Genomic DNA, 57,671 nt, shown 5'->3' with positions numbered 1-57,671 from the left:
AGCTGGAGCGTACGCTTTGTCTTTGCCTGATTGGTTATGCCTTATGGTTCCCGCTGGGGATGCCGTCGTTTGGCGAAAATGGCTGGCCGGCCCAGGTATTTGATACGCTGCAAAACGGCGTCAGTCGTCTCATCTCTGCGCAATCAGAACGCTAAGCCGGGAGCAAAACAGTCCCGGTTATAAGCTATTCCATTTGGATATAAGATTGCGCCATTTCTAACTGTTACCATTTCCGAATACGTATCTTTACGATCACTATCTTTGCCGCTCTCCTACCAGGGAATGCTGCATAACTTCGGAGTTGCTATGGATATTCCTCTTACGCTTAACGTCGTAGCATTTGTCGTGCTGCTGCTTTTATTGTCACGCATGAGCCGCGCAAACTGGAGCCTGTCAAAAAAAGTGCTGACCGGTTTAGTGCTGGGTGTGCTTTTTGGTCTGGCACTACAGCTGATTTACGGCGGCAACAGCGATATCGTTAAAACCTCAATTAGCTGGTTCAACATCGTGGGTAACGGCTATGTACAACTGCTGCAGATGATTGTGATGCCGCTGGTGTTTGTATCCATACTCAGCGCCGTGGCCCGTCTGCACAATGCCTCTTCGCTGGGGAAAATCAGTTTTCTGACTATTGGCGTACTGCTGTTTACGACGGCCATTTCCGCCCTGGTCGGCGTTTTCGTAACCGGTTTGTTTCATCTTAACGCCACCGGCCTGGTACAGGGCGCACAGGAAACCGCTCGCCTGAGCGCGATTCAGAGTAACTACGTCGGTAAAGTCGCCGATCTGACCGTGCCGCAATTAATCCTGTCGTTTATTCCTAAGAATCCGTTTGCTGATTTAACCGGGGCCAGCCCGACCTCGATCATCAGCGTGGTCATTTTCGCCGCCTTCCTTGGCGTCGCTGCCCTGCAGCTCCATAAAGACGATGAGGTTAAAGGCCAGCGCGTCCTGATCGCCATCGATACCCTGCAGTCGTGGGTGATGAAGCTGGTGCGCCTGATTATGAAACTGACACCTTATGGTGTGCTGGCGCTGATGACTAAAGTGGTGGCCGGTTCTAACCTACAGGACATCATTAAGCTGGGCAGCTTTGTGGTGGCGTCCTACTTAGGACTGACCATCATGTTTGTGGTTCATGCCCTGCTCTTATCGGTCAACGGCATCAATCCTATGCGGTTTTTCCGCAAAGTCTGGCCGGTACTGACCTTCGCCTTTACCAGTCGCTCCAGCGCCGCCAGCATTCCGCTGAATGTTGAAGCCCAGACTCGCCGTCTTGGCGTGCCCGAATCGATTGCCAGCTTCTCGGCCTCGTTTGGTGCCACTATTGGACAGAACGGCTGTGCCGGTCTTTATCCGACCATGCTGGCAGTGATGGTGGCCCCAACGGTTGGCATTAACCCTTTTGATCCGCTGTGGATTGCCACGCTGGTCGGTATTGTGACGTTGAGCTCCGCAGGCGTGGCCGGTGTCGGCGGCGGTGCGACCTTTGCTGCCCTGATTGTGCTGCCCGCAATGGGGCTGCCGGTTACCCTGGTGGCACTGTTGATTTCCATTGAGCCCCTGATTGATATGGGCAGAACAGCGCTGAACGTCAATGGTTCCATGACTGCAGGTTCCCTGACCAGCCGCTGGTTGGGCCTGACCAATAAACGCGTTTTAGAACGCAGCGAACACGGTGAATTAGAACACAGTTAATCACTGCAGACCTGGCGCCAGCCGCCAGGTCTTTCCCTTCTTTCTGTCTTATCTTCTCCATTTTTCTCCTTGATTATCGTGGTGCCGTTAAGAAAACGTTAAGCGTGGTAAACGGGCAATAATACAGGGTATTTCTGCTTGTCTTTATGCGGCAAAAAGAGAATTCTGCAGGTAATAACTGCAGGAGAACACTCATGAAAACGGTTATCGCCTCATTACTGGCGTTAGCGATAGTTGCGCCAGCTCACGCTTTTGGTCGTCCCGGTGACTGGGGCCCTGGCCCGCACTGGCGACCCGGCCCAGGCTGGCATGGCCCGGCACCGCGCTGGCACGGTCCCGACCACTTCCACGTTTTGCCACTGGCCGCGACGGCGGTGTTGATCGGTGGATTAACTTACTACCTGCTTAACGGCAGTTATTATCAGCGTCACGGAGAAGAATACGTGGTGGTGGAACCGCCCGTGCAAACCTATGAAAGCGGCATGCGGATTCTGGATTTTAACGGCAGGCGTTTCTACGTGCAGGACGGTCATTATTATCAGCGGGAAATTAACGGCAGCTATATTGAAGTCCCTCGTCCGGCGGGATTATAGGCATAAAAAAACGGCTCGCCTGATGGCGAGCCGTTTCTTGTTAAAGCGGGTAGTTACTGCTTAACCTGCGGGTCAGTATCGTACTCAGCACAGCTCTGGAAGCCATAGTTCATCACGCGACCGGTATCGTTATAGCTAACGAAGTAAGTCTGTGGCTTGCCATCACGCTCGCCAATGACGTAGCTCTGGCAGGTACCACGTGCATGCACCATCGTGATTTCAGTGGCTGCAGGGCCAGCAATCTGACGAACCTGTTCGCGAGTCATGCCTTTTTTGACATCCTTAACCACAGGCTTAGTCACGAAGCTTTCCGCACGATCGTAAGTCGTACAACCAGAGAGCGCAGCCAGCGTCAGCGCTGCAGCGATACATCCCATCACTTTATTCATCTTGTTGTTCCTCGTTTTTTTGTCCATGTGCTGAGAAGCCTGGAACATAAAACGGTTTTTTTCAAGTTAATGACGTACTTAAACTCAATCTGCCCTGAAAGATTTGATAAAATGCGCCGCAATGGCCTTAACGCAGCGGTTATTCAGGCGAATAGTGGCGCTGAGAGGCCTGCCTTAATGGCTAATGGCCCGCGTTTCAAGGCGGGTGAACAACATAAGTGACGTTGTCACCAACAAGCATTCTGGTTCCAGAGGATTAATGACGCTTTCATCACCAAACCGACGGGTTTACGCCATCACCCTGGGATTACTGGCTGCCCTGGGGCCGCTCTGTATTGACCTGTACCTGCCCGCACTGCCGCAACTGGCGCAGGATCTTCAGACCTCGACCTCAACGGCTCAGCTCAGCCTGACTGCCGGGCTACTCGGATTGGGTGCCGGACAGCTGTTTTTCGGGCCAATGAGCGACAAATTTGGTCGACTGCGCCCGCTAACCTTATCCCTGGTGCTGCTGTTTATCGCCTCGATAGGCTGCGCCCTGGCACAGGACATTCACCAACTGTTACTGGCCCGCCTGTGTCAGGGCTTAGCAGGCGCAGGTGGCGCCGTCCTGTCGCGGGCCGTGGCGCGTGACATGTACAGCGGTCATGAACTTACCCGTTTTTTTGCCCTGCTGATGCTGGTCAACGGCCTGGCCCCTATCGGCGCACCGGTATTAGGTGGCGCACTTATGGCCGTGCTGAACTGGCGCGGTATTTTTGTGGTATTGAGCTGCATCGCCGTTTTACTTATCCTGCTGGCGCGCTGGAAGCTGCATGAAAGCCTTCCTGCCGAACGTCGTAGTCAGGGCTCTGTATTTTCAGCCTATGCTGCGCTGGGTCAGGTCATTACCCATCGCCCTTTTATGGGATTTTGCCTCACACAGGGGCTGATGATGTCTGGCATGTTTGCCTACATCGGTGCCTCACCCTTTGTGTTGCAACAACTTTACGGCTTGTCTCCGCAGGCGTTCAGCTTCTGCTTTGCCGCAAACGGTATTGGACTAATCATCGCCTCACAGACCAGCGCCCGGCTCTGCCCACTGTGGGGAGAGTACCGCGTATTGAAAGGCGGTCTGACGCTGGCCTGTGTCGCATCGAGTGCGTTGCTGATTGCCGGGCTCAGCCATGCGCCTCTGCCGTTGGTGCTACTCGCCCTGTTCTTTACCATTGCCAGTAACGGGGTGATTGCCACGACGGCGTCGTCGCTGGCGATGCAAAGTCAGGGACAGCGCGCTGGCAGCGCATCGGCGGTGATTGGCGTCACCGGGTTTACCCTGGGCGCTATTGCCGTGCCGGTAACAGGCATTGGCGGGACATCAGTAATCAGTATGACGCTGACGATTTTTGGCTGCTACATGCTGGCTATACTGACGTTTACCGTTCTGGCGAAAAAACCCGCAGCCGAAGTAAAAAGCGTCTGATTCTGCCCGTCTCAATAAAAACAGCGGTCGCTTTGGCTTGTTGTTTCCCGGGATGCGCGTTAGCTTTAAAACATGCTTTGTATTGTGCCAACGGGCTACAGACTTAAGGAGATGTTGATGTCACTGCAGCAGGAAATCATTACCGCACTTGGCGTTAAGCCGACTATCGATCCACACCAGGAGATCCGTACCAGCGTTGATTTCCTTAAAGCCTACTTAACGCGCCACAGCGGCCTTAAGGCGTTGGTACTCGGTATCAGCGGCGGACAAGATTCCACCCTGACCGGCAAGCTGGCTCAGATGGCGATAACGGAGCTTCGGCAGGAAACAGGCGATAACGACTACACCTTTATCGCGGTGCGTTTACCTTACGGCGTACAGGCAGATGAGCAGGATTGTCAGGACGCTCTGGCCTTTATCCAGCCGGATCGTTCGCTGGTGATCAATATCAAAGAAGCGGTGCTGGCCAGCGAGCGGGCGCTGAAAGAAGCGGGGATCGTGCTGTCCGATTTCGTGCGGGGTAATGAAAAAGCCCGCGAACGGATGAAAGCCCAGTACAGCATTGCCGGTATGTCCAAAGGTGTGGTGGTCGGTACCGACCACGGCGCAGAAGCGGTAACCGGCTTCTTCACCAAATATGGTGATGGCGGCAGTGACATTAACCCTATCTTCCGCCTGAATAAACGTCAGGGAAAACAGTTACTGAAAACGCTGGGCTGCCCTGAACATCTTTATCTGAAGAAACCCACGGCCGACCTGGAAGATGATCGCCCTGGCCTGCAGGATGAAGTCGCGCTGGGTGTCACCTACGATATGATCGATGACTATCTGGAAGGCAAAACCATCGCGCCGGACAGCGCGAAGATTATTGAAGGCTGGTATCTGAAAACCGAGCATAAGCGTCGTCCGCCTATCACTGTTTTCGACGACTTTTGGAAATAACGCCCTATAGCCTTTATCCGGCTTTAACATCGCGCCCGGTCAGCTCAGTGGCCGGGCGCGACTGCGTGATACGTCCCCCGATCAAAAACGCTGCCAGTCAGCTTCACCCGCCGCTGCCATCGGGCTGCGGACAGGCATCTGAATACGGTCTGCACGTCCGATCATGCTGCTTTGGATCGGTGCCTGGCGCTGCGTTTTGGCGAGCGTGAAGGTCGCAACCAACTGGTTAAGGGTTGAGGCCTGATCAATTAATGAACGGGATGCAGAAGATGCTTCTTCAACCAGAGAGGCATTTTGCTGCGTCACATCATCCATCTGGTTTACGGCCAGGTGCACCTGATTAATTCCCTGCGACTGTTCGTTTGCAGCAACCGAAATCTCATCGACCAAATCGGTCACCTGACGGACCGCGTCTGTCATGCGCGTAATATTATTACCCACGCCCTCGGCCTGGTTCGAGCCAGCTTCTACATGGAGCATAGAAGCTTCAATAAGCGCTTTGATCTCCCTGGCAGAAGAAGACGATCGCTGAGCCAGGTTGCGCACCTCGCCAGCGACCACGGCAAAACCGCGCCCTTGTTCACCTGCCCGCGCCGCTTCAACCGCCGCGTTAAGCGCCAGGATATTGGTCTGGAATGCAATACCTTCAATCAACGCAATGATATCAGTAATTTTTGTCGAGCTCGTCCGGATATCACCCATGGTCATCAGCATCGCCTTCACGCGTGACGCACTGTCTTCAGATATATCACGCGCGTTTTGGGCAAGCTGGCTGGCAAGTCGCGTATTTTCTGCCGTCTGACGCACTGTTTCACTCAACTCAGACATGCTGGCAGCCGTCTGCTCCAGGGAGGCAGCCTGCTCTTCCGTACGAGATGAGAGATCTTCGTTGCCTGCAGAAATCTGTGCGGAAGCCGTACTGACCGACTGAGCCGCGCTTTCTACTGCGCTGAGGGACAGTGCAACATTTTCCACCAAATGATTAAATGCCTTTGCCGTCAGACCGATTTCATCTCCGCGAGAGTCATCTGCACGTAATGTCAGATCCAGATTTCCGCTCGCGGTTTCCATTGTGTGGCGCATGGTGTTGAGCTGACGACGAATAGCAAAAATTGTTTTAAGCGTAAAAAAGCCTAACAGCAATATGGCTGAAACAGAACCGGCAATCAGAATGAGTAAAGTATGACGATAGGTGCTGTCATTCTCTTTACGAAGTTGATTACCAATATCCACATTCAGTTGCAGCTGTTTCTGATAATCGTCAATCAGCTGTCGTGTTAGCGCACCAATACCGCTATTACCCTGTAGCATCGACAAAGAAATCGCGTCGTTCTGTGCGCGTGAGGCCGTGAGAAAAGCAGGCAGATCCGCCTCAATCTTTTTAATGGTGACAAATGCCTTTTCGGTCATCTGTCGATCTTCCTCACTGGAAATATCATTCTTAAGGTAATTCCGGTTGAGCATCGAAATATGGTTTAAGACGCCCTTGATTTCTTTCTCAATTTGCATCTGCTTAGCGGGATCGGTCATGCTCTGATGATGATAGAGCGCGATGATAATGGCATTGCTACCGTCAACCATTTTGGCGATATCAGTAATAGAAGGAATGGTATTTTCCTGCACATACTGGAAACGGTACTGAAAACCGTCCGCTACGGAAACCGCCACGATAACCATGGCTATCAGCGCCATGCAAAGAAGGGAAAAGGTCAGTAAAAGCCGCTGTGTTATAGTCATATTTTTCACCTGGTTCTTATTAAAAAGTTAATTCGTCTGAAAATTTCAGACGCAGACCTTAACTATCGACATAAAAATGTGATAACAGCGCCAAAAACAAGCATTGTTTATTAAGCATTTAACGTTGATTAATTTCTAAAAAAACAACAACTTATCATTATAATAATGTATAAAAAAACACATCCTTACTCACTGCAATAAATCGCTAACTAATCCTTAACACTTCACTCTGTTCCACCGCATGTGGGTGGAAAGCCATAAGACGTAATACTGTGGGCATCCCCCTTTGCCTACGCGTGGCTGATAAGCTTGCGAGGCTCGTCAACAGAGGTAAAGCCCTGACAGGTTGGATTGCGGTCGGTAAAGGGCGTTAAGCAACCTGATGATCAGGCCTTTCATGAGGTGCGTTGAGGGAAAAACGTTGCTCAGCACACAGACCATTACAGCAAACTCAGCCTCTACCCAGACGGAATACCTGATGGACAGGGTACAGGCTTACCGTTAGCATATTTCGCGCTCGCTGCCCGCTGGCGGCTCTTTTAGACATTGAGTTTCCATGCCTGCTAACTTACCACGCGCGACCTTAGTCGGTTTGAGCGCGATTTTGCTCTGGAGCACCACTATCGGCCTGCTGCGCAGCGTCAGCGAGGCATTTGGCCCGACTGGTGGTGCCGCGCTTATCTACTCCACCACGGCTGTTTTGCTGTGCCTCACACGCGGCGTTCCCAACCCACGTAACATGCCGGGCCGCTATCTGCTTACAGGCGGCGTGCTGTTTGTCGGGTATGAAATTTGCCTGGCGCTGGCGGTCGGCCTTGCCCGCGATCGTCACCAGTCGCTGGAGATGGGGATGATCAACTATCTTTGGCCCTGCCTGACAATCGTGCTGGCGATTCCGTTTAACCAGCAGCGTTTTCGCCTGTGGCTGTGGCCCGGACTGCTGCTTTCCCTCTGCGGTATTATCTGGGTGATGAAAGGCGCTAACGGGAATGTGACAGGTAAGATGGCGCAGAATATTGCCAGCAATCCAACAGCCTACCTGCTGGCGTTTATCGCGGCGATTGCGTGGGCGCTCTACAACAACATCACGCGCCGCTATGCTCGCGGCAGCAACGGTGTCACCCTGTTTTTTATGGTGACGGCCCTGGCGCTATGGCTCAAATTCGTGTTGTTCACGCAGCATGAAACGCTGCAATTTAGCGTGACCGCTGCAGCAGAAGTGCTGTTTATGGGTGCGTCAACGGCGGTTGCCTACTCTGCCTGGAATTACGGCATCCAGCATGGCAACCTGACGCTGTTGGCGACGGCATCTTATTTCACGCCGGTACTCTCGGCGTTGCTGGCCTCGCTATGGCTGGGGCTGACGCCACCGATAAGCTTCTGGCAAGGCGTTGCTATGATCACCGCTGGCTCTCTGATTTGCTGGCTGGCGACAAGGCGTTGATGAATCTCTGACTGGCGAACCTTTAACCTGCCTGTTACACTGTATGGACAACCAGTACAGGAGTCCGTTTTGGTCAGACGTGCAGCCACTCATCGCCTCGAATTTGACGCGGCAACCATTTATGAATACCCGGAACATTTGCGTGAATGGCTCGAAGGCCTGCCAAATCAGCCCGGCGTTTATACTTTTCATGGCGACAGCGATACCTTGCCGCTTTACATCGGCAAAAGCGTTAATCTGCGTTCGCGCGTGATGTCCCATTTTCGTACACCCGATGAAGCAAAAATGTTACGCCAGTCGCGGCGCGTCAGCTGGATTCCCACAGCAGGCGATCTCGGTGCGCTGCTGCTGGAAGCGCAAATGATCAAAACGCAGCAGCCCCTGTTTAATAAACGCCTGCGCAAAAATCGTCAGCTTTGTTCTCTGCAAATTACCGCAGAGGGTAAACCGGAAGTGGTGTATGCCCGTGACGTCGATTTCAGCCAGTCGCCGAACCTGTTTGGTCTTTACCGCAGCCGTTTTGCCGCGCTGGAACGTCTTAAGCAGCTTGCCGATGAATATCAGCTGTGCCACGGCTTGTTAGGGCTGGAAGCGTTGAGTGCCAACCGGGGCTGCTTTCGTTCTGCCCTGCGCCGCTGCGCCGGTGCCTGCTGTGGCAAGGAACCTGTGAGCGATCATCAGGACCGACTGCTCGCCGCGCTGGAAAACGTCCGGGTATTCTGCTGGCCATGGCAAGGTGCGGTGGCACTGGTGGAAGAAGGTAAACACCTGACGCAAATCCACGTTATCGATCACTGGTTCTATCTGGGTTCCGTGCAAACGATGGACGAGGCAAAGTCCCTTAAACGCGGCAAAGGCGGGTTCGATCACGACGGCTACAAAATTCTCTGCAGTCCGGTATTGTCTGGCCATTACCCCATTATTCCCCTTTAGAATAAAAAAAACCGCCGACACTGCCCACGCCAGGTGGACAAGGTCGGCGGTCTTCAACCGTCTTTACTGATTAACGTGCGGCTTATTGAGCGGGTGCAGGTGCAGGCGCCATCTTGCCGTGCATCGGACGTTTTTCAGTCAGGTGCTTTTCAAAATTCGCGTTGTACTGTTTTTTCTGCTCCGGCGTCAGCACGTTATACAGTTTATTTTGGGTTTCCATCATGGTCACCGCGTTGGCTTTGGCATTCGCGGTCATTTTATCTGCCTGCGCTTCAGCCTGGGCTTTGTCGAAGCTGTCAGAGGCGATGATGGCGTGCGTCGCACGACGTTCATCCTGTGATGGGCGCTGCATTTCATCGCGACGCTCTTTCATAATTTCATGCATTTTGGTTTTCTGGTCTGGGGTCAGATTCAGCCCGCCAAACATCATATCCATACCGTGACGCATCGGTTTATGCATCGGCTTTTCCGTGCCTGCCGGTGGTGGTGTCAGATTATCGGCTTCAGCATGAACAACCGTTGCCGCGCCGAATGCCAGAGTTGAAGCCAGTAACAGAGAAGTTAATTTACGCATAACAGTGTCCTTTTTATTCACTTGTTCAGTTTCGTAACGACAGCACTCTGTCGCGTCTTCGGAAACAAGCATACGACGTTGAACGTCAATTACTGCGAGCGAGAGTAAAAGCGTGAAAGCGCAAAAGCCACAATTCAGGCAATCATGGAGGGATTAAGAAGAAAGGCGTCAGAAATTGAAAAAGAGTATGAATAATCAGGAGATTTCGGATAAATCGTGGAGAATTGTAATGCCTTTAGCAGTAAAGCGGAAGGTGTCTTCCGCTATTTTGTATCGATGACGTCAAAGGGGCAAAGCCTGGGTTTGCTCACTCTCTTCAATCAGCATGAGTCCAGCCCGCAACCCCAGAGCCACACGGGGATTGGGGAACAACACATATTCCCGCGCCTGCTGCACGAAATAGCGCCTTTCCCCGTCTTCCGCTAGCAAAGCGCCCTGCGGAAAAGCGGTAAAGTTCTTGGTGTCGTCGCTCATATGAAGCTGAAACTTTTCACTGTGGCGGGTGATCTGCTGACTGACCCGATAGCGGCGCGGAACAGATTGCGCTTCCGGCAAGGGCTCGCCATACAGCAATGCTGCCAGTGCCTGAGAGACAGCGCTGAACTGCGCCAAATCGTTTTCGCCAAAAGGTCGCGCCTGACCCAGCTCCAGGGTACAGCTGGCTGCACCAAAGTGTTCACAGCTAAAATGGGTAAAGGTGCCCGCGGGCGAACGGTGAAAGACCAGCGCCTCAAGCCCGGCAACCGCCAGCCAGTGCAAAAAGGGCTCTGGCCATGGCCGATCATTCAGCGGCATTACGCCAAAACGCGTGTGGTAAGAGCCGCGCAGCGCCGTGTGCATATCCAGGTGCCAGCGGGTTTCATCGCACTCACCCAGTTGCCAGAAGTTCTCCAGCATCTGTTCCAGACGGAGAACCCGGCGCGCTTCATCACCGTCGTCAATCTGCTGCCAGCGACCGCCAAACAGCCGGTTGATGTCATATCCCACATAGCGTTTTCCCGCACGCAGCGCTGAAGGATTACCTAATACCACCAGCATTCGCTGCTGAAGTGGCTTTTCGCCCTGAAGTAAAGGCGTAATAAGCTGGTTAAGGATTTCTACCGGGGCGGTTTCATTACCGTGAATCCCTGCCGAAAGTACCAACGCCTGTTTCACAGGCGTCTTTGGCTCCATGAGCAGAATACCGTGATACAACCACTGCCAGCGAAGATGCGCTGTCTCACCTCTACGCATACGCGGTGCGTCACCAGACAGCGTCTGCTGTAAAAAGTCCTGCATCGTTCCTCCTAAGACCGGAAGCAGGCAGCCCTCATGGCAACGCCTGCTTCACTGCTGAAATGCATACACATTTCCTAAGTCTAGCAGCCTGGTCAATTCATCAAGGGCAACCCGCCCTTCTTGCAGCAATTGCGGATCGCCTAAATCGTCTTGCGTTAATCTGTCACGGTAGTGGCGATCGACCCACTGATTTAGCGAAGTAAACAGGCGATCGTTCATCAGTACCGCAGGGTTAACGGCCCGTTGCTCATCTGGCGTTAATACCACGCGCAGACGCAGGCAGGCAGGGCCACCGCCATTATGCATACTTTCACGCAGATCAAACACCTGTAATGACTGTAAGGGTCCCTCGCTTTCCACCTGCTCACGCAGATAATCCCAAACGCCCTGATGCTGGCGTGACTCTTCAGGCAGCACCAGCATCATACTGCCGTCGGCACGGGTAAGAAGCTGGCTGTTAAACAGGTAAGTATTGACCGCATCCTGAACGGAAACACGTGCGCTGGGCACTTCAAGGGCGACAAAGCCCGGAACACGTTCACGCAGACGGTTCAGCAACCCGGGCTGATCGACAAAGGCCTGCTGATGGCAGAACAGCATCTGCTGATTGCTGACCGCGATCACATCATTGTGAAAAACGCCCTGATCGATGACCAGGGGATTTTGCTGAGCGAAAATCACCTGGTCAGGCGCAAGCTGGTGTAAACGTGCGACGGCTTCGCTGGCCTCACGGGTTTGCCGCGCAGGATAGCGCTGCGGGGCCGCGCCAGACGAGTTATCGCGACCGTAGATAAACAACTGTATTCCGACATCGCCATAGTCCCCGCCAAGGCGGTTATGATTAGCGGCACCCTCGTCGCCGAACATGGCCACCTGGGGCAGCGCCTCATGGACGGTGAAGTGATGGGGATCGCGAAATATCGCCCGCAACAATGCCGTCGTTTCAGGCGCTTCAATTGCACGGTGAAATTTATTATTGAGATTCGCCACGGTGAGATGAACGCGGTGGTCGGCGCTGTCGGCAGAAGGCGAAACCGTGGCGGCGTTAGCCACCCACATCGCCGAGGCCGAGCTGGCCGCTGACAACAGTGCGGGTGCGGTTCTCCCGGCTTTTTCCAGTACCTGCGCATCACTGCCGCTAAACCCCAACTGGCGCAGTACCGCGATATTGGGCCGCTCATGAGGCGGGATCACACCCTGAACAAAACCCATATCCGCCAGGGCTTTCATTTTCAGCAAGCCCTGCTTTGCCGCCAGGCGTGGATTTGAGGGTTGCCGCTGGTTGCGCGTCGAGGCTTCATTACCAAACGACAGCCCCGCATAATGGTGCGTCAGCCCGACCAGCCCGTCGAAATTCGCTTCAATGGCTTTCATGAACGCGCTCCTTGCGGCGAAAAGTCCAGGCCCGGTGACAAAACATCAGGCAACGTAAGCTGAGACGATTCCAGCGAAGCCATCGGCCAGGCGCAGTAATCGGCCGCATACCAGGCACTGGCACGATGGTTACCCGATGCACCGATACCGCCGAAGGGTGCCGTGCTGGCAGCGCCCGTCAGGGGCTTATTCCAGTTCACGATCCCGGCACGCGCTTCCAGCAGCAGCTGTTCAAACTGCGCGCGAGACGGCGAAATCAACCCGCATGACAGCCCATAGCGTGTCTGGTTGGCCAGACGAATGGCCTGCGGATAATCGTCATAACGAATCACGCCCAGCAACGGCCCGAACACCTCTTCATCGGGCACATTGTCTACCTCGGTCAGGTCGATAATCCCCGGCGTTAACAACGCCTGTTGACGATCGGGCCAACGCATCTCCAGCAGCACCTTGCCGCCCATCGCCACGCGCTGCTGCCATTCGGCATAAATCTTTTCGGCAGCGGCGCAGGAAATCACACTGCCCATAAAGGGTTGCGGATCGGCATTCCAGGCGCCGGGCTGCAGCCGGGCGGCCACCTCGACCAGACGTTGCAGAAAAGCATCGCCCGCCGCACCGCGCCGCACCAGCAGACGGCGGGCGCAGGTACAGCGCTGACCTGCCGTAATAAATGCCGACTGAATGGCAATATGTACTGCACCATCCGTGTCCGCAGGGTCCTCAACGATCAAGGCATTGTTGCCGCCCATCTCCAGCGCCAGCATTTTTTCCGGTTGCCCGGCAAACTGACGATGTAACTGATAGCCGGTGTGCGCGCTGCCGGTAAACAGCAGTCCGTCGATGTCCGGTTCCGCCGCCAGTGCCTGACCGGTTTCACGACCGCCCTGAAGCAGCCCAATGACACCGGCCGGCACGCCCGCCGCCAGCCACAGCTGAAGAGTTTTCTCTGCGGTAGCCGGCGTCAGTTCACTCGGTTTAAACACCACGCAATTCCCGGCCAGTAAGGCAGGTACGATGTGCCCGTTGGGCAAATGCCCCGGAAAGTTATAGGGGCCAAAGACCGCCAGCACGCCATGAGGACGGTGGCGCAGGGCGCTCTCACCCTGCTGCTGTTCACCGGTGCGCTGATGGTAAGCTTTCACTGAAATGGCGATTTTATTGATCATCGCCGTGACTTCCGTCAGGGCTTCCCAGCGTGGTTTTCCCGTTTCCTGGGCGATGATCTCGGCCAGCGCCGTTTTGTGCGCCTCAAGCTGTGCCGCAAAGCGTTCCAAAATGGCCTGACGCGCGGTAAAAGGCTGTCGTGCCCATGCCGGAAACGCCGCCCGCGCCGCCTGACAGGCCGCGCTTACCTGCTCTGACGAGGCGGCTAACCCTTGCCACAGCAGGTCGCCACTCACCGGGTCCTGTTTTGTAAAGCGCCCTGACTCGCCGTTGATCCAGTGTCCGTTGATAAGGTGCGTCATGCTTTTTTCTCCTCACTGCACAGCGTGACCACGCGCAGGCTGTCGCCCGGCTGGCACTGTAATGCCTGCAGTTGTTCATCATTGAGCTGAATACGTTGCGTGGTCGGATCAACCGGTAAAAGTGCCACGCGAAACTGGTGATAATCGGTATTCGCCACTAAACAGAGCGGCGCATTCTGCTGTACATCACCTTTTTGTACGGTAAGCAACCGGCTCTCGCGCACTGCACGAATGTCATCGATATCGCACTCCAGCGTCGGGCCGCCATCGAAGATGTCGATATACTGGCGATAGCGAAAGCCTTCGGCTTCCAGCACCGTACGCGCGGGTGCAGTTTTAGGATGTACCTGACCGATCACGGCCTGCGCTTCCGGCGTGAGGTAGTGCAGATAAAGCGGATGTTTTGGCATCAGTTCGGCAATAAAGGCTTTTTGCCCGGTGCCACTGAGAAAATCGGCTTTGCGGAATTCCATAGAGAAGAAGTGGATGCCTACGCTGTCCCAAAACGGTGAGTGTCCCTGCTCATCACTCACGCCGCGCATTTCGGCGACCACCCGCGCCATAAAGTGTTCGCGGAAATTCGCCATAAACAGAAAGCGTGATTTCGACAACAGGTAACCGTTTTTGCCATCGCGGTAGTCGGCATCCAGGAACAACGTGCAGAGTTCGCTGCTGCCAGTATGATCGTTACTTAAGGATAAGGTCGGTAAGGCGGCGTAAACGTTCAGCTCTTTCGAGGCGTGCACCTGTGTTCCTACACGAAAGTTATACCAGGGTTCCTGAAGCCCAACCGCCACCTCAATGGCGCAGATCCCCACCGCGCGGTTATCGTGACTGTCGGCCAGCACGAACACATAGCCCTGCTCGGCACGCGGCAACGTGCCCTGCCAGGTTTGTAGCGAGCGTTCGATTCGTGCCTGTAAGGTGGCGCTGTCAACCGGCAACGAGGTCAATCCCCCGCCCGTTTTGGCCGCCAGTTCCATCAGCTGGCTGAGATCGTCCCGCTCAACCGGACGGATCACCATCATGATGCGTTTCCCTGTAGCAGGTGTTCACAGGCCTGGGCAAAGCGTGCCATACCGGTCTTCACTTCCTGTTCGCTGATGTTCAGTGCAGGCGCGAAGCGCACCACGTTAGCACCAGCAATCAGCACCATAACGCCCTGCTCGGCAGCCGCGAGATTGATCTGTTTCGCTTTACCGGCAAAGTCGTCGCTGAGCACAGCACCAATCAGTAAGCCCAACCCGCGAACCTCTTTAAACAGGTGCAGGCGTTGATTGAGGTCGTCCAGTGCCGCCACAATCCAGGCATGACGCTGCGCGACGCCGTCCATCACTTCAGGCCGGTTAATCAGTTCCATGACTTTTCCGGCCACCGCACCCGCCAGCGGATTGCCGCCATAGGTGGTGCCATGAGTGCCTACGCCCATCACCTGAGCCAGATCTTCTCGCGTCAGCATGGCACCAATAGGGAAGCCACCGCCCAGTGCCTTGGCGCTGGTCAGCACGTCTGGCGTTACGCCATAGTGCATATAGGCGTACAGCGCGCCGGTGCGTCCCACGCCGCTCTGCACTTCGTCAAAAATGAGCAACGCCTGATGTTTATCACACAACTCACGCAACCCACGCAGGAACGCGGGTTCAGCAGGCACAACGCCCCCTTCCCCCTGGATCGGTTCGACAATCACGGCGCAGGTACTGTCGTTAATCAGGGCAGCCGCAGAGGCAAGATCATTAAATGTGGCATGCTGAATGTCAGCAGGCAGCGGCGCAAAATCGTTGGAATAGGCTGGCTGACCGCCTGCAGAAACCGTAAACAGGGTGCGCCCATGAAAGGCATTCTTAAACGCCACGATGCCGCTTTTATGCATTCCAACCCTGTCGTGTGCTACCTTGCGGGCCAGCTTAAGCGCCGCTTCGTTGGCCTCGGCACCGGAGTTACAAAAGAAAACCCGGTCGGCAAAGGTGGCATCAATCAGCTGTTTGGCCAGGCGTAAAACGGGTTCATTCGTATAACCGTTGCCGGTGTGCCACAGCCGTGAGGCCTGATCCTGAAGCACCTGCTGGAGCGCCGGATGCGCATGCCCGAGAGCGTTGACCGCGATGCCGCCTGCGAAGTCGATATAGTCTTTCCCCTGCTGATCCCAGACGGTAGATCCCTCCGCACGTACCGGTACGAAACTCGCGGGTGCATAAACGGGCATCATCCATTGATCAAAATCATGACGCGAAACCTGCAGTGACATAACCCTTCTCCTGTTCCCCAGCGGGTAACGTAATTGTTTGTTAATTGTTAAAAATGTAATGAATCTGGCCCTACTCTAGTTTGCAGATAGCGTGCCAGCCAAGGACTAAAATGCATAAAACGGATTGCCTGACGAAATATCAATAGGTTACAAAAGGCCATCATTCACTTTATTTGCATAAATAGTGAATAATTATCTTAACGGGGGCCGATAGCAGAGCTTTTTAAAGCGGAATTATGCAATGGCGGGATGAAATATCGCTTTTGTGATCGCTGATAAATTATCCGCTCAAAAACGTGCAGAAACCGCCCCAAAATGGGGCAGTTGCCTGTGTGTAGTGCAGACTGTGGTCAATATCCGTAAAAAAGTAAACGCAATAAGCCGAGTAATAACCCAGGTTATTACTGGCGGGTGATTAAAATATGCTCTCTTTATTTGTTTAAATATACTTATGCGAAGCCGTTAATATTGTTTCCCGGGTTATCATCAGAACATTAATAAATTATTTAGAACTGGATAAATTATTAATAAGCGCGCTAATGATTAGATGGAAAATCTTTATTGTTTATTTATCATACAAAATGCGTTTATTTTTCAAGCAAGATCGCTGGTGTTATCATTTTTTTGCCATATTGCTTTATCCCTTCCCGATGAAATCAACAATCCCCTGTTTTATATGCCTTTTTATCCTTTGCATTGCTAATGGGGTCATAAGAAAAAACACTGACAGGCGCACCATGGCCGCCGAATTGGCTTTATTGAGATTTAGTTCCCCTGGGTACACATTTAGTTACACTTATTGCGCTAGGCTGAATTAACAATTTGTGTCATTTTCTTTTCACCCCAAAAGAGGGGAAATAATAATATAACCACAGGGTAAATAATAAATGATGAAGCGCACATTAGTGGCGGCATTAATGCCGTTACTGATCGGTCTGTCTACTGCTCAGGCCGCACAGATTTATAATAAAGACGGGAATAAGCTGGATATTCAAGGCAAGGTTAACGTACTGCGTTATTTTTCTGACGATAAGTCAAATAATAGCGACGCCAGTTATACACGCTTAGGTTTCAAAGGTGAAACGTCCATCGCCGATCAGCTAACCGGTTACGGTTTCTGGCAATATCAGTACAGCCTGAAAAACTCTGAAGGCAGTGACGCGAACAGCGGCAACAAAACTCGTCTGGGCTATGCTGGCCTGAAATATGGCGCGCTGGGATCGCTGGACTACGGTCGTAACTACGGTCTGGTCTATGACGCGCTGGGCTATACCGATATGCTGCCCGTGTTTGGCGGCGATTCTGCTAACTCAGATGCATTCCTGAGCCTGCGCTCGGGCGGCCTGCTGACCTGGCGCAACAAAGACTTCTTTGGTCTGGTAAAAGGCTGGAACGTTGCTGCGCAGTATGAAGGCAAAAATGACCGCACCAGCACCCAGGACAATGGCCTTGAAGTACGTCGTTCTAACGGCGATGGCTTTGCCCTGTCAACGTCCTACGACTTTGACTTTGGTCTGAGCTTTGTCGGTTCCTATGCCAGCCTGAACCGCATAGCAGCACAAAATACCGCCACATTTGGCCGGGGTAATAAAGCTCAGCTGTGGGCAACAGCGGTAAAATACGATGCTAACCAGATCTATCTGGCAGCCATGTATGGTGAAACCCTCAATGCTACACCCATGCCAGTTTCCAACGGTTTTGCCAACAAAACACAAAACACGGAAGTGGTCGCGCAGTATCAGTTCCTGAATGGCTTGCGTCCGTCTGTGGGCTATGTCGCGTCAAAAGCGAAAGATCTTGAAGGGATTGGCGAGGCTGATCTGTACAAATATACGGCGTTAGGTGCGACCTACTACTTTAACAAAAACATGTCAGTCTATGCCGAGTACAAAATCAACCTGCTGAAGAAAAACAACCCGTTAGGTCTGGCAACAGACGACGTGACGGGCGTAGGTATGACCTACCAGTTCTGATAAATCACCCTCATTGTTCAACGGCCCGGCCTGTGTCTGACGGGCCGTTTTTCTTTAGAACACGGCATATCAGCGGCAATCGATAAAAGCGATTCGGCTGCATCGGCCCGCTCCCCCGCCTTTCACGCCTTTCACGCCTTTCACGCCTTTCACGCAGGTAGATTTCAATATCGATGCAGATTGTTCCATCGGCAAAGGGTCATTTTTATCCCCAAACAGCATCCCCGCTCGTCTGCCTGCGTAGCCAGCGACAAAACATGCAGGAAATAAACTTCGCTTCCTGCTACGTCATCGCGTGCAGGTCAGGTGCCAGGGCAACAGGCGGATCACCCAGAGATCGGGTAGATGACGAATCATGTTATGCAGACAGGTCGTGGTTTGGCTGCTTCTGCGAAAGCTAGTACGTAATTTCCAGCGAAAAAAGCATGACGCAAATCACACTTTATTTTGCCGTTATTCCGTGAAGCTCAGCCCGCTGGCGGAGGACGACATTGTTCCGCCAGGCGGTTCATCCATCGACAAAGGCGGTTTAACTTGCAGGGTGATCCAGTTTGACGTTACGCGTTGCTGTTTACTGTCTTCCACCGTGACTGACAAACGGTACTCATTGCTGGCACCCGGCGTGCTGTCCCAGGGCGGAACAATCACGCTCCAGCCGTCGGTCACATTATTATTTGGCGGCGATGTCAGGCTCAGCGCCTGGGTGTCCCCTTGCCAGCTAAGCGACTTAATCGCGTTACTGGCGCGCAGCTGAAGCTTAAGCGGTACGCTTTCGCCAGGATTGAGCTGCCAGGGTGGCGTCGCCAGGAAAACCGATAACGTCTTACGCTGCCGGTAAGCCATCACCGGGTTTTGGCTACGCGTAACGGTGTCGTAGCGACTGCCGCGCAACGAACGCACTTCGGCCACGTTGTTGGCATCCAACTGCTTGCTCAGCGCCACACCAAAGCGATAGTTAAGTTTCAGGCCAAGCTGGTCCTGGCTCTCACCGGCACTGCTGGTTTTATGGCTGGCCGAGAAGGTCACCAGTGGCACCGGCGTATAAGACAGCCCAAGCGAAAGCGCGGCCGGATTATGGTAGCGATTGCCGCTGTTAAACAGGTCAACCTTTTCGCCAAGGTATTGCTGATAACTGAATGACACACCCAGTTGACGGTAAAAAGGCAAATAGCTTTGGCTGGTAATGTCGTAGCCTTCGGCCATGCGATATTGTTGGCTGTCACCGCGATTACGCCATCCCGACAGCGGATGATAGTAGTTAGCAGACAACCGCAGATTGCTGCTCCAGGCCTCGGTGCCGACTGACGCACGCTGAAGTCCACTGCGAAAACTGCGATCGATAAAACCGTTATATCCCACCAACCAGTTGCCCGCGTCCCAGCGCTGACCCAGCCCCGCATTGCCTACCACACCTTCAACGGAGTCATGAAGCCCGAGCTGACTGAACGTCAGAGAGTGATTTCTGTCGGCGAGCGGGCTAAACAGATTGCCGCCGGTGCCCTCAAAGTTACCGTCCATATCGACGTTTAAGTTGAACTCGGCGTTGCCATAAGGTGACAGTAGAGACTGGCCTTCATTCTCAACCCGCGTAGCCACTTCATCGCGCAGTCGTTCAAAAGCCCACTGCCCGGCCTGCTCGCCCAGGGTTAAATCACTGCTGCTTTCGCTGGCTTCCGCGATGCTTTTGGCCGCCTTCGCCAGCCTTTCGCTCCATTCGTTGTTATCTTCGACGTTGCCCAAAGAAGGAAGGTCGTCCAGTGAATGTTGAAAGCGCGCAGGATCGCCAAAGGGGGTTTCTGGCACCTGATTGTCCGTTTGCAGCGCACCGGCAGGCAGCGCTACAAGCGTGGTCAGTGAAGCCAGAAAGAAAGTCACAGGTTTAAGCATCAAATCATTACGTCCGGGCAGAAAAATCATCAGGTGGTTTTCTGAAAGAAAAACAAAACCAGCGCTGATTATTTTAGCATAATGTGACCCAGATTCATGACTTGACTCGATATTTGTGCTGAAGGCAGCCACCGACCCTGTGCACAGCGGGCCGGTAGCAACCCGGTTTTAGGAAAATATCAGCCCGCCATCCACATTCACGGTTTGCCCGGTGATGTAACGCGCATCATCCGATGCGAGAAAAGCCACCAGCCCTGCGACGTCCTGAGGTTGCCCGGCCCGCTTAAGAGGAATGTTCTCCACCCACTCCGCCATCAGCTCGCCTTTAGCGTAGGTCTTATGCTCCGTGCTGAGAATTTCGCCCCAGACGCGATCGTTGTAATCCCACATTTCACTTTCAATGATGCCAGGGCAAAACGCATTGACCGTAATATTCCAGCGCGCCAGCTCCAGCGCCAGGCTTTGCGTAATGCCAATCACCCCCATCTTGCTGGCAGCGTAGTGCGGCGTATAGATAAAGCCTTTGCGCCCCTGGCCTGAAGAGGTATTAATCAGGCTGCCGCCGTTTTGCTGCACCATGTATTTGGCGGCTTCACGACAGCACAGCCAGACACCCGTGGTGTTCACAGCCAGCACGCGTTCGAAATCGCTTTTGGGCATGTTGTCAAAAGTATCAATGGTAATCACACCTGCATTTTGAATGGAGACGTCGATCCGGCCAAAGCGCTCAAATGCCTGCTGATACACCTGCTGCACTTCGCCTTCATCGGTTACATCCACCTGCAGGGCCAGAATCGAGGCGGCAAGGGGCCGCAGGCTGTCGGCCGTGGCAAATACGCGTTCGGAATTGGACAACATCACCAGGTTTGCACCCTCGCGGGCAAAGCGGGCAGCAATGCCTGCGCCAATACCGCGGCAGGCACCGGTGATCACCACCGTTTTTCCATTGAAATCTCGGGTCATTGTTCTCTCCTGTTATCCATGACGGATGTCAGCTTGCCGCGTCACTGGCTGCTTTTTTTCATGACGGCGCAGTAATATCACTTTGCTTTGTAAACGCTGCTGGAACTGGTCAATCACCACGGCGGTCACAATCACCACGCCCTTGATCACCATCTGCCAGAAATCACTGACGCCCATCATCACCATGCCATCGGCCAGAAAAACGATAACGAAGGCACCGATAATGGAACCTGATACGCGCCCGCGTCCCCCGGCCAGCGCCGTTCCGCCGAGCACCGTGGCGCCGATGGCGTCCATCTCAAACATATTGCCCGTCATGGGATGCGCGGTCTGTAACTGAGAAGCCACCACCAACCCCACTAATCCCGCGCACAGCCCGGAAAAGGCATAAACAAACACTTTCACTTTGATAATGGGCACGCCCGCCAGCCGCGCTGCCGACTCGTTACCGCCGGTGGCATAGATATAGCGCCCAAGCGGCGTTTTACGCGTCAGGTACAGGCCAAGAAGTAAAAAGCCAATCATCAGCCAGATGGGAATAAACACCCCGAGCACGGTGCCAGAACCCAGTAATGAGAAGCCGGTATTGCCCAGCGCCGGAATGCCCACCAGATTGGCGTAGGTCGCACCATCGTTAAACAGCAGCGCCGCGCCGCGGGCGACATACATCATGCCCAGTGTGCAGATAAAGGGTGCTACGCCAAGCCGGGTAATCATCGCGCCGTTAACCATGCCGACCAGCATCCCGAACAGCGCCACGACGAGAATCACTTCCGGCACGTTAAGAAACAGCCGATCCCCGCCCCACAGCGGCACGCCCACAGTGAGTAAGGCACCCGCCACCATGCCACAGATCCCGGCAACGGCCCCGACCGACAGGTCGATGCCACCAGTCAGGATCACCAGCGTCATACCAATTGCCAGCAGCCCGGTAATCGCCACATGCTGGGTCATAATCAGCAGGTTCGACGGCGTAAGAAAATTAGGCACCATTACGCTAAAAAAGCCGACCACGATCAGCAGCGCAATAAAGGTGCGCGCCTTGAGTAAGTACATGTACAGCAGATATTTTTGGTTCATCTTATTCTCCAGCAACCTCAGGCTTGCGGGGTGGACGCGCTAATCAGTTTTTCGCGCGTAGCATCGGCACGGGGCAGATCGGCAGTAATGCGACCATCGGCCATCACCAGAATCCGGTCAGCAAGCGCCATGACCTCATCCAGTTCCGACGAAGAAAACATCACCGCCAGCCCCTGCTGCGCCAGTTTGCCAATCAGGTGATAAACATCGGTCTTGGCACCCACATCAATGCCGCGGGTAGGCTCATCCAACAGCACCACCTTTGGCCCGGTCATCAAGGCTTTTCCCAGTACCACTTTCTGCTGGTTTCCGCCGCTTAACGCACTGATGGGTAACTCGCTGTCGCTGACTTTAATCGCCAGGTGCTGAATCATTTCATTCACACGCTGCCGCTCTTTGTCAGGATGCACGATGCCCAGCGCGCGTCGAAAGCCGCGCAGGCTGAGACTGGAGAGCGTCATGTTAGCGGTGATCGACATCAGTTCGATAACGCCTTCACCTTTACGATCCTCAGGCACCAAGGTGATACCGCGCTTAAGGCGCTGCTGAAAACTGCAGTTGTCCAACCGCTGACCGCTTAACTGGATATCCCCGCTCTGACAAGGCAGTAATCCTGTAAGTCCCTTGAACAGCTCGGTTCGCCCGGCCCCCAGCAGGCCATAAATCCCTATCACTTCCCCCTTGTGCAGGCTAAAGCTCACCGCGTTGAGCCGGTAGCCACCGTTTTGATGCAGGGCGGTCAGGCCATTCACCTGCAGCACCCTGTCGCCCTGAGGAGCGGGTTGATAGTCAAAATGTTTTTTCTTGTCCCCGACCATTTGCGCAATGATCCAGGGCACGCTGACGTCGCGCACTTCACGCGCGGCGATAAAACGGCCATCCCGAAAAATCGTAATGTGGTCGCCAATCTCCATCAGCTCCTCCAGCCGATGCGAGATATAGATGATGGTGACGCCGCGTCGCTTGAGCTGTTCAATGACGTTGAACAGCACTTTGACCTCTGACTGACTCAGGGCGCTGGTCGGCTCATCCATAATCAGCACGCGTGTATCTTTCGACAGCGCGCGGGCAATCTCGACCAACTGTTGATGACCAATGCCCAACGCATCCAGCGCAGCATAGGGATCGACGTCCAGCTCCAGCCGTTCCAGCAAGGCTTTTGCCAGCTGATACTGATACTTTTCGTTGATAACGCCGCGCTGGAAGAACTCGTTGGCGATAAAGATGTTGTCCATCACATTCATATTCGGGAACAGGTTCAGCTCCTGAAAGATGATGCTGATGCCCAGTTTTTCGGCCTGTTGGGTGGAATGCAGCCTGACAGGTTTGCCATCCAGCAAAATGTCGCCAGACGACGGACTTTCCACCCCTGCCAGCATCTTCATCATGGTGGATTTACCGGCTCCATTTTCCCCGATGAGCACATTGACCTTGTTGCGATAAACCCGATAGTTAACCTGATCAAGGGCGGTCACGCCCGGATAGACCCGCGACAGGCCCCGCGTCTCAATAATGACGTCGTCTTGCTGCTCAGTAACCTGCATGATCAACTCCTTACTGACGCGTGATGTGGGCTGGCGTGATATCGGGTAGCGTATGCGGGATATCCCAGCTGCTAAAAACGCCCACCACGTTAACCCGGTCACCGGGTTTTACCCCGGCGTTGTGCATCATGATGACCGCCTGCTGATTGATGGCTTTGCCAAAGTCGCTGAACAGCACCTGATCGTTAAAGTCCTGATAGCTGGCCCCTTTGTAGGCATCCCGCAATGCCGTTCCGCGAATGATCGGCCCAACCTGAACCGTGACAGTGTCACCTGATGCGTCTTTAATTTTCATTTTGCCGTTGCGCGAGGTGGTATCCAGCGCGGTGACTTCCCCGCTCACGCTGACGCTAAATATGCAGGGATTCTCGCTCTGCGCCCGATAGCCCAGCGCGCGACAGACGCTGTCCAGATCCTTCTCTGACTGCAGGCGCTGTGTGAACTCACTCAGCGGTTTCGCCTGCGCGACGATTTGTGGCACTAACGTCTGCTGCCAGAGTTGATTGATATGGGCCATATGGGGATTGGGTGGGTTCTTAAGATCCGCCAGTTCCTGCTGCGACACAATGCGACAGCCACCGAGCGCCATCACGATCGGTATCAGCCAGAGTCGGTTGTACATGACATTCTCCCTGGCGCCCGTCAGTACGGGCGCGACAACGATGGATTACGACTTGTAGTTAAAGTCCTGTACGTTTTTTGCATTTTCCGGTGTGATCAAAATGCCGCGAAACATCACGCGCTGTTTCTCCGGTTTCGTGCCTTTCTGGATATAGTTATCCAGGTCTGTCACGCCCTGAGCCGCGATCGCCTGCGCCTGTAACATCACGGTGGCTTTTAACGTTCCGGCCTGTACCGCATCGCGTTCATCGTTGCTGCCATCAATTCCCACTACTACCACGTCGTTGCGTCCGGCCGCTTTCAGCGCGGCGATAGCACCTAGCGCCACCGGGCCGTTACCGCAGATAACCCCTTTCACATCCGGGTGAGCCTGAAGAATACTGTCCATAATGCGCTTGCCATCGATGAGTGTGCCTTTGGCATCCTGGCGCGCAACGCTCTGCATATCGGGATACTGTTCCAGCACCTGGTGAAAGGATTTTGAACGGGTGACGCAGTTGTTGTCCGCGAGGTTGCAGGTCAGCTCGGCGTATTTCCCTTTTTCCCCCATCTTCTCGACAAACACATTGGCCACATCGGAACCGGCCTGGAAGTTATTGTGGGTAATTTGCTCCAGCGCCACATCGTCCACCGGAATTTCACGGTTGATCAGCACCACTGGAATACCGGCCTGTTTGGCTTTTTGGATGGCTGCCACGCTGGCCGTGGAGTCCGCGTTGTCCAGGATAATGCCCTGCACTTTTTTGCCAATAGCCGCATCAATCAGTTCATTTTGCTTCTTCACGTCTTCCCCGTGAGAGAGCACCGAGGTCTTGTAGCCCAGTTCCTGGGCTTTCATATTCGCGCCCTTCGCCTCGGAGGCGTAATAGGGGTTATCCAGTGAGTTAACCAAAATCATGATGGTGCCTTTTTCAACCGCCAGCGCGGTGTGAGAAAACAAACAGGCGGCAAGCGTGGTGCAGAGCAACGTCGTTTTTTTCATGGTGTGTCTCGCTATTGTTGTTATGGCAGGGGGAAACGGACGCCTGGCGGTGGCCTTACCAGATGGTAAAGCCACCGTCGATCATCAGATCGGCACCGGTAATCATGTCGCTGCCGTTGCTGGCAAAAAACAGCACGGCAGCGGCAATCTCGTCGGTATAGGCAAAGCGACCTAAAGGGATCAGTTTTTTCATTTCGGTGCCCTTCTCGCCGCGCCAGGCTTTTTCACCCATAGGGGTGAGCACCACGGTGGGCGACAGGGTATTAACGTTAATCCGGTGCGGGGCGAACTCTTTCGCCATCACTTTGGTCATGCCCAGCAAACCGGCTTTGGCAGAGGTGTAAGCAACGTGGTTGTCGATGGCGATGGACGCCGCCTGTGAGGCGATATTAATGATTTTGCCGCCGTTTCCGGCGTTGACCATACGTTTGCCCGCGGCCTGTGAGCAAAGAAACGGCCCGGTCAGGTTCACGGCGATCTGTTTTTGCCATTCGGCAAAATCGGTTTCCAGCACCGGCTGAAGCATCACGTAGCCGGCACAGTTCACCAGAATGTCGAGATGACCGTAGTGTTCAACAATGGCATCGAAAGCCTGCTCAACGTCGGCAGGATCGGTTACATCGCAGCAAATAAACTGCACCTGTCCGGCCAGGGCTGCGCGCGCGCTGTCGACCTTATCCGCTTCAAAGGGCGGATAAAGCAGCGCCAGGCTCGCCCCTTTCTCCAGCAGCATCTGATTACTGGCCATGGCGATACCGCCCAGCCCGCCCGTTACCACGGCCACTTTGCCGCTCAGGTTCATTGTGGTATCTACGCCATAGCGCAGGTTAACGTCATATTCACCGCTCATCCGCCTGTCCTCTTTGGTATTTTATTTGCCGCATTCATTTTCGAACAAAAATATAAGCTATCGAATTGATGGTTAATGTGGCTAAGATCAAATTTCGCAACACTGCCTGTCTGACGGCTTCATTCGGTTAAAAGCGCGTGATCGCGGTTGCTAACGGGTAGGAAGAGAGGGATTACACTGCTGTAGCGGATGCAAAAGTCATGAAAAGTGACGCACATACACTTTCGAACGAAAATTAACATCTTTATTTGCCGACTCGCAAAGGCGAAACCTGCGGGTTAAACTCTGCGACAACGCGTTATCGCCATAAGCCCGATGCGATTAAAAGAGGGAGCGTTTCGATTGAAAAGCAAAACTGAGCAGTTAGCTGAAATGCAACAGCGCCGAGAAAAGATCCTGGAGATGATTCGGGAAGACGGAACGGTGACGGTAAAAGCGCTGACGAAGACGTTCGGACTGACCGAAGCCACGCTGCGCACCGACCTGCGGATGCTGCAAAAGCAGGGCTTTGTGCAGCGTTATCACGGCGGCGCGACCCTGATGACGGGCAAGCAGAATACCGGCCTGCTGCAGCTGGAACGTCAGACCCACATGGAAGAAAAAGACGCGATTGGACGCCTGGCAGCCCAGCATATCGAAAACGGTGATACGGTGATTTTCGATTCCGGTACCACCACCACGGCTATCGCCGATGCCATCAGCCATATCCGGCGTTTATCGGTGGTGACGACCGCCGTGAATATCGCCCTGAAGCTGGGCGGCGAGCCAGGGATCAATGTGCTGCTGACGGGCGGTACGTTTAAATTTCCGACGCTTTCGACCTCCGGTGACAAGGCCGCCAGCTTCTTTGAGAATGTGCTGTCGGAGAAGCTGTTTCTCGCCACCGCCTGTATCTCGCCACGTCTCGGCCTGAGCTTTCCCAGCGAAACCGATATCAAAGTGAAAATGGCGATGATCAAATCCGCCAGCACCGTCTACGTGGTGGCCGACTCCAGTAAGATTGATAAAGTGTCGATGTTTGCGCTCCCCTGCGACTGGAGCCATATTCATTACCTGATTACTGACAGCGGGATCAGTCAGGCCCACATCAGCGCGTTTGAAGCGCTGGGCGTGAAGGTTCTGGTCGCACCGCTACCCGCTCGCCGTGCCCCCTGATGTCACCGCGCATCCGGTCACAATCTGGCTATCACGCCTGGCGGATAGCCGCCTCTGTACAGTGTTGGGCAAGCAGATCGGCACGGTAGTAGCGGACGACATCGCCAACAATCAGCAATGAAGGGGAAACCGGTTGTTGCTGCGCAATGGTCTCCGGCAGCCCTGCCAGCGTGGTGATCAGCACCCGCTGATCCTGGCGCGTGCCGTTTTCAATAATCGCTACTGGCGTATCCTCCCTGCGACCGCACTCACACAACCGGGCGCTAATCACGCTGCTCCAGCTCAGCCCCATGTAAAACACCAGCGTCTGGTTAGTGGCTGAAAGTGCGGCGGCATCCAGTTGAGGCTCTCCGCTGCGTCCGTGTCCGGTGATAAAGCGCAGTGACTGAGCACAATCCCGATGCGTAAGCGGAATCCCGCTTGCGGCGGCGCACCCCACGGCGGCGGTGATACCAGGCACCACTTCGCAGACAATGTTGGCCTGCTGCAGGCTCACCATCTCTTCACCACCGCGACCAAAAATAAAGGGATCGCCGCCTTTTAGTCGAACGATGTTGCGCCCGCTGGTGGCCAGATCGACTAATAGTTGATTGATCTGTGCCTGTTTCAGGCCGTGATGACCGGGCCGTTTGCCGACGTCAATGCAAAGCGCACTGTCTGGCACTTCTGCCATGACCGCCTCACTGACCAGGCGATCATAGACCACCACTTCAGCACGGTGCAGCAAACGTAGCGCCTTCACCGTGAGTAGTTCGACATCTCCCGGTCCGGCACCCACTAACCAGACGCGTCCTGCGCTGGACGCCTTCTCAGGCGCCAGCAGTTTATCTAAAGCGTGTATTGCCAGCGTCATAATTCCTCCGGGACAGAGACGGAAAGCAGAAGGTGTTTTAGCTCCGGTAAGCAGGAGCCGCAGTTGGTGCCGCACTGGAGCGTTTTGCCCAGTGCCTGGGTGCTGTGGCAACCCTGGCTAATGGCATGCAATATCGTTTGTTCGCCTACGCCAAAACAGCTACAGATAAGGCGGCCAGTCGCAGGGCTCTGCGCCGCCTGCCCCGCCAGCAAGGCATGACGTTCAGCCGCGTCCGCGGGGGCCTGACGAAAGGCCAGGGCAACCAGATCGTGATCTACCTCGGGTAAACGCCGATCGGCATAAAATGCCAGTTGCAGCTCGCCTTCGCGCCATGCCAGCAGCCGGTAGCTGTGATCGCCCCCGCTGGCAGTTTGCAGCTGATAGCCTTCGAGGTTGAACTGAGACGCCAGCCAGCGCTGCGGCGTGGCCTCTCCGGCCACCACAAAACGTTGCGAACCGGCGTACGGCGTACGCGCCCAGTAGCGCAGTGCGGCGGGCGCGGTACTGTCGCGCTGCCAGAGCCAGCCCTGCCAGCAGGTTACTAACGGCTGGATGCGCACTGCCGTTTGTTTAAAGGCAGGCTGGGCCGAAACCGGACAGCGGGTCGATGCGACGACGCCACCGACATTGCCTTGCAGGCTGAACTGGCGGTTCCAGTGCATCGGCACAAAGAGTTCACCGCGCCGTAGGCCGCTGTCCAGCGTCACGCGCACCACCATCCATCCCCATTCTGACTGCACGCGCGCCAGCGCCCCGGCAGACAAGCCATAACGGCGCGCCTCTTCGGGATGCAAGGCGGCAAAAGGCTCGTCACAGTGCTGCATCAGGCGAGGCACCAGCCCGGTGCGCGTCATGGTGTGCCACTGATCGCGTATGCGCCCCGTGTTCATCAGTAAGGGATAACGGGCATTGCGCACCAACGGCGACGGCGTGGCCGGTGGCAGCAGCCGTGCCTTGCCATCGGCATGATAAAAACGCCGGTCGCTGAACAGCCGGGCACAGCCTTGCGGATGTTGAGCATTGATCGGCCACTGTATTGGCGTCAGCGCATCCCACTCGGCATCGCTGAGCTGCGCCAGGCCGCTGATATCGAAGGCGCGTTCGCCGTGGTTCTCAAAGCCGGACAGCGCCGCGTGCTCGCGGAAGATCGCCGCCGGATGGGTCCAGTTAAATGCCTGGGCGAAGCCAAGCCGCTGCGCCACCTGCGCCAGTAGCCACCAGTCGGGTTTGGCCTCCCCGGCGGGTGCAACAAATGCGCGCTGGCGGGAAATACGTCGTTCAGAATTGGTCACGGTGCCGTTTTTTTCGCCCCAGCCCTGGGCAGGTAACAGAATATGGGCAAAGGCTGTGGTATCCGTTTGCGCCAGCACGTCGGAGACGATCACCAGCGGACAGTTGGCCAGCGCCCGCGCCACGCGGTTGCCTTCCGGCATTGACACCGCCGGATTGGTTCCCATGATCCAGACGGCTTTCACCTCACCTCGCTCAATCGCGTCAAACAGCGCCACCGCGGTCAGCCCGGGCTGGCGCGCCATGGTCGGGCTGTGCCAGAAACGCTGTACACGATCGCAGTCCGCTTCGTTAAAGCTCATGTGCGCCGCCAGCTGGTTGGCTAAGCCGCCCACTTCACGTCCGCCCATCGCATTGGGCTGGCCGGTGAGTGAAAATGGCCCACAGCCGGGACGGCCTATTTTTCCGCTGAGAAGATGCGCATTAATTATCGCATTGTTATTGTCACTGCCGCTCTGTGACTGGTTGATACCCATGCACCACAACGTCAGGACACGGTCACGCCGGGCAAACAGCTGATAAAAGGCCACCACCTGCTCCTCGGTCAGATCACAGTGTTCAGCGACCTCGGCAATGCCCCACTGGCTGGCGGCCTGCAGGGTGGTTTCAACGCCGTCCAGATGTGGCAACATCGTCGCATCTATTCCCTGATGCTGCGTCAGCCAGTGCAGTAAGCCCGAAAACAGCGCCGGATCGCTGCCCGGGCGCAGCGGCAGGTGGACATCAGCGATGTCACAGCTGGCGGTGCGACGGGGATCGATCACCACCACCTGCATCTCAGGCCGTTGCTGTTTTGCCTGTTTCAGGCGCTGAAAAATCACCGGATGTGCCCAGGCTGCGTTAGAGCCGACCATGACGATCGCATCGGCCTGATCCAGATCCTCATAACAGCACGGCACCGCATCCGCTCCGAGCGCGCGCTTGTAGCCCACCACCGCAGAAGCCATACACAGTCGCGAGTTGGTGTCGATATTTGCGACGCCAAGAAAGCCTTTCATCAGCTTGTTCGCCACGTAGTAATCTTCCGTGAGCAGCTGGCCTGAACCGTAAAAAGCCACCGCCTCTGGGCCATGCTCCGCGATAATCTGCCGGAGTCCATCGGCGGCGGCATCCAGCGCTGCCGCCATGCTGACCGGCTGTTGGTTAATTTGGGGATGCAGTAAGCGTCCTGTCCGGGTCAGGGTTTCCCCCAGCGCCGTCCCTTTAACGCACAGCCGCCCGAGATTGGCAGGATGCAACGGATCGCCACTCACCTGTGCAGATTCGCTGTGATTCAGTGTCACCTCGACGCCACAGCCCACGCCGCAATAGGCACAGGTGGTTTTCATGATGCCTGCGCCATGAGGTTCAGTGGACGGTTGGCGACCCAAACCTGACCGGCTTCCAGTTTCACCGGCCAGCAACGCAGCTGGTGCTGCGGGTTATCCAGACTTTGCCCGTCACGCAGGCGCACGCGCTGTTTGTAGATCGGTGAAATGACCACAGGTTCACCCGCCACATCGCCAAGGATGCCACGGGACAGGACGCTGGCATCGCTGCCTGGCTCGCGATCTTCCAGTGCGTAACAGTCGTTGCCAAAGCGGAACAGCGCAATACGGACGCTGCCAAGCCGTGCACCGATTCCCGCACCGGCGGGGATCGCCTCCAGGGAACACACCGCGCTCCAGGGGTCAGCGGGCAGATGCATCAGCGGAATGCCGGTCGCCGTATGCGGCTGACGCTGACCGCGTACGCGGGCATAGTGCAGCGTTTCATCCGGATGATCGCTGTTCACCGTCGCGGTAAACAGCGCCCGCCGCGAGGGTTCAGCCAGCGTGGTCTGCCATTCACACTGGTAGGTGTCCACGACCTGCTGCATCTCCTGCTCCAGCTGCGCCGCGATACCGAGGCTGTCGTTGATCACCACATCGCGCAGGTAATCCAGTCCGCCTTCCATGTTATCCATCCAGACGCTGGTGCGCTGCAAGCGATCTGCCGTCCGCACGTAGAACATCAGAATGCGATCGACATACTGGATCAGGGTTTCATCATCCAGATCGCTGGCAAACAGCTCCGCATGGCGCGGCTTCATGCCGCCATTGCCGCAAACATACAGGTTCCAGCCCTTTTCCGTGGCGATCACCCCAATGTCTTTGCTCTGCGCTTCCGCACATTCACGGGTACAACCCGAGACGGCCATCTTGATTTTATGCGGTGCGCGCAGGCCCTTATAACGGTTCTCCAGCGCGATGGCGAAGGCCGTCGAATCCTGCACGCCATAGCGACACCAGGTGGAGCCCACGCAGGATTTTACCGTACGCAGCGATTTACCGTAGGCATGGCCGGTTTCAAAACCTGCCGCCAGCAGGGTTTCCCAGATGTCGGGCAGCTGATCCAGCCGTGCGCCAAACAGGTCGATACGCTGACCGCCGGTGATTTTGGTGTAGAGGTCGTAACGCGCCGCCACTTCGCCAATGGCGATCAACCCCTGTGGGGTGATCTCACCACCCGGTACGCGCGGCACGACCGAATAGGTGCCATCTTTCTGGATATTGGCGAAGTAACGATCGTTGGTATCCTGAAGCGGCAGATGGGCCGGTTTCAGTAAATAATCATTCCAGCACGAGGCCAGCAGTGACCCAACCAGCGGTTTACAGATCTCGCAACCACAGCCACGTCCGTGGCTCGCCAGCAGATCATCAAAGGTTTTGATTTCATTGATGCGGATCAGGTGGTACAGCGCCTGACGTGAATAGGCGAAGTGTTCGCAGATATCTTTTTTCACCTCAACGCCCAGGTTTTCCAACTGGAACTCCATCACCTGCTTCACTAATGCCGAACAACCCCCACAGCCCGTTGCGGCTTTCGTGCAGCTTTTAATGCTGGCCATATCGCTACAGCCGCTCTGCACCGCGCTACAGATATCGCCTTTGCTCACATTGTGGCAGGAGCAGACCTGGGCGCTGTCGGGCAGCGTGGCCACGCCCAGCCCTTTGACCGGAGCGCCGTTCAGCGCAGGCAGAATCAACCCTTCCGGGGAATCCGGCAGCGGCATGGCGTTTAACATCATTTGCAGCAGCGTGGCATAGTCGCTGCTGTCGCCGACCAGCACCCCGCCCAGCAGCAGTTTGCTGTCGGCACTGACCACGATTTTCTTGTAAATGCCTTTCGGACCATCGGCCCAGTGGTAGCTCAGGCTGCCTGCCGTTTTGCCGTGCGCATCACCAAAGGAGGCGACATCCACGCCCAGCAGCTTCAGTTTGGTGCTCATATCGGCACCGCTGAACCGGGCCGGTTCGTCCGCCAGATGCCCGGCCAGCACGCGCGCCATCTGATAGCCCGGCGCCACCAGACCAAAAATCTGTCCGTTCCACAGGGCACATTCGCCGATGGCATAAATGTCATCGTCGCTGGTCTGGCAGACGTCATTGATCTCAATGCCACCGCGCGGGCCAACACCGATCCCGGCACTACGGGCCAGCTCATCACGCGGCCGGATGCCCGCCGAGAACAGCACCAGATCGGTCGCCAGTTCACCGCCATCGGCAAAGCGTAGCACCAGGCTCCCGTCGGGCTGGGTCTCAATCTGTTCGGTCTGCTTCGAGGTGTGAACTGTCACGCCCAGCGCGTCAATTTTCTGCCGCAGCATCAGCGCGCCGCCCTCGTCCAGCTGCACCGCCATCAGGCGTGGCGCAAACTCAACCACATGGGTTTCCAGCCCCAGCTGTTTCAGCGCGTTGGCCGCTTCCAGCCCCAGCAGGCCGCCGCCGATGACCACACCGCGCTGACTTTTGTCGGCACAGGCCGCGATCGCATCCAGATCGTCCAGCGTGCGGTAAACAAAGCAGCGCTCGCCCTCGTGCCCTGGCACCGGCGGCACAAACGCCCGTGAGCCGGTCGCCAGCACCAGTTTGTCCCAGCACAGTGCTTTGCCGTCGCTGTCGCGCAGGCTGCGCTGTTGCCGATCGATCGCCTCGACCCGGCAACCGCTGCGCAGTTCAATGTCGTGTTGGGCAAAAAAGTCCTCAGCGACCAGCGAGAGCTGCGCGGCATTTTTGCCGGTGAAGTATTCAGAAAGGTGCACCCGATCGTAGGCCGAATGGCGCTCTTGACCGTACACCACAATGTGATAATGCTGATGCAGACCACGCGCCACCAGCTGTTCCAGAAAATGGTGACTGACCATGCCGTGGCCCACGACGGCTAATACAGGTTTAGAGTGATTCATCGCGGAGTTTCCTGCAGCCTGCGGCTGCGTTTCAGGTTCATCAAGGCCAAACAAGGTATTCATTGAGACCTGCCTGGCGTTATGCAGTGTGTTAAGCAACGCGGCACCCTGCTGGCTGTCGCCATACAACAGCACCCCATTCAGCCGTCCGTGCTGCAGAAAAAGACGTCGATAGTGTCCGGAAAGCGGATCGAAACTGGTGATTGACGGGGCTTCACGAATATCGCCCGCGCTGAACAGCGAAATGCCGCTGACCTTGAGACGCGTGCCGGTGGCTTCGCTGTAGAAATCGGCCTGCGGACAACCGGCCAGCTGCGCTGCCAGTACCTCTGCCTGCGCCAGACAAGGCGCAACCAGACCAAAGGTTTCTCCGCTGATTTCACAGCATTCGCCTACCGCATAAATACCAGCGTGCGCGCTGCGTAACTGCCGGTCCACCAGGATGCCGTGCTGGCAGGGAATGCCCGATGCCTGCGCCAACGCGGTTTCTGGCTGCACGCCAATCGCGATAACGACCTGTTGCGCTGCCAGTTGACGCCCATCGTTAAGCAGCACGGACTGCGGGCCAATTGCGGCGATACTGCTATTCAGCTCACAGCGGATACCGCGCGCGCTGAGCTGAGCCAGCAGTAATTCTCCCGCCCTGGCGTCCAGTTGCCTGTCCAGTAAACGCGACTGACGATGCACCAGCGTCACCTGGCGTCCCTGCGCCCGAAGCGCTGCCGCGGCCTCAATGCCCAGAAATCCACCACCGGCTACCACGACCGGACCGCTGCCAGCCAGCAGTGCATCCACATCCTCCAGCGTGCGAAAAGCCGTGACATGAGGCAGATCGATACCTGCCACCTGCGGCATGCGCGGCTGCGATCCGGTCGCCAGAATCAAACGATCCCAGTGCAGCAGGCGCTGCCGGGTCCGCAAGGTGCGCCCAGCCACATCGACCTGCTCCGCCGTTTCTCCGGTCAGTAAGCGAATGCCATGGCGTGCGTACCAGTCAGGGCCGTGAATCAGGATTTGCTCAACGGTTTTTTCGCCGGCCAGCAGCGGCGACAACAGCACCCGGTTATAGTTACCCTGCGGTTCACGGCCAATGACCGTAATGTCATAACGCGTCGGCGCCAGCTGCAACAGCGTTTCCACCGTGTGCATGCCCGCCATCCCATTACCGACCACCAGCAGCCGTTGTCTCATGGTGTAATCCTTACGCCGCCGACGTCTGTTTTTCGTAGAGAAAATGCAGCACTTTCTGGCGCAGCTGGTGATAACGCGCATCCTCTGCCAGCGCCACCCGCGAACGCGGTCGCGCCAGATCGACCTTAAGGATGTCGCCAACCTGGGCGGCCGGGCCATTGGTCATCATCAGAACCCGATCAGAGAGCAGCACCGCTTCATCCACGTCGTGGGTAATCAGTACGATGGTGGTATTCAACTCCTGCTGAATACGCATCACGCTGTCCTGCAGGTGCGCGCGCGTTAAGGCATCCAGTGCACCGAAAGGCTCGTCGAGTAATAAAACGCGCGGCTTCATTGCCAGGGCGCGGGCGATGCCGACGCGCTGCTTCATCCCGCCGGAGATCTCACCGGGGCGCTTGTGCATGGCATGGCTCATTTGCACCCGGTTCAGGTTGTGCTCGATCCAGTCATGCATCTCCGCCTTGTGCATCTTGCCTTTGAAAACCTGCTGCACCGCCAGCTCCACGTTCTGAAACGCCGTCAGCCACGGCAGCAGAGAGTGGTTCTGAAACACCACCGCCCGCTCAGGGCCAGGGCCGGTCACTTCACGGTTATCACACAGCAGCACGCCGCTGGTGGGTCGGGTTAAGCCCGCAATCAGGTTCAGCAGGGTTGATTTACCGCAGCCGGAATGACCGATCAGGCTCAGCGTTTCCCCCTGATGGATATCGAAACTGACGTTATCGAGCGCCAGGAAATCCCCGCCGGAGGTGGTAAAACGCTGGCTGACCTGCTGTACGCGAATGATAGGTTGCATGGTGTTCTCCTTATTTATCCCAGCTAAAACGACGCGCCAGCAGCATCAGTCCCTGCTCAAGCAGCAGGCCAACCACGCCAATCAGCAGAATGGCAATCAGGATGTTTTCCACGTTCAGATTGTTCCATTCGTTCCAGATCCAGAAGCCAATCCCCAGACCACCGGTCAGCATCTCGGCCGCAACAATCACCAGCCAGGCAATGCCAATGGAGAGGCGCACGCCGGTAAGCACGGCAGGCAACACGGCAGGAAACAGGATGCGGCGCATAACAGTCCATTCGGAGAGCTGCAGCACGCGCGCCACGTTGAGGTAATCCTGCGGGATGCGCTGCACGCCTTCAGCGGTGTTGATGATCATCGGCCAGATCGAACAGATAAAAATGGTCCAGCTTGAGGCCGGTTCCGCGCGCTGGAACAGCAGCAGGCCGATAGGCAACCAGGCCAGCGGGCTGACCGGGCGCAGCAAGGCGATGATGGGATTGAACATCCGCGCGACAAAGGTGAAGCGACCCAGCAGAAAGCCAGCGGGAATACCCACCAGCGCCGCCAGACCAAATCCAACAGCCACACGTTGCAGCGAGGCCAGGACGTTCCAGCCGATGCCCTGATCGTTGGGGCCGTTGTTATAAAAGGGATCGGCGAACAGAATTTTAGCCGCCTCCCAGGTGGCGTAAGGCCCGGGAAAGCCCTGGCTGTACAGCGCGGCGATCTGCCACACCAGAAGCAGGAGCAGAACGCCGCACAGCACCGGAATCGCGCGCTGTAACAACGGACGTAAGCGCGCAGGCGGTCGTACTTTTTTAGGCGTAACCTGAAGGGGAACTACCGTTGCCTGGCTGGGCGCGGTTACCGGCTGCGCCAGTGGACGAGTCTGGGTTTTCATCACGGCCTCTCTTAACGTTTAATAGCGAAGCTGGCAGCGTAGGCGGCTGGATCGCTGCCATCCCATACTTTGCCGTCGATTAAGGTGCTGCTGCGCATGTCGCTGCCGGGCAGCGTGACGTTGCCGACCGCGCTGGCAGCCTGTTTGTAGATATCAATACGGTTGATCTGCTTCGCGACCGCCAGATAATCCGGATCGCTGTTCACCATCCCCCAGCGCTTCAGCTGAGTCAGGAACCACATGCCATCAGAGAGATAGGGAAAACTGACGCTGCCGTCGTGGAAAAAGCGCATGGCGTGGGGGTCCTGCCATTTTTGACCCAGCCCGTTTTCGTACTGGCCCAACATGCGTCCTTCCAGGGTTTCGGGTTTGGTGTTGATCCAGGCCCGCCCGGCCAGCACCTGGGCCGTTTCACGGCGGTTATCGTCCGACGCATCGATCCAGCGGGCAGCCTCCAGCACCGCGGCAGTGAGCGCACGGGCCGTATTCGGGTTGGCGTTGACCCACTCAGCGCGGGTGCCCAGGATTTTTTCAGGGTGATCCGGCCAAATCTGCTGGCTGGTGGCGGCGGTAAAGCCGATATTGTCGCTGATAGCGCGTTGGTTCCACGGCTCGCCGACACAGAAGCCGCTCATGTTGCCAATCTTCATATTCATCACCATTTGCGGTGGCGGCACCACGACGGTGCGCACATCGTCAAAGGGGTTGATTCCGGCATTGGCCAGCCAGTAATAGAGCCACATGGCGTGAGTGCTGGTGGGAAAGGTATGGGCGAAGGTGAAGCTGCCTTTCGCCTGGCCGTCGATGGCCTTTTTCAGGCTTGCACCGTCGGTTACCTGCTGGGCTTTAAGCTGGTTCGACAGAGAGATGGCCTGACCGTTGTTGTTCAACGTCATCAGGTTCGCCATATCATGCTGGGGACCGGCAACGCCCAGTTGCAGGCCATAGATCAGACTGTAGAGCACGTGTGCGGCATCCAGCTCACCCGAGGTGAGTTTGTCGCGCACTGCCGCCCAACTGGCTTCTTTGCTGGCCTGCAGCGTCAGACCATATTTCTTGTCAAACCCTTTAACCGAGGCCATCACCACCGGCGCACAGTCGGTGAGGGGAATAAAGCCGACGCGCACGGTCGGTTTTTCTGGGGCATCGGAACCCGCCGCCCACACTGCGTTGCGCAATCCCGGCAATAGCCAGAGTCCACCGACGGCTGCGCCGGATAACAGCAGTTGACGACGAGAAAGTGAAACTGGCGATTTGCTCATCTTTGCCACCCTGAAGAGATAAAAAAAAGGCGTCCTCCCCACTGCTCTCACAGGGGAATGGACGCCTTTATCCAAAGCACTCGCTCTACCGCCGTTGGCAAAGCAAATACACATACTCATTAAGGTAAAGCAAACCGCGTGCCAGAGTGATGAGTGCGGTCAAAACAGCCTTGTGCGGGCCTGCGCGATGGTTTTTTAACCGTTTTTGCACGGTAGTGACGCAGATCACGCACAAGCGTTGTGCAGCTAACACTTTCGGGTTAGCGCTTCACCGTGGCGGCAACCGTTACGATCGCCTGGGCGATTTCCGGTAAGCGTTTGTTCTGGTCCATCGCGCTTTTGCGCAGCATTTGCCACGCGTTTTCTTCGCTCAGGCCATGCTGCTGCATTAACCAGTTTTTAGCCTGGTCGAGTAGCTTGCGCTCTTCCAGCGTGGCGCGCATCGCGGCCAGCTCGTTAGCCTGACGCTGCAGGCGTTGGGACTGTTCACCAATCAACGACAGTAACGATCGCCCGAGCTGGGGAGCGAGCCCCTCGCTGTTGAGGGTAGCAGGCTGGTTCTCCAGCCAGTCTGCGCCTGAGACATAGAGGGTAAAATTGCAGCCTGACTGCGCCACACTTAAGGGTTCACCGGCCTGATGCTGTGCCAGGGCGATAGCGTCACGGCAGCGTGACATCAGCACGGCAGAGAGTTGATCCTCCAGCGACTTCATCTGATCGAGGCGCTCCGAAAGCAGTGAGAACCAGTGCAGTGCACCGCTGTCGTCGCGTCTGCCATCGGTGCAGGCGATGCGCCGTAGCCGTTCGATCTCCCGACCTGGCTGGGCCAGAGGCTGCCAGCTGAGAAGCACCGCCTCATCCGCAAACTGCTGAAAAGTTTTGAAGTTTTGTTCCTGCGCTTCGATTAACGCCACCATCGTACTGCGCTGTTCGGCACTAAACTGCCCGGCCGCAAATCCGGCGGCGCCCTGTGCCCGCTCCTGTCCGGTCAACTCCTTGCCCTGCATAAAGCTAAACAGGGCAATGAGTGCCCGGGTAATTTCCGGGTGGCTGGATGTGTCGGCGGCTTCAAAAACCAGATTGAGCAAACTTCGGATAACAGGGCTAAACGCCATCATGGCCTGCGCGTGGGTAATCTTCAGACCAGCGATCTGCTGGCGCAGCGCGGGTAATTCTGCCAGTGCCTGCAAGGCGGCAGCTATCAGGTTGCAGAACCGGCTGTATCCCGGCTGTGCCTCCGCCCTGGGTAATGCCTGACAAAAGGCAAGCTGACTGCGGCTGACATCCTGTTCACTCGCCTCACGCTCCTCGCCATACAGCCGCCCCTGTGAGCAAATCCACAGGTTGCTGGCACCGCGTTCGCGCTGTAGCTGATGGACTAATTCACTCACCGTGGTAATTAATTTACCGGTCTGGCGAAGTCGCTCCAGACTGGCGATATCGCTTTGCCGTGAGGCCTGCAACCAGCTCAGTGCGTCATCCATTGCTCATCTCTCTCAATGCAAAAAAAGAATAAAGCAAAAGCCATGCCGCTTCCGGTTCACCGTCCCTAAAGATTGTGACGCGTAAACAATGACCGTATTCGTCACCGGCCAGGCATTGCGTGCCATTAAGTCGTTAAGAACGCTTACTCTTTTTTTGCCTGTCATCTGAATGTGACATTATGCAGCCGGCTTGTCAGGCGGCCCTGACAGCGTCCGCTTTCTCTGCGGTTCAGGGGCGGCGGAACCGGCGCATCAGGGCGGTGGGATAAGAAGATGATGAACGCGCATTACCATGCTATATCATTGGGTGCAATGGTTTGAATTCTCAAAAGTCTTAGGTAGACTGAGCGCGGTACAGGATGAATGTCATTTGCCCGTTTATCTTACCGGCTTGCCTACCCGTCTGCGCTTCCCCCGTGAAGGTGAACGGTCGTGTTCTGATGAACAACATGCAGGTATATTGATAATATCGTGAGGAAAATGGTGAAAAATAATTTAGCGTTTATCCTGTCAGTGGGACTGTTATTGTCCGGCTGCAAAACGCCACCGCCCTCGGTGAATGATGACACGCTGGTCACCAGTGATATTCAAGGCGTGAAGCTGGTACACCGCCATGCGGTAGCTGCCCCGACAACCTTTACGCCCGTCAATCAAACCTGGCGCGCCCTGTATAACGCGTCGGTGATGACCCAACCCGACTACGGCGGCAAGGTCGTCCGTTATCTTGAGGCTGGAAAACCTTTTGAGGTCCTCGGCAGCGTCGAGAACCACTGGCTGGCCATTGCCGATAAACCGGACGGGATGTTAACCGGTTACGTGCCGTTAAAGGCGGGCGTGGAAACGCATCGTTACGATGACACCTTACGCAATGACCGTCCGCGTCCGCGGAAAACGAAACAAGTGTGCGTTGACGTCGGGGGCGACAGCAAAGCCTGCCGTAATACCGCGACGGCGACCTGGATTCTGAACTAATGAAATTTAACACCTGCCGTGCTGGGCACTCTGCCAGAAACGCTACCTGTCGCGGGAAAAACACACAGTAATGAGCGTGGAATCATCACCGCGAGAGGTTACGACCTCGGGTACCGAAAATCTTTTACTTAACGCTGCCGCGCCACTGCTGAATGCGGTGGTGCAAATTCGTCAGGCCGCCACTCATGACGACCCCGCGGGTTTACGTCAGTCGCTGATGGATGAGGTGCGCGTATTTGAGCAACGCTGTAAGCAGGCGGGCCTGCCGTTTGAAATGATCATTGGTGCGCGTTACTGCATCTGCAGCGCTCTGGATGAGGCCGCCGCGCAAACGCCCTGGGGCACGCGCGGCGTCTGGTCCGGAAACGGCATGCTGGTTACGTTTCACAATGAAAGCTGGGGTGGTGAAAAATTCTTTCAGCTGCTGTCCCGTATCTCGCAAAGCCCGCAGCAGCATCTCTGGCTGCTGGAAATCATTCATTACTGCCTGTTATTAGGTTACGAAGGTCGCTACCGGGGCAGTGAAAAAGGCCGGGCACAGTGCGACAGCCTGCGGGCACGGTTAAAAGTCCTGATCGATGAAACCCGCGCCCAGCAGAGCACCGATTCCCCTCCGCTGGTGCAGGTGCATCCGCTGGTCAGCACGCTTGCACGTCCGATGGTGCCGCTCTGGGCCTGTGCAATGCTCGTCGCCCTGATTGGCTGCCTGATTTACAGCGGGCTAAACTGGCGGCTGGGCAATGCGGCCGAGCCGCTGCTGCGCAGCCTGTATAACATGCCGTTGCCGCAGATTACGGTAAATCGCCGCCCTTCTTCGCCCCAGGCCCTGCTCGATTTGCGCCAGCGGCTCAATGATGTGATCGCCGCCGGCCAACTGGAAGTCAGTGACGGTGCCTTTGGCAGTAAAGTCATTATTCCCGCGGACAAGCTGTTTGCCGAGCAAGGCACGGTGATCAATCCGGTGGGCCGGGCCATTCTGGCGCGGGTCTCCAGCGCGATGAAAGATGTTAAGGGCACGATTCTGGTGTCGGTGTTTACCGATGATAAACCCGTGGACGGCAGCCGTTTTGCCTCCAGCTATGAATTTTCTTTTGCCCGGGCGCGTGCCGTCAGCCAGCTGCTGCAGGTTCAGCTTGCCGATGCGCATGTGATCCGCTCGGAAGGACGCGGTGACAGCGATCCCCTGCTGCCCAACGACAGCAGCGAAAACCGAACCCGTAACCGACGGGTTGAAATCACGCTGTTTGCCGCACCTGAAACACTGAGCACTCACCAAGGAACACACTGATGCGCGCTTCATTTCGCTTATTTTTAACGCATCGGCTGCTGTGGAGCTTTATCGGCGTCACGGCACTGAGTTGCCTGTTGTGGATGCTGGGGCCGCTTATTGCATGGGATGAAACCCGCCCGCTTGAGCCTGCCCTGCACCGCGAGATCGCGGTGAGCATCCTTTATCTGCTTTGGATCGTGCTTCAGCTGATCCCTGCGGTTTACCGTGCATGGTATAACAGCCGTCTTCTGGATCGGCTGCAGGTCGTAGAAAGCGACGATCCCGCCGAGCGTCAGGCGACTGAAGCGCTGCTGAGCCAGCGTTTCAGCGACGCGGCCATGCGCCTGAAACGCACCCATTTTGGTCGCCGTCAGGGCAGCCTGTGGGCACGCATCAATGCCAACTATCTCTACCAGTTGCCCTGGTACCTGATGATTGGCGCGCCCGGTGCCGGTAAAACCACCGCGCTGCTGAATGCCGGACTGAAGTTCCCTCTTACCGATACCTTTGGTCACGAGGCGGTGCGCGGCGTCGGCGGCACACGTCATTGCGACTGGTGGTTTACCGACAGTGCCGTACTGATCGATACCGCCGGGCGCTATGCGCTTCAGGAAAGCCAGCGCGCCCGCGACGCCAGCGAGTGGCAGAGCTTTATTAATTTGCTGAAGCGCTATCGTGCCCGGCAGCCGATTAATGGCGTCATCATGACCATCAGCGTGGCGGATTTGCTGAGCGATTCCGCCGAGGCGCGTTTTGAGCAGGCCAACGCCCTGCGCGAACGCCTGACCGAACTGCATCAGCACACCGGCATTCACTTCCCCGTGTATATCATGCTGACCAAAACCGACCTGCTGAAAGGCTTCATGAGCTACTACGGCACGCTGGATAAAGCCCGACGCGATGCTATCTGGGGGTTCACCTTCCCCTGGGACGCCGGCAAGCCGAATAAGCAGGACTGGCACCCGCATTTTGACCTGCAGTTTACGCAGTTAGCCCAGAAGCTGCAGTTGCAGCTGGCCGATCAGATGACCCACGAGCGCGATCTGAATGAGCGGGCAGAGTGTTTCCTGTTTCCGCAGGAGTTCTCGTCTCTGCGCCCGCTGCTCAGCGAATATCTGGATATCGTGTTTTCTCAGCGTGCTGACACCGTTGCCTGGAATCCGCGCGGCCTGTTTTTTACCAGCGGCACCCAGGAAGGATTACCTTTTGACCGTGTCATGGGCGAGTTGAGCCGCAAACTGCAGCTGCGCCAGGCCGGTTCCCATTCTATTGCCGCCTGGGATCGCGTTAATCGCAACAGCCCCATTCCCGGTAATAAAGGCCAGAGCTTTTTTATTCGCGATCTGCTGAGTAATCTGGTGTTTAAAGAGAGCGGCCTGGCGGGCAGCAACCGCCGCTGGGAATACCGTAATCAGCTTTTACACTGGATTGGCTACGGCATGCTGGCCGGTGCGCTGGTGATCATGAGTGGGTTATGGTTGGTGAGCTACTATCAAAACCAACATTATCTGCAGCAGGTTTCGGCGCGAATGCCGGTTATCTCACAACAAAGTCAGCAGGTGATACATCAGCCTGCTGATAATATTTTTGATCTGCTACCCTTTCTGAATAACCTGGTGAAGTTGCCTGTGTCCGATCAGTTTTCTCTCGATAATCCGCCGTTTACTATGCGTGCGGGGTTATACCGGGGAAATCAGGTCAGCGATGCGGCCTGGGCGCTTTATCAAAATGCGCTTAAGTCTTTATTACTGCCGCGCGTTGCCCAGCAGATCACCAACCTGCTGCGTAACGACCCAGGTGATGATAACGAATACAGCCGTAACGCGCTGCGGGCCTATCAGATGCTGTACCAGCCACGAAATTATGATGGGGAATTTCTCCGCGCCTGGCTGCTGCAGAATCTGCAGCGTTCGTTACCGGACAAGGTCAGCGCCCGTGATTTGCAGCAGCTGGACTGGCATTTGAGTCAGTTGCTGGATCAGCAAATTCAGTCTTCGCCTTATGCGCGCGATAACGCGCTGATGTTGGGCAAGCTGGCTGATAATTTAAACCATGCAGGTGACAGCAATACCCTGCTGGCCGTCGCGCCCCGTAAAGCACAGCGCCTGACGACGCATAACCCATAATGGCGAGGTGAACATGCCTGCATCTCTGGCCCCTGGCTGGTACGGCAAATTGCCCTCGACGGGGGACTTTTTGCATCATCGGTTAACCGAGCAGCTTATTGCCCCCTGGAACCACTGGTTTCAGCAAGGCCTGGTGCACTGGCATCACCAGGACGGTGCGGTGAATGCCGACTTTTTACGCGCCCCGGTATGGAATTTCGTATTACCGATCACCCCAACCCGCAATCAGGTGCAGATGGGTTGTCTGCTGCCCTCCTGCGATCGGGTAGGACGCGCCTGGCCGCTTCTGGCGCTGCTGAGCTTTCCCCTGGCCCAGTGGCATCCGGCGCAGCTGACCATCTCTGGCGACTGGTTTCAGGAACTGGGTGCCACGCTACTGAGCGCCGTGACGCAGCGCCTTACGCCGGCCCAGCTGGAGCAGCAGATTCAGGCGCTGACGCCGCTGATGATCCCGGTACAGCAGCACTCCGATATTATGGATGTAATCGGTTTCCACGATTTGCCTTGCACCCTGAGCTGGCAGGAAGTCGCCGAACGTTTCGACCCTCAGCAACACATTAGTTACTGGTGGAGCAATCGCAGTGACGGTTTCGTTCATGCCACACACAAGCATAGCGGCAACCTCACAGCGGAACTGTTCTCATTACTGTTTAATCCGGCGGCAGGTGCACAGCCGGGACGCAATGGCCTCTATCCACCGATGTTTGAGTGAGGCGTTGCTACTGTCCTCCATGACGGGATAACTCATGCAATTTACCATCGTACAATGCACGTCTGATATTCCGGTGAAAACCGTCACCTTTCATCCGCCGGGCGGCACCATTGGCCGCAGCCAGGATAACGACCTGGTGTTACCGGATGAAGCCCGTTCTATTTCGCGTCTGCAGGCGCTGGTGCACCTGTCAGGCGAAGGCGAATGCCGTTTGACCAATCAGGGCAACGTTACGCCTGTCGAACACAACGGTGTGCCGCTTAAGCGCGGCATGCAGGTGCACCTCAAGCACGGTGACGCCCTGCGCATTGGTGACTACGCCATTGACGTGCGCGATCCGGCGTATCACGGCGTGAACAGCGATCCTCTGGCGTTTTTTTCCCATGCCGCCACGCGTAGCAATCCGCTGGATATTCCCGAGCATGCGGAGGTGGAGGAAGTCACGGAAGAGCCTGTACCGAAGCGTCCTGAACGTCGCGGCGACGCCAGGCTGGCGATCGATCCCCAGATTAGCGAAACTTTTCATGCGCCCTTTGCCGCCGGGCTGGATCAGGACAAGCTGGTGGCGGCGCTGCTGGACGGAATGGGGCTGAAAAACGGCCACAATACGGTGATCAGCGAAGAGCAAATGCGCACCACAGGCCGGATGCTAAGCCTGTTCTCTCAAGGTACGGTTGCCCTGCTGTCGTCGCGTTCCATTCTGAAACGTGGCGTCAAAGCCGAAATGACGATGATCCTGAACGAGGCCAACAATCCCTTCAAAATTCTCCCCTCAGGCAAAACCGTCTTGATGCAGATGTATCAAAGCCAGATGCCGGGTTTTATGCAGCCCGAACAGGCCGTGCGCGATGCGTTGGTCGATCTGCAGGCGCATCAGTTGGGCATGATTGCCGGAATCCGCGCGATTATCGCCGCGATGCTGCAGTCGTTCAATCCTCAGGGGCTGGAAGAACAGGCACGCGCGGACGGCGCGGTGTCGAAAACCCCCTTTTCCCCCTTTAAAAAAGCTGCCCTGTGGGACTATTTTACTCGCCGCTACCAGCGTACCGCCGGGGAAATCGAAGACGATTTTCACACGCTGTTTGGGGAAGCCTTTCTTCATGCCTATGACATGGAAGTGAATCAGTACAAAGACTCACAGACGCGCACGGATGACGCATGAACATTGCCTTTGCCAGTCAGTATCAGCAGGGGCTGCGCGCTGAGAATCAGGATCGAACCGGCGTCATAGTGGATGAACGCAAAGCCTGCTTTGTGGTGTGCGACGGCGTGGCTGGCTTGCCCGGCGGCGACCAGGCGGCGCAGCTGGTGTGCGATGTCCTGATTGAACAATTACTCACCTGCGACCAGGTGACGCCAGCCCTTACCCGGCAGGCGGTTGAAAAGTGCCGATCTTTACTTGAAATAGCCCAGGGTAATAATCCGAATTTTTCCACCATGTGCACCACGCTGGCAGGCCTGTTTATTGACCGTACGCGACAGCGCGCATGGTGGGCGCACGCGGGTGACAGCAGGGTTTATCACTTCCGTCACGGGGTGCTGAATGAGGTCACGCGTGACCACAGTCTGGCGCAAAAGTTAAGCGATGCGGGCTATGAAAATACCGGAATTAACAGTAATTTACTCTATAATGCGCTCGGCATAGAACCTGCCCATCCGGTGAGCTTCTCTGACGAAATCATGCTGGAAGATGGCGATGCGTTTTTAGTCTGTAGCGACGGTTTCTGGCTCAACCTGACCACCACGGAAATGGAGCAGGCGCTGCGCATGGTAAATGCCTGTGACGAGTGGCTGATGTTAATGGAACAGGCGGTGAGCCGCGACGTAAAGAAAGACAACCTTAGCGCACTGGCCGTATGGATTGGTGAGCCGCAAGATGCCACCCTGCTCTATACGCTGGCCGATTCCGCGCGTTTTCTGCCATCAGGTTATTGATTAAAGGAATTCTATGAAATTGTGGTTGCCCGCTATAGCCACGTTGTTTATGGCCTTTACTGCGCAGGCGGAAAATTATCGCGTGGTGTATTCACCCAGTCTTGAACTGGAAGTGTATATCGACAACGTTGCGGGCAAAACGCCGGATGAGTGGTGCCAGGAAACACTGCCGCTGCGTATTGTGTCGGGTAAAGGTCAGGATGCTGAGGTTTTAAAAACGTTTTTGCCGCGCGTGGGCACGCTGTTAGCCAATCAGTGTAACGATCTGGACGTGCTGCCCTGGCAAATGACCAATAGCGAGGGCAACGTGCTGGCCAGCGGCAGCGCCAGCAAATTGCAAAACTGGCGACTGATTGTGAATACCGATGCCAAAGCCACTGCCCCTGCACAGAGTGCGGTCTCGCCCAGCCTGTCGCGTCCGGCAGACGGCACGCCGCTGCAGCATTTCGCCTTACCAAACGGCTGCCGTTTTCGCACGGCCTGGGACGCGCGTGGGCTGGCTATGTTTGTGCCCGACATCGGTAAACAGCAGTGCTCCGCCGAGGGCTGGCTGGAAGGTAAAAGTGACATAACCCTGAGCGGTGGCGCGCAACCACAGATGCTTGCGATCAGCTTTTATCAGGGCTATCCCATTGCCAACCTGACGCTATCCGACCAGCATCTGCAAATTGTGGACGTTAATAACCAGCGCATGATTCTGGCCCGTTCCGATGCGCCAGACAGCTGGATGGTCTTGCCCTTTGATGTACAGCAGCATCTGTGGCGTTTTGACGGAACCTTATTGATCAAAGCCGATAAAACGGCGGCACAGCAGAATGCCAGCGCGCTGACCTCGCGCATTACTGCCCTGCGCAGCCGATGGGCGACCGGTATGACATCGTCGCAAAAAGTGAATGTGTTACTTGTCGACGCCTTACGCGCGGATCGGGTCGATCCTGCTGAAGGTGCATGGCGTAACATCCATTAATTACCGCGTAGCCTGACAAGCAGGCCCCGTTCAGAGAGTCTATTATGTCGGCAAATGACAGTCAGAAAACAATACCGAATGCCTTGCCTGACGGATATCGTTTTAACGAGTTCGAAATTAAAGAGGTGATTGGCGGCGGCGGTTTCGGCATTGTCTACCGCGCATGGGATCACCAACTCGAACGCACGATTGCGATTAAAGAGTACATGCCGGTGTCGCTGGCGGTAAGAACCGAAGACTTATCACTGGCGCTGCGCGGTGAACGGTTTCAAAAGCTGTTTAACGCGGGCCTGAACAGCTTTATTCAGGAAGCCCGACTGTTGGCGCGTTTTAACCATCCTGGTTTACTTCACGTCCTGCGCTTCTGGGAACAGAACGGCACTGCCTACATGGGCACGCTCTACTACAACGGCATGACGTTAAAAGAGTGGCAGGTCACCAGCCATGAGGCGATTTCAGAAGCCTGGATACGTCGCCTGCTGCCGCCGCTGTTAGGCGCTATCAACACCATTCATCAGGCGGGCTACCTGCATCGGGATATCTCGCTGGATAACATCCAGATTCAGGAAAATCAGCTGCCGGTGCTGCTCGACTTTGGCTCCGCCCGTAAAGAGATTGGCAATCTTTCCGACGAAACTGAAATCATGCTCAAACCGGGTTTTGCGCCCATTGAGCAGTACAGTGAAGAAGGCGAAAGTGAACAGGGGCCGTGGACGGACATTTATGCGCTGGGTGCCGTGTTACATACGTTGATTACAGGCTCTCCGCCGCCGGTCAGCGTGGTGCGCTGCATTGAAGATAATTACCAACCGCTGGTGGCACGTAAACCGCAGGGCTACTCGCTGCCGCTGCTGCACGCGATTGACTGCGCGCTGACGATGAAGCCCCACGCTCGCCCGCAGAACATTGATGAGTTTGCCGCGCTGATTGATTTGCCCGTCAGCGACGTTGAGGCGGTGGTGAACAGCCTGCAACAGCGTAATGATGAGCAGTCTATCAGTGACGCCGCGTCAGCCGAGACCGTGCCGCCGGTCGTGTTAGCCATGAATCACGGTGCCACGATGGCCGAGCCGTTAACCGGACGCAACGTACGTCGCCTGTCGCCGGGATTACTGGCGCTGGCTGGCGTCGCGATGATTGCGGTGGCGGTAGTAGTCTGGATTGAGAATACGCGTACGCCTGCTGCTTCGCTCGTTGATAAGAGCCATGCGTTACCGGCTACCGGCACGGTACCCGCCGGTCTGGCGATGGTCTATCTTAAGCTCACCAGCGACGAACAGGTGGTGCTGAACGGTCAGCCCGTTGCGGTGCATGCCAGCAGCAACGGTTTTGCGGTGTTGAATCTGGCCGCCGGGCAGTACCGTATTGACGTGCGGGCCGGGAACCGGCTTCGCAGTCAGTCACTTCTGATTGATAAACCCGGCACCTGGCTGATTAATCCCACCAATTAATTCGGTGCCAGCCTGCGCTGGGCAGCCCTGCAGGCTACCTGCCTGGATGGGTGCGTGGTTCAGGCCTGCTTCAGCCAGTCTTGTTGCAGCGCACGTACCTGGTGCGCCAGGCGGATCAGATCGTCCTCTTCCATTCCGCGTTTGGTCAGCTCTTCTTCCAGCGAGAAGAGATACTGGGCATTCGAACCCAGCGGCCCGGTCGCCGCAGCAATTAACGGCGCAACCGCCTGCGGACAGGTATCATCCTCATACAGCGGATGGCGGGGGTCCATAATAAACACCAGGGCAGAAACACGACGTCCGTCTTCCAGCGTCAGCTCACACCAGGTAGGCAAATAGCACCCGGTGATCATTTCACGTTTCCACAGCAGTTCCAGTTCGTCATGCAGACGTTCTTCCGGCAGGCGAAACGCCAGCCCGCGGGTAATACCGCCCTCTTTCAACGCCAGCATACGTCCCGGATGCGAAGCCGTGCCGCGCCCGGCAGTCAGGCGTAAGCAAAAGGCGCGATGCCAGCCGTCCAGCGACGCCGACGCAACCTCATCAGCTTCAAAAACCGGGTTCCACATCAGAGAACCGTAGCCGAAGATCCATACCGGGCTGTGATCGGGCCGACAGGCCAGGGTTGCCGCCAGCGATGCCGCGCGCTGTTCACAACTCCACAGGAGTGTCTCCTCAATATCACCAAATGATGTTTTACAATCCGCTTTTAATAAGAATTCCCGGGTTAGCAATGCGACCTCCTCGACTTTCACCACGTCCTGTGTAAGTGGCTCCTCTGCTTTGTTATGTTCAACATTCACTAATTTACGCTCTGTTCATTAAACTGACATTAATTATTAACACAATCAGTTGCAAGCAAGAGTCGGAGTAGAAAGTAAAAATTTGCCTATATTGCGGTATTAACAGAAAGGTTAATTGCACACCAAAAGGATATTTTAAAAAAACAGGAGATGTAACAGCCCGTTATTACAGGTTGCTTGCGCGCCGTCTGAATGGCTTAGCGGATGAAAAATAACGTAAAAAGGGTTACCCGCTAATGACCGTATATAGCCAGATTAACGAGGAAGGTTGTTGCGTTTAATGACCGTTTCGGCGTGAAATAAAGCCGTAAATACCTGCACGCACCGAGACAGAAAAATGCCTTCCCGTCCATGGGACAGGCTACAGGACGACGCGGAGTGACCTGACGTTTGCGTGATGATGGCGCAGGGCACTACTTTTTAGGATGCCATTTATCATCATCGCCTTTCTGGTATTGATGTTTTACCGCCGACCAGGCCACCTTGTGCGCCACCTCTTCACGGGATTCATCACCGCGACGGTCATCGGGATGCTTGTACTCTGTCCAGGCGTGGTTAAAAGCCTGCTGATAGATGTCCTGAGCATGTGCAGGCAAAACGTTTTTCACACTCTCGGGAAGGTCGTTTCGGTTAGCGTAAGGCATCATGTCTCCTCAGTTAACAAGCGAGTTAATAAGCCTGGCGTAGATGAGTGAAAATGCAAACCCGCACTTATTACCGCCTTTACGGGTTTCGCCTTCAATGGCAGCTTAACGACAACCTTCCCTGAACTTTTATCTTGATAAAATCCAGGATAATGCCGCAGCCGCTTAATGCTTGTTACTGATTTAGTGAATAAAATCCCCAATAAGATAAAGTTATCCGCCTTTCAGGCAAAATCCCTTTAAAAGTAAAAAGCGGTAAATTTTTACATTAGGTGCGATTGAAAAGTTAAACTGCGTAACCTATAAGTTTCAATGTAATGGTGGGTAAATGAATTACCCCTTTTATTCAGCAGAGAGGATGGTGAATGCCTTCACATGAAAAAACACGTCACAAAGAGTTTTCACTGATACTTCCCCTTATTGCCCTTGGCATACTCTATTTTTTTAATGCACAAACCTCACTGCCCATCGTGGTTGGTATTAACTTACTCGCGCTGGTGGCGATTCTTAGCAGCGCCTTCAGCGTGGTGCGCCATGCGGATGTTCTGGCGCATCGTCTCGGTGAACCCTATGGCTCGCTGATTCTCAGCCTGTCGGTGGTCATTCTTGAAGTCAGCTTAATCTCGGCGCTGATGGCAACCGGTGATGCCGCGCCCGCCCTGATGCGCGATACACTTTATTCCATCATCATGATCGTGACCGGTGGTCTGGTCGGCTTTGCGCTACTGCTGGGCGGGAATAAGTTTGCTACGCAGTACGTGAATCTGGCCGGGGTAAAACAGTACCTGATTGCCATTTTTCCGCTGGCCATCCTGGTGCTGGTGTTCCCGAATGCGTTACCCGGTGGGAACTTCACGACGGCCCAGGCACTGCTGATTGCCGCGATCTCCGCTGCAATGTATGGCGTTTTCTTGTTAATCCAGACCAAAACCCATCAGAGCCTGTTTGTGTATGAGCATGAAGATGAAAGCGATGATGGCGATCCCCATCACGGTAAACCCTCTGCCCACAGCAGCGTCTGGCACGCTATCTGGTTGATTATCCATCTGATTGCGGTCATTGCCGTGACCAAGATGAATGCCAACCCGCTGGAGCATTTACTGAGCGAGATGAATGCGCCTAAGCAGTTTACCGGCTTTCTGGTGGCGTTATTAATTCTGTCGCCAGAAGGTCTGGGGGCGATCAGAGCCGTGTTGATGAACCAGGTCCAGCGCGCCATGAACCTGTTCTTTGGCTCGGTGCTGGCGACCATTTCACTCACCGTGCCTGCCGTCTCGATCATCGCAACCCTGACCGGACAAGAGTTGGTGTTTGGCCTGGAGCCACCGCAGATGGTGATTATGATTGCGTCACTGATTCTGTGTCAGCTCAGCTTCTCGACTGGCCGAACCAATGTCCTGAACGGCGCGGCCCATCTGGCCCTGTTTATCGGCTACCTGATGACAATCATGCTGTAACCTGCTGACCTGAGACGAAAAAAAAGAGCGAATTCTCGCTCTTTTTTATTTTGTGCAGACAGCTTAGTTACTGGTATCCAGCGCCGGGAAGCTCTTGACCAAATCATCAATGGCTTTCATCTGCACCAGGAAAGGCTCCAGCTTATCCAGTGGCAACGCCGACGGGCCATCACACTTGGCACTGTTTGGTTCCGGGTGGGCTTCGATAAACAAGCCGGCAATCCCTACAGCCATACCGGCACGGGCCAGTTCGGCCACCTGAGCACGGCGACCACCGGAGGCGGCACCGAAGGGATCGCGGGTTTGCAGCGCGTGCGTTACGTCGAAAATGACCGGCGAATTCTTAGTCACGTTCTTCATTACGTTAAAGCCCAGCATATCCACAACCAGGTTGTCATAGCCAAAGTTACTGCCACGATCGCACAGAATCACTTTGTCATTTCCGCCTTCGGCAAACTTATCGACGATGTTGCCCATCTGGCTCGGGCTGACAAACTGTGGCTTCTTCACGTTAATGACCGCACCGGTTTTCGCCATCGCCTCAACCAAATCGGTCTGACGCGCGAGGAAGGCTGGCAGCTGAATCACATCAACCACATCAGCAACGGGCTGCGCCTGCGCTGCTTCATGAACGTCCGTGATGATTTTCACGCCAAACGCCTGCTTCAGCGCCTGGAAAATCTTCATGCCCTCTTCCAGGCCAGGACCACGGTAAGAGTGAATAGAGGAACGGTTAGCTTTGTCAAAAGACGCTTTGAACACGTAAGGAATGCCGAGTTTGTCGGTCACTTTTACATAGTGCTCGCAGATGCGCATGGCGAGATCGTAGGATTCCAGCACGTTCATGCCGCCGAAGAGAACAAATGGCAGATCGTTTGCGACCTTGATATCACCGATACTGACGACTTTCTGTGTCATGCCCTTTCCTTATCTGGGGTGACGCTTAATGCAGCGTCACGCGTTTTTGTTCGATTGCGTGAATCTGAACTTTGATCATCTCGCTGACCGGGTCTTCAGGACACTGTTCAACGAAGTAGGTTAAGTCATTTAACGCGATATGCTCGCACTCAAGCTGAGCGTAAATTAAACCACGGTCGCGAATCTCATAGGGATCATCTGGATCAATCCGCAGTAACACCTGGCTGACGTTTAGCGCCAGTTCCATCTGCTTCTCTTCCATCAGCGCCGCTTTCAGCGTATCCAGCATCTTGCGCATGACGCTCTCGGTTTTGGCTTCGTCCAGATCGTCATCATACAGACGCGCCAGCGGACTGATATTGCCTTTTAGCCACACTTCCAGCGTGTGCGTGTCCAGCGTGTCCCCGTTAAAGGGATTAATCAGCCATTTATCCCCGTCGAGCCAGTCGGCACGCAGAATCAACTGGGTCGGGAAAATAACCGGCATCAGGGGCAATTCGAGTTCAGCCGCGATATGCAGCAAAATCACGCCCAGCGACACAGCCGTGCCCTGACGGGTTTTCAGGACCTTATCCAGCCAGAGTGCATCTGACAGGTTATAAACCCCGCTGGCACCGCCAAATTTCCACTGTTTGTAAAACAGCTCCAGCAGCTTTTCGAGCTTTAAATCGGCATCCTGTTCCTGACTGACGTAGTCACGGGCTTCTGCCACTAAAGCAGCTAACTGTGCTTCAACCGACAGCGCCGGAAAGTCAGTGCGGATGGCCATCGTGGCACCAATCACTGCCTCACACAGCGGCGTCTCACTGTAATCAAGTTGTTCGGTGGAGCTCATACTATCCCCAGTAACGGCATTTTACTCAGTGCCAGCTTAATGATCGTCACCAGCGCAATCAATGCCACGATAAAGGCGATCCAGCGGGTGCGGTCAGAACGAGGGCGGCGACTTAATGCCACCGACCCAAGGGCAATATAGATAATAACGCCTAACAGCTTCTCAGTCAGCCAGCTTCCCTGAGGCGAAAACGGATAGAAATGGGTGATCATCACCAGCGATGCGCCGCTCAGGAGCAACAGCGTGTCATTAATATGGGGAAGAATGCGCACCCAGCGCTGTTGCAGCATGGCAGAGCCCACGCGTTGCCAGTAAAAACGCAGCAAAAACAGTGAAATGGTGACTGCCACGGTCAGCAGGTGCAGATTCTTAATTAGCGGATAGTAAGCAAACATCGTTCATCCATGTTGTTCTTCAGTATTCAGTCGCGCGCTTAAGCCGGACCGGAGGCTGCCTGCCCAAACGTGACCCGGGGATGACCGCCATAATCCTTCGCCGTCGCCACGGACAGATAATGGTGCTGTTGCATCAGCTGACGCACGGCTTCATCCTGTTGCCAGCCGTGCTCAAGCAGCAGCCAACCGCCAGGCTGCAGCCAGTTGATCGCCTGCTCAATTAGCAGCCGTAAATCCGCCATGCCCGCCTCGTCCGCCACCAAAGCGCTGCGCGGTTCGAAGCGCACATCGCCCTCGTTAAGATGACGATCGTTGGCGTCGATATAGGGAGGATTACTGACGATCAGGTCGAAGCGGGCAGGCGCTAGCTGCGCAAACCAGTGGCTGTGTAAAAAAGTGGCGTTAGGGATGGCCAGATAGTCGGCATTGTGTTTTGCCAGTTCTACCGCCGCAGGAATGCGATCGATGCCGATAATGTCACAATCCGGACGTTCACTGGCGATCGCCAGGGCAATCGCCCCGCTTCCGGTGCCAAGATCCAGCACCCGCGAAGGTGACGCCGGCAGATGCGCCAGCGCCTGCTCCACCAGTATTTCCGTGTCGGGCCGTGGGATCAGCGTGGCGTCGTTCACCTTTAGCGGCAGCGACCAGAACTCCCGTTCGCCCACCAGATGGGCAATGGGTTCGCCCCGGGCGCGACGCGCCAGCAGAACCTCTAGCTGTTGCAACTGGGCACCCGTGAGCAGGGTTTCATCAAAGGCCACCAGCCAGCTGCGGGATTTGCCGGTGACAAACCCCAGCAGGATCTCGGCGTCTCGTTTCGGACTGTCGCCCCCGCATAAGGTGGCGACCGCCTGCTTGAGCCAGTGACGGATATCCATTAATCCTGACCGGCCAACGCTGCCAGTTGGTCAGCCTGATATTCCTGCACGATAGGCTCAATCAGACTGTCCAGCTTGCCTTCCATGATTTCGTCCAGACGGTAGATCGTCAGGTTGATACGATGGTCGGTTACGCGGCCCTGGGGGAAGTTGTAGGTGCGAATACGGTCGGAACGATCGCCGCTGCCGAGCAGATTACGGCGCGTGCTGGCTTCGACTTCGTGACGTTTTGCCATTTCAGCCGCATGAATACGTGCGCCCAGTACGGACAAGGCTTTGGCTTTGTTTTTATGCTGGGAACGTTCGTCCTGGCACTCCACCACGATACCGGTTGGCAGGTGGGTAATTCGAATCGCGGAGTCGGTGGTGTTAACGTGCTGACCACCGGCACCTGAGGAGCGGAAGGTGTCGATTTTTAAATCCGACGGATTGATTTCCGGCAGCTCGGCTTCCGGCAGTTCCGGCATCACCGCCACCGTACAGGCGGAGGTGTGGATACGGCCCTGGGATTCGGTTTCCGGTACACGCTGAACACGGTGTCCGCCTGACTCAAACTTCAGCCGACCATAGGCACCGTCGCCCATCACGCGGGCGATCACTTCTTTGTAGCCGCCGTGTTCGCCCTCATTGGCACTGACGATTTCTACCCGCCAGCGACGTGCTTCGGCGTAACGGCTGTACATGCGGAATAAATCACCGGCAAAAATGGCCGCTTCATCGCCGCCGGTACCGGCGCGCACTTCCACAAAGCAGTCGCGCTCATCGTCGGGATCTTTCGGCAGCAGTAACAGCTGCAGTTGTTGCTCCAGCAATTCGCTTTTTTCGCGCGCTTCCAGCAGCTCTTCCTGCGCCATATCGCGCATCTCTGGATCGTCGAGCAACATTTTAGCGGTTTCGATATCTTGCTGGTTCTGCTGCCACTCGCGGAAACAGCGCGTGACATCGGTCAACTGAGCATATTCACGCGACAAAGCACGAAAGCGGTCCTGATCGGCAATCACGCCGGCATCGCCCAGCATCGCTTCCACTTCTTCGTGGCGCTCCTGCAGCGCTTCCAGTTTAGCAACAATAGAGGTTTTCATTTAACTGTGGGATTCCCGTAACAGATGACGACAGCAGTGTGCCTAATCGAGACCCAGGCTGTCGCGTAAAATCTGCAGGCGTTCGCTATCGCCGTCGCGGGCGGCCTGCTGAAGAGATTTGGTTGGTGCATGAATTAAACGATTGGTCAGCTTATGGGCCAGTTCCTGCATCACTTTTTGCGGGTCGGCACCCTGCTGCAGCGCCTGTAGCGCACGGCCTTCCAGCTCTGCGCGAATATCCTCTGCCTGAGAGCGATACTCGCGAATGGTGTTGACCGCGCCTTGCGAACGCAGCCATGCCATAAAATCACTGCATTCCTGCACGACGATGCTTTCTGCCTGCACCGCAGCGGCTTTACGCTGGGCGAGGTTTTGCTCAATGATGGCCTGCAGGTCATCGACGCTGTAGAGATAGGCGTTGGCTAACTTGCCCACTTCCGGCTCCACGTCGCGTGGAACCGCAATATCGACCAGCAGCATCGGCTGATTACGGCGCGCTTTCAGCGCACGTTCCATCATCCCTTTACCAATAATAGGTAACGGGCTGGAGGTAGAGGTAATCACAATATCGGCGTCGGCCAGACGGGAATCGATATCGGCCAGACTGATCACTTCGGCGCCCACTTCATTCGCCAGCACTTCCGCCCGCTCACGGGTACGGTTCGCGATGATCAGCTTTTTCACCTGATGCTGGCTCAGATGACGAGCCACCAGCTCAATGGTTTCTCCCGCGCCAACCAGCAATACGTTTACCGTGGACAGCGATTCAAAGATTTGACGCGCCAGCGTACAGGCGGCAAAAGCTACAGACACGGCGTTCGCGCCAATATCCGTTTCGGTACGGACGCGTTTGGCAACGGAGAACGTTTTCTGGAACATGCGTTCCAGCTCGCTGCTAAGCGCATGGCCGCGCTGAGAGTCGGCAAAGGCTTTTTTCACCTGGCCCAGAATCTGAGGCTCACCTAACACCAGGGAGTCCAGCCCGCTGGCAACGCGCATCAGGTGGCTCACCGCCTCATTATCCTGATGCCAGTACAGGCTGTTACGCACATCCGCTTCATCAAGCTGATGATATTCGCACAGCCAGCGCACCAGACGCTCCTGGAGATCGACCTGTTGCTCTACACTCAGGTACAGCTCGGTTCGGTTACAGGTGGAGAGCACGACGCCACTCTGCACCATAGGCTGAGATAACAGGCTGTTTAAGGCCTGCTCCAGCGACTCCGGCCCGAACGCAACGCGTTCGCGCAGAGCAATGGGTGCAGTTTTGTGATTGATTCCGAGTGCGAGCAGCGTCATAGCGTTTTAGTTGGGTTGTCCCAATAAATGTCAGGTTTTTGTGAAGCGCATTCTACAAGATGCAGCAGATCAAGAAAAGCCATACAAAGGCTATGACTGTAATAAGATTAAGCCGATCATAGCGTTTTTGCCGTATAACAGCATTGACGGTTAAAACGCGGATGGTTAGCGTTACCTGTTATCAATTAAAAATGTGTCCGAGGAGATGACCACTTGATGCTGACTTCTACACGCAACCTGTTGCGCCTTTTACCCCTTGCCAGCGTTCTGCTGGCTGCCTGTAGCATCAATAAACCACAAGGCCCTGGCCCAAGCGTCACCGCGCCACAGTGGCAACAGCATCAGCAAGCCGTCAGCCACGTTACGCAGTATCAGACGCGCGGCGCGTTCGCCTATCTGTCGGATAAACAGAAAGTTTATGCCCGCTTTAACTGGCAGCAGACCGCAGCCGATCGCTATCGCCTGCTGTTAACGAACCCATTAGGCAGCACCGAGCTTCAGCTGGATGCTCAGGGTTCGGTGGTGCAGATTGTGGACAACAAAGGCAAACGTTATGTCAGCAACGATGCGCAGAAGATGATCTCGCAGCTGACCGGTATGGATATCCCGCTGACCAACCTGCGCCAGTGGATGATGGGCCTGCCGGGCGATGCGACCGATTATCAGCTCAACGAGCAGTATCAGCTGCGCAGTCTGAACTATAAGCATGACGGCCAGAACTGGCAGGTGACCATTGCTGACTATGACAACAAGGTCAACCCACCG

The 57,671-nt window shown here is 55.7% G+C and carries 49 protein-coding genes (2 of these 49 running past the window's edge); 19 read left to right on the top strand and 30 right to left on the bottom strand.

Going from position 1 to position 57,671, the window contains the following annotated elements; translation table 11 throughout:
- The 3 genes from A6A26_RS14410 to A6A26_RS14400 form a co-directional block, all read left to right on the top strand.
- Positions 1-155, top strand: the 3' portion of a protein-coding gene (locus tag A6A26_RS14410; protein WP_063881164.1) for a metal-dependent hydrolase. It extends 436 nt beyond the left edge of the window; 155 of the gene's 591 nt are visible here — the last part of the coding sequence; the start codon falls outside the window, past its left edge; it ends in the stop codon at positions 153-155.
- A 151-nt stretch (positions 156-306) separates the two neighbouring features.
- Positions 307-1,698 carry an L-cystine transporter gene (locus A6A26_RS14405; protein WP_063879366.1) on the top strand — a complete coding sequence of 464 codons (1,392 nt, stop codon included), beginning with the start codon at positions 307-309 and terminating at the stop codon, positions 1,696-1,698.
- A gap of 194 nt (positions 1,699-1,892) precedes the next feature.
- Entirely contained in the window at positions 1,893-2,291 is a 399-nt protein-coding gene (locus A6A26_RS14400) for a DUF6515 family protein (RefSeq protein WP_063879365.1), read from the top strand.
- Positions 2,292-2,344: 53 nt separating this feature from the next.
- On the opposite strand, the gene osmE is transcribed toward A6A26_RS14400, so the two are convergent.
- A complete protein-coding gene (gene osmE / locus A6A26_RS14395; protein ID WP_063879364.1) occupies positions 2,345-2,680 on the bottom strand; it encodes an osmotically-inducible lipoprotein OsmE in 336 nt (111 codons plus the stop codon).
- A 259-nt stretch (positions 2,681-2,939) separates the two neighbouring features.
- Here osmE and A6A26_RS14390 point away from each other — a divergent pair, with 259 nt between their 5' ends.
- The gene (locus A6A26_RS14390) at positions 2,940-4,142 is read left to right on the top strand and encodes a multidrug effflux MFS transporter (RefSeq protein WP_063879363.1); all 1,203 of its coding nucleotides are present in this window, start codon (positions 2,940-2,942) and stop codon (positions 4,140-4,142) included.
- Between the two features lie 117 nt (positions 4,143-4,259).
- Positions 4,260-5,084, top strand: a complete 825-nt coding sequence (nadE, locus tag A6A26_RS14385) for an ammonia-dependent NAD(+) synthetase (protein ID WP_063879362.1) — start codon at positions 4,260-4,262, stop codon at positions 5,082-5,084.
- 81 nt (positions 5,085-5,165) lie between these two features.
- Here nadE and A6A26_RS14380 read toward each other — a convergent pair whose 3' ends face one another.
- Positions 5,166-6,821, bottom strand: coding sequence for a methyl-accepting chemotaxis protein (locus A6A26_RS14380; protein ID WP_063879361.1), 1,656 nt, complete (start codon positions 6,819-6,821; stop codon positions 5,166-5,168).
- A 556-nt stretch (positions 6,822-7,377) separates the two neighbouring features.
- Between A6A26_RS14380 and yddG the strand changes: the two genes are divergently transcribed.
- Both yddG and cho read left to right on the top strand, forming a co-directional pair.
- Positions 7,378-8,265, top strand: a complete 888-nt coding sequence (gene yddG, locus A6A26_RS14375; RefSeq protein WP_063879360.1) for an aromatic amino acid DMT transporter YddG — start codon at positions 7,378-7,380, stop codon at positions 8,263-8,265.
- 69 nt (positions 8,266-8,334) lie between these two features.
- Positions 8,335-9,198, top strand: a complete 864-nt coding sequence (gene cho / locus A6A26_RS14370) for an excinuclease Cho (RefSeq protein ID WP_063879359.1) — start codon at positions 8,335-8,337, stop codon at positions 9,196-9,198.
- Positions 9,199-9,280: 82 nt separating this feature from the next.
- On the opposite strand, the gene spy is transcribed toward cho, so the two are convergent.
- The 6 genes from spy to A6A26_RS14340 form a co-directional block, all read right to left on the bottom strand.
- Positions 9,281-9,772, bottom strand: coding sequence for an ATP-independent periplasmic protein-refolding chaperone Spy (gene spy, locus A6A26_RS14365; RefSeq protein WP_063879358.1), 492 nt, complete (start codon positions 9,770-9,772; stop codon positions 9,281-9,283).
- Positions 9,773-10,054: 282 nt separating this feature from the next.
- Positions 10,055-11,050 (bottom strand): succinylglutamate desuccinylase, encoded by a 996-nt coding sequence (astE, locus tag A6A26_RS14360; RefSeq protein ID WP_063879357.1) that lies wholly within the window; start codon positions 11,048-11,050, stop codon positions 10,055-10,057.
- Positions 11,051-11,098: 48 nt separating this feature from the next.
- Positions 11,099-12,424 (bottom strand): N-succinylarginine dihydrolase, encoded by a 1,326-nt coding sequence (gene astB / locus A6A26_RS14355; protein WP_063879356.1) that lies wholly within the window; start codon positions 12,422-12,424, stop codon positions 11,099-11,101.
- Positions 12,421-13,890, bottom strand: coding sequence for a succinylglutamate-semialdehyde dehydrogenase (gene astD, locus A6A26_RS14350; protein ID WP_063879355.1), 1,470 nt, complete (start codon positions 13,888-13,890; stop codon positions 12,421-12,423). Before astD ends, astB begins: the two co-directional genes overlap by 4 nt.
- Entirely contained in the window at positions 13,887-14,918 is a 1,032-nt protein-coding gene (gene astA / locus A6A26_RS14345; RefSeq protein WP_063879354.1) for an arginine N-succinyltransferase, read from the bottom strand. Before astA ends, astD begins: the two co-directional genes overlap by 4 nt.
- Positions 14,915-16,135, bottom strand: a complete 1,221-nt coding sequence (locus A6A26_RS14340; protein WP_063879353.1) for an aspartate aminotransferase family protein — start codon at positions 16,133-16,135, stop codon at positions 14,915-14,917. The genes astA and A6A26_RS14340 overlap by 4 nt, the downstream gene beginning before the upstream one ends.
- A gap of 887 nt (positions 16,136-17,022) precedes the next feature.
- On the opposite strand from A6A26_RS14340, the gene A6A26_RS14335 reads away from it, so the two are divergent.
- Positions 17,023-18,108 carry a porin gene (locus tag A6A26_RS14335; protein WP_063879352.1) on the top strand — a complete coding sequence of 362 codons (1,086 nt, stop codon included), beginning with the start codon at positions 17,023-17,025 and terminating at the stop codon, positions 18,106-18,108.
- Positions 18,109-18,561: 453 nt separating this feature from the next.
- Here the strand turns inward: A6A26_RS14335 and A6A26_RS14330 are convergent, their stop codons facing one another.
- From A6A26_RS14330 to A6A26_RS14300, 7 genes are all read right to left on the bottom strand, one after another.
- Complete coding sequence (locus A6A26_RS14330; protein WP_063879351.1) at positions 18,562-20,025, bottom strand: YchO/YchP family invasin; 1,464 nt, start codon at positions 20,023-20,025, stop codon at positions 18,562-18,564.
- Positions 20,026-20,163: 138 nt separating this feature from the next.
- Entirely contained in the window at positions 20,164-20,958 is a 795-nt protein-coding gene (locus A6A26_RS14325) for a glucose 1-dehydrogenase (RefSeq protein WP_063879350.1), read from the bottom strand.
- Positions 20,959-20,970: 12 nt separating this feature from the next.
- Positions 20,971-22,038: an ABC transporter permease gene (locus tag A6A26_RS14320; RefSeq protein ID WP_063879349.1), complete on the bottom strand. Its 1,068-nt coding sequence runs from the start codon at positions 22,036-22,038 to the stop codon at positions 20,971-20,973.
- A gap of 17 nt (positions 22,039-22,055) precedes the next feature.
- On the bottom strand, positions 22,056-23,582 hold the full coding sequence (locus tag A6A26_RS14315; RefSeq protein WP_063879348.1) for a sugar ABC transporter ATP-binding protein: 1,527 nt from the start codon (positions 23,580-23,582) through the stop codon (positions 22,056-22,058).
- A gap of 10 nt (positions 23,583-23,592) precedes the next feature.
- Complete coding sequence (locus tag A6A26_RS14310) at positions 23,593-24,204, bottom strand: DUF2291 family protein (protein ID WP_063879347.1); 612 nt, start codon at positions 24,202-24,204, stop codon at positions 23,593-23,595.
- Positions 24,205-24,249: 45 nt separating this feature from the next.
- Complete coding sequence (locus A6A26_RS14305; protein WP_063879346.1) at positions 24,250-25,185, bottom strand: D-ribose ABC transporter substrate-binding protein; 936 nt, start codon at positions 25,183-25,185, stop codon at positions 24,250-24,252.
- 55 nt (positions 25,186-25,240) lie between these two features.
- Positions 25,241-26,035 (bottom strand): GolD/DthD family dehydrogenase, encoded by a 795-nt coding sequence (locus A6A26_RS14300; RefSeq protein ID WP_063879345.1) that lies wholly within the window; start codon positions 26,033-26,035, stop codon positions 25,241-25,243.
- A gap of 342 nt (positions 26,036-26,377) precedes the next feature.
- Between A6A26_RS14300 and A6A26_RS14295 the strand changes: the two genes are divergently transcribed.
- Complete coding sequence (locus A6A26_RS14295; RefSeq protein WP_063879344.1) at positions 26,378-27,190, top strand: DeoR/GlpR family DNA-binding transcription regulator; 813 nt, start codon at positions 26,378-26,380, stop codon at positions 27,188-27,190.
- Positions 27,191-27,221: 31 nt separating this feature from the next.
- Here A6A26_RS14295 and cobA read toward each other — a convergent pair whose 3' ends face one another.
- From cobA to A6A26_RS14260, 7 genes are all read right to left on the bottom strand, one after another.
- Positions 27,222-28,043, bottom strand: coding sequence for a uroporphyrinogen-III C-methyltransferase (gene cobA, locus A6A26_RS14290; RefSeq protein ID WP_063879343.1), 822 nt, complete (start codon positions 28,041-28,043; stop codon positions 27,222-27,224).
- Positions 28,040-30,661: a nitrate reductase gene (locus A6A26_RS14285; RefSeq protein ID WP_063879342.1), complete on the bottom strand. Its 2,622-nt coding sequence runs from the start codon at positions 30,659-30,661 to the stop codon at positions 28,040-28,042. Before A6A26_RS14285 ends, cobA begins: the two co-directional genes overlap by 4 nt.
- Positions 30,658-34,731, bottom strand: a complete 4,074-nt coding sequence (gene nirB, locus A6A26_RS14280) for a nitrite reductase large subunit NirB (protein WP_074181014.1) — start codon at positions 34,729-34,731, stop codon at positions 30,658-30,660. Before nirB ends, A6A26_RS14285 begins: the two co-directional genes overlap by 4 nt.
- Positions 34,732-34,741: 10 nt before the next feature.
- Positions 34,742-35,530: an ABC transporter ATP-binding protein gene (locus tag A6A26_RS14275; RefSeq protein WP_063879341.1), complete on the bottom strand. Its 789-nt coding sequence runs from the start codon at positions 35,528-35,530 to the stop codon at positions 34,742-34,744.
- A 10-nt stretch (positions 35,531-35,540) separates the two neighbouring features.
- The gene (ntrB, locus tag A6A26_RS14270) at positions 35,541-36,413 is read right to left on the bottom strand and encodes a nitrate ABC transporter permease (RefSeq protein ID WP_063879340.1); all 873 of its coding nucleotides are present in this window, start codon (positions 36,411-36,413) and stop codon (positions 35,541-35,543) included.
- 11 nt (positions 36,414-36,424) lie between these two features.
- Positions 36,425-37,675, bottom strand: coding sequence for a CmpA/NrtA family ABC transporter substrate-binding protein (locus tag A6A26_RS14265; RefSeq protein ID WP_063879339.1), 1,251 nt, complete (start codon positions 37,673-37,675; stop codon positions 36,425-36,427).
- A gap of 260 nt (positions 37,676-37,935) precedes the next feature.
- Positions 37,936-39,159, bottom strand: a complete 1,224-nt coding sequence (locus A6A26_RS14260; protein WP_063879338.1) for a nitrate regulatory protein — start codon at positions 39,157-39,159, stop codon at positions 37,936-37,938.
- Between the two features lie 480 nt (positions 39,160-39,639).
- Here A6A26_RS14260 and A6A26_RS14255 point away from each other — a divergent pair, with 480 nt between their 5' ends.
- The 8 genes from A6A26_RS14255 to A6A26_RS14220 all read left to right on the top strand — a co-directional run bounded on the left by A6A26_RS14255 (position 39,640) and on the right by A6A26_RS14220 (position 48,592).
- Positions 39,640-40,131: an SH3 domain-containing protein gene (locus A6A26_RS14255; RefSeq protein ID WP_063879337.1), complete on the top strand. Its 492-nt coding sequence runs from the start codon at positions 39,640-39,642 to the stop codon at positions 40,129-40,131.
- Between the two features lie 70 nt (positions 40,132-40,201).
- Positions 40,202-41,419, top strand: coding sequence for a type IVB secretion system protein IcmH/DotU (gene icmH / locus A6A26_RS14250; RefSeq protein WP_063879336.1), 1,218 nt, complete (start codon positions 40,202-40,204; stop codon positions 41,417-41,419).
- Positions 41,419-43,527 carry a type VI secretion system membrane subunit TssM gene (gene tssM, locus A6A26_RS14245; RefSeq protein ID WP_063879335.1) on the top strand — a complete coding sequence of 703 codons (2,109 nt, stop codon included), beginning with the start codon at positions 41,419-41,421 and terminating at the stop codon, positions 43,525-43,527. The genes icmH and tssM overlap by 1 nt, the downstream gene beginning before the upstream one ends.
- Before the next feature lie 13 nt (positions 43,528-43,540).
- Entirely contained in the window at positions 43,541-44,239 is a 699-nt protein-coding gene (gene tagF / locus A6A26_RS14240; RefSeq protein ID WP_063879334.1) for a type VI secretion system-associated protein TagF, read from the top strand.
- Between the two features lie 34 nt (positions 44,240-44,273).
- A complete protein-coding gene (gene tagH / locus A6A26_RS14235; protein WP_063879333.1) occupies positions 44,274-45,401 on the top strand; it encodes a type VI secretion system-associated FHA domain protein TagH in 1,128 nt (375 codons plus the stop codon).
- Entirely contained in the window at positions 45,398-46,174 is a 777-nt protein-coding gene (locus A6A26_RS14230) for a PP2C family protein-serine/threonine phosphatase (protein WP_063879332.1), read from the top strand. The genes tagH and A6A26_RS14230 overlap by 4 nt, the downstream gene beginning before the upstream one ends.
- A gap of 13 nt (positions 46,175-46,187) precedes the next feature.
- Positions 46,188-47,141 carry a hypothetical protein gene (locus A6A26_RS14225; protein WP_063879331.1) on the top strand — a complete coding sequence of 318 codons (954 nt, stop codon included), beginning with the start codon at positions 46,188-46,190 and terminating at the stop codon, positions 47,139-47,141.
- Between the two features lie 44 nt (positions 47,142-47,185).
- Positions 47,186-48,592 carry a serine/threonine protein kinase gene (locus A6A26_RS14220; RefSeq protein WP_063879330.1) on the top strand — a complete coding sequence of 469 codons (1,407 nt, stop codon included), beginning with the start codon at positions 47,186-47,188 and terminating at the stop codon, positions 48,590-48,592.
- A gap of 59 nt (positions 48,593-48,651) precedes the next feature.
- Here A6A26_RS14220 and A6A26_RS14215 read toward each other — a convergent pair whose 3' ends face one another.
- Positions 48,652-49,326, bottom strand: a complete 675-nt coding sequence (locus A6A26_RS14215) for a gamma-glutamylcyclotransferase (RefSeq protein WP_164484284.1) — start codon at positions 49,324-49,326, stop codon at positions 48,652-48,654.
- A 482-nt stretch (positions 49,327-49,808) separates the two neighbouring features.
- Positions 49,809-50,039, bottom strand: a complete 231-nt coding sequence (gene chaB / locus A6A26_RS14210; protein ID WP_063879328.1) for a putative cation transport regulator ChaB — start codon at positions 50,037-50,039, stop codon at positions 49,809-49,811.
- 365 nt (positions 50,040-50,404) lie between these two features.
- Here chaB and chaA point away from each other — a divergent pair, with 365 nt between their 5' ends.
- Positions 50,405-51,496 (top strand): sodium-potassium/proton antiporter ChaA, encoded by a 1,092-nt coding sequence (chaA, locus tag A6A26_RS14205; protein ID WP_063879327.1) that lies wholly within the window; start codon positions 50,405-50,407, stop codon positions 51,494-51,496.
- Between the two features lie 63 nt (positions 51,497-51,559).
- Here the strand turns inward: chaA and kdsA are convergent, their stop codons facing one another.
- The 6 genes from kdsA to hemA are packed head-to-tail and all read right to left on the bottom strand — an operon-like array spanning position 51,560 to position 56,906.
- The gene (gene kdsA / locus A6A26_RS14200; protein WP_063879326.1) at positions 51,560-52,414 is read right to left on the bottom strand and encodes a 3-deoxy-8-phosphooctulonate synthase; all 855 of its coding nucleotides are present in this window, start codon (positions 52,412-52,414) and stop codon (positions 51,560-51,562) included.
- Positions 52,415-52,439: 25 nt separating this feature from the next.
- Complete coding sequence (sirB1, locus tag A6A26_RS14195; RefSeq protein ID WP_063879325.1) at positions 52,440-53,249, bottom strand: invasion regulator SirB1; 810 nt, start codon at positions 53,247-53,249, stop codon at positions 52,440-52,442.
- Positions 53,246-53,644: a SirB2 family protein gene (locus A6A26_RS14190; RefSeq protein ID WP_063879324.1), complete on the bottom strand. Its 399-nt coding sequence runs from the start codon at positions 53,642-53,644 to the stop codon at positions 53,246-53,248. The genes sirB1 and A6A26_RS14190 overlap by 4 nt, the downstream gene beginning before the upstream one ends.
- A gap of 38 nt (positions 53,645-53,682) precedes the next feature.
- Positions 53,683-54,525, bottom strand: a complete 843-nt coding sequence (gene prmC / locus A6A26_RS14185) for a peptide chain release factor N(5)-glutamine methyltransferase (protein WP_063879323.1) — start codon at positions 54,523-54,525, stop codon at positions 53,683-53,685.
- Positions 54,525-55,607 carry a peptide chain release factor 1 gene (prfA, locus tag A6A26_RS14180; protein WP_063879322.1) on the bottom strand — a complete coding sequence of 361 codons (1,083 nt, stop codon included), beginning with the start codon at positions 55,605-55,607 and terminating at the stop codon, positions 54,525-54,527. The genes prmC and prfA overlap by 1 nt, the downstream gene beginning before the upstream one ends.
- 42 nt (positions 55,608-55,649) lie before the next feature.
- Entirely contained in the window at positions 55,650-56,906 is a 1,257-nt protein-coding gene (hemA, locus tag A6A26_RS14175; RefSeq protein ID WP_063879321.1) for a glutamyl-tRNA reductase, read from the bottom strand.
- A 216-nt stretch (positions 56,907-57,122) separates the two neighbouring features.
- Between hemA and lolB the strand changes: the two genes are divergently transcribed.
- Positions 57,123-57,671, top strand: partial view of a lipoprotein insertase outer membrane protein LolB gene (gene lolB, locus A6A26_RS14170; RefSeq protein WP_063879320.1) — the 5' portion only. Its footprint extends 75 nt past the window's final position; 549 of the gene's 624 nt are visible here — the first part of the coding sequence; it begins with the start codon at positions 57,123-57,125; its stop codon lies off the right edge, out of view.

This window comes from Pantoea sp. OXWO6B1, assembly GCF_001641135.1.
GTDB lineage: Bacteria > Pseudomonadota > Gammaproteobacteria > Enterobacterales > Enterobacteriaceae > Pantoea > Pantoea allii.
The sequence above is the reverse complement of the archived record's forward strand: the minus strand, read 5'-3'. Positions and strand labels throughout refer to the sequence as shown.

Bases quoted from the DNA above. Each gene is read 5' to 3' on its own strand.
- A6A26_RS14405 (WP_063879366.1), top strand. From the start codon at position 307: ATGGATATTCCTCTTACGCTTAACGTCGTAGCATTTGTCGTGCTGCTG.
- A6A26_RS14400 (WP_063879365.1), top strand. From the start codon at position 1,893: ATGAAAACGGTTATCGCCTCATTACTGGCGTTAGCGATAGTTGCGCCA.
- osmE (WP_063879364.1), bottom strand. From the start codon at position 2,680: ATGAATAAAGTGATGGGATGTATCGCTGCAGCGCTGACGCTGGCTGCG.
- A6A26_RS14390 (WP_063879363.1), top strand. From the start codon at position 2,940: ATGACGCTTTCATCACCAAACCGACGGGTTTACGCCATCACCCTGGGA.
- nadE (WP_063879362.1), top strand. From the start codon at position 4,260: ATGTCACTGCAGCAGGAAATCATTACCGCACTTGGCGTTAAGCCGACT.
- A6A26_RS14380 (WP_063879361.1), bottom strand. From the start codon at position 6,821: ATGACTATAACACAGCGGCTTTTACTGACCTTTTCCCTTCTTTGCATG.
- yddG (WP_063879360.1), top strand. From the start codon at position 7,378: ATGCCTGCTAACTTACCACGCGCGACCTTAGTCGGTTTGAGCGCGATT.
- spy (WP_063879358.1), bottom strand. From the start codon at position 9,772: ATGCGTAAATTAACTTCTCTGTTACTGGCTTCAACTCTGGCATTCGGC.
- astE (WP_063879357.1), bottom strand. From the start codon at position 11,050: ATGCAGGACTTTTTACAGCAGACGCTGTCTGGTGACGCACCGCGTATG.
- astB (WP_063879356.1), bottom strand. From the start codon at position 12,424: ATGAAAGCCATTGAAGCGAATTTCGACGGGCTGGTCGGGCTGACGCAC.
- astD (WP_063879355.1), bottom strand. From the start codon at position 13,890: ATGACGCACCTTATCAACGGACACTGGATCAACGGCGAGTCAGGGCGC.
- astA (WP_063879354.1), bottom strand. From the start codon at position 14,918: ATGATGGTGATCCGTCCGGTTGAGCGGGACGATCTCAGCCAGCTGATG.
- A6A26_RS14340 (WP_063879353.1), bottom strand. From the start codon at position 16,135: ATGTCACTGCAGGTTTCGCGTCATGATTTTGATCAATGGATGATGCCC.
- A6A26_RS14335 (WP_063879352.1), top strand. From the start codon at position 17,023: ATGATGAAGCGCACATTAGTGGCGGCATTAATGCCGTTACTGATCGGT.
- A6A26_RS14330 (WP_063879351.1), bottom strand. From the start codon at position 20,025: ATGATTTTTCTGCCCGGACGTAATGATTTGATGCTTAAACCTGTGACT.
- A6A26_RS14325 (WP_063879350.1), bottom strand. From the start codon at position 20,958: ATGACCCGAGATTTCAATGGAAAAACGGTGGTGATCACCGGTGCCTGC.
- A6A26_RS14320 (WP_063879349.1), bottom strand. From the start codon at position 22,038: ATGAACCAAAAATATCTGCTGTACATGTACTTACTCAAGGCGCGCACC.
- A6A26_RS14315 (WP_063879348.1), bottom strand. From the start codon at position 23,582: ATGCAGGTTACTGAGCAGCAAGACGACGTCATTATTGAGACGCGGGGC.
- A6A26_RS14310 (WP_063879347.1), bottom strand. From the start codon at position 24,204: ATGTACAACCGACTCTGGCTGATACCGATCGTGATGGCGCTCGGTGGC.
- A6A26_RS14305 (WP_063879346.1), bottom strand. From the start codon at position 25,185: ATGAAAAAAACGACGTTGCTCTGCACCACGCTTGCCGCCTGTTTGTTT.
- A6A26_RS14300 (WP_063879345.1), bottom strand. From the start codon at position 26,035: ATGAGCGGTGAATATGACGTTAACCTGCGCTATGGCGTAGATACCACA.
- cobA (WP_063879343.1), bottom strand. From the start codon at position 28,043: ATGACGCTGGCAATACACGCTTTAGATAAACTGCTGGCGCCTGAGAAG.
- A6A26_RS14285 (WP_063879342.1), bottom strand. From the start codon at position 30,661: ATGAAAACCACCTGTGCCTATTGCGGCGTGGGCTGTGGCGTCGAGGTG.
- nirB (WP_074181014.1), bottom strand. From the start codon at position 34,731: ATGAGACAACGGCTGCTGGTGGTCGGTAATGGGATGGCGGGCATGCAC.
- A6A26_RS14275 (WP_063879341.1), bottom strand. From the start codon at position 35,530: ATGCAACCTATCATTCGCGTACAGCAGGTCAGCCAGCGTTTTACCACC.
- ntrB (WP_063879340.1), bottom strand. From the start codon at position 36,413: ATGAAAACCCAGACTCGTCCACTGGCGCAGCCGGTAACCGCGCCCAGC.
- A6A26_RS14265 (WP_063879339.1), bottom strand. From the start codon at position 37,675: ATGAGCAAATCGCCAGTTTCACTTTCTCGTCGTCAACTGCTGTTATCC.
- A6A26_RS14260 (WP_063879338.1), bottom strand. From the start codon at position 39,159: ATGGATGACGCACTGAGCTGGTTGCAGGCCTCACGGCAAAGCGATATC.
- A6A26_RS14255 (WP_063879337.1), top strand. From the start codon at position 39,640: ATGGTGAAAAATAATTTAGCGTTTATCCTGTCAGTGGGACTGTTATTG.
- icmH (WP_063879336.1), top strand. From the start codon at position 40,202: ATGAGCGTGGAATCATCACCGCGAGAGGTTACGACCTCGGGTACCGAA.
- tssM (WP_063879335.1), top strand. From the start codon at position 41,419: ATGCGCGCTTCATTTCGCTTATTTTTAACGCATCGGCTGCTGTGGAGC.
- tagF (WP_063879334.1), top strand. From the start codon at position 43,541: ATGCCTGCATCTCTGGCCCCTGGCTGGTACGGCAAATTGCCCTCGACG.
- tagH (WP_063879333.1), top strand. From the start codon at position 44,274: ATGCAATTTACCATCGTACAATGCACGTCTGATATTCCGGTGAAAACC.
- A6A26_RS14230 (WP_063879332.1), top strand. From the start codon at position 45,398: ATGAACATTGCCTTTGCCAGTCAGTATCAGCAGGGGCTGCGCGCTGAG.
- A6A26_RS14225 (WP_063879331.1), top strand. From the start codon at position 46,188: ATGAAATTGTGGTTGCCCGCTATAGCCACGTTGTTTATGGCCTTTACT.
- A6A26_RS14220 (WP_063879330.1), top strand. From the start codon at position 47,186: ATGTCGGCAAATGACAGTCAGAAAACAATACCGAATGCCTTGCCTGAC.
- chaB (WP_063879328.1), bottom strand. From the start codon at position 50,039: ATGCCTTACGCTAACCGAAACGACCTTCCCGAGAGTGTGAAAAACGTT.
- chaA (WP_063879327.1), top strand. From the start codon at position 50,405: ATGCCTTCACATGAAAAAACACGTCACAAAGAGTTTTCACTGATACTT.
- kdsA (WP_063879326.1), bottom strand. From the start codon at position 52,414: ATGACACAGAAAGTCGTCAGTATCGGTGATATCAAGGTCGCAAACGAT.
- sirB1 (WP_063879325.1), bottom strand. From the start codon at position 53,249: ATGAGCTCCACCGAACAACTTGATTACAGTGAGACGCCGCTGTGTGAG.
- A6A26_RS14190 (WP_063879324.1), bottom strand. From the start codon at position 53,644: ATGTTTGCTTACTATCCGCTAATTAAGAATCTGCACCTGCTGACCGTG.
- prmC (WP_063879323.1), bottom strand. From the start codon at position 54,525: ATGGATATCCGTCACTGGCTCAAGCAGGCGGTCGCCACCTTATGCGGG.
- prfA (WP_063879322.1), bottom strand. From the start codon at position 55,607: ATGAAAACCTCTATTGTTGCTAAACTGGAAGCGCTGCAGGAGCGCCAC.
- hemA (WP_063879321.1), bottom strand. From the start codon at position 56,906: ATGACGCTGCTCGCACTCGGAATCAATCACAAAACTGCACCCATTGCT.